Source organism: Mycobacterium sp. NPDC051804 (assembly GCF_044452905.1).
GTDB lineage: Bacteria > Actinomycetota > Actinomycetes > Mycobacteriales > Mycobacteriaceae > Mycobacterium.
On sequence record NZ_JBITCD010000002.1, the window covers coordinates 57672 to 112773 of the forward strand.

The 55102-nt window shown below is 66.0% G+C and carries 60 protein-coding genes (2 of these 60 only partly in view); 29 read left to right on the forward strand and 31 right to left on the reverse strand.

Features of this window, described 5'->3' with window-relative positions; all coding sequences use genetic code 11:
- Nucleotides 1-420, forward strand: the 3' portion of a protein-coding gene (locus ACIA48_RS05865; protein WP_396728645.1) for a DUF3000 domain-containing protein. Its footprint begins 162 nt before the window's first position; 420 of the gene's 582 nt are visible here — the last part of the coding sequence; its start codon lies beyond the left edge, outside the window; the stop codon is at nt 418-420.
- A 3-nt stretch (nt 421-423) separates the two neighbouring features.
- A complete protein-coding gene (locus ACIA48_RS05870) occupies nt 424-1719 on the forward strand; it encodes an HRDC domain-containing protein (RefSeq protein WP_396728647.1) in 1296 nt (431 codons plus the stop codon).
- 46 nt (nt 1720-1765) lie between these two features.
- Here ACIA48_RS05870 and ACIA48_RS05875 read toward each other — a convergent pair whose 3' ends face one another.
- Complete coding sequence (locus ACIA48_RS05875; protein ID WP_396728649.1) at nt 1766-2674, reverse strand: alpha/beta fold hydrolase; 909 nt, start codon at nt 2672-2674, stop codon at nt 1766-1768.
- A gap of 69 nt (nt 2675-2743) precedes the next feature.
- Here ACIA48_RS05875 and ACIA48_RS05880 point away from each other — a divergent pair, with 69 nt between their 5' ends.
- Complete coding sequence (locus ACIA48_RS05880; RefSeq protein ID WP_396728651.1) at nt 2744-4393, forward strand: alkaline phosphatase D family protein; 1650 nt, start codon at nt 2744-2746, stop codon at nt 4391-4393.
- Here the strand turns inward: ACIA48_RS05880 and dxs are convergent.
- Entirely contained in the window at nt 4374-6287 is a 1914-nt protein-coding gene (gene dxs / locus ACIA48_RS05885; RefSeq protein ID WP_396728653.1) for a 1-deoxy-D-xylulose-5-phosphate synthase, read from the reverse strand. The two genes, ACIA48_RS05880 and dxs, sit on opposite strands and share 20 nt — an antisense overlap.
- A 9-nt stretch (nt 6288-6296) precedes the next feature.
- A complete protein-coding gene (gene nhaA / locus ACIA48_RS05890; RefSeq protein ID WP_396728655.1) occupies nt 6297-7598 on the reverse strand; it encodes a Na+/H+ antiporter NhaA in 1302 nt (433 codons plus the stop codon).
- A gap of 130 nt (nt 7599-7728) precedes the next feature.
- Here nhaA and ACIA48_RS05895 point away from each other — a divergent pair, with 130 nt between their 5' ends.
- Nucleotides 7729-8190 (forward strand): hypothetical protein, encoded by a 462-nt coding sequence (locus ACIA48_RS05895; protein ID WP_396728657.1) that lies wholly within the window; start codon nt 7729-7731, stop codon nt 8188-8190.
- Here ACIA48_RS05895 and ACIA48_RS05900 read toward each other — a convergent pair.
- The 3 genes from ACIA48_RS05900 to ACIA48_RS05910 form a co-directional block, all read right to left on the reverse strand.
- The gene (locus ACIA48_RS05900; protein ID WP_396728659.1) at nt 8183-8665 is read right to left on the reverse strand and encodes an MSMEG_6728 family protein; all 483 of its coding nucleotides are present in this window, start codon (nt 8663-8665) and stop codon (nt 8183-8185) included. The two genes, ACIA48_RS05895 and ACIA48_RS05900, sit on opposite strands and share 8 nt — an antisense overlap.
- Before the next feature lie 83 nt (nt 8666-8748).
- Nucleotides 8749-9990 carry a class I SAM-dependent RNA methyltransferase gene (locus tag ACIA48_RS05905; RefSeq protein WP_396728661.1) on the reverse strand — a complete coding sequence of 414 codons (1242 nt, stop codon included), beginning with the start codon at nt 9988-9990 and terminating at the stop codon, nt 8749-8751.
- On the reverse strand, nt 9987-11984 hold the full coding sequence (locus ACIA48_RS05910; protein ID WP_396728663.1) for an APC family permease: 1998 nt from the start codon (nt 11982-11984) through the stop codon (nt 9987-9989). The genes ACIA48_RS05905 and ACIA48_RS05910 overlap by 4 nt, the downstream gene beginning before the upstream one ends.
- Before the next feature lie 76 nt (nt 11985-12060).
- Between ACIA48_RS05910 and ACIA48_RS05915 the strand changes: the two genes are divergently transcribed.
- Together ACIA48_RS05915 and ACIA48_RS05920 are read left to right on the forward strand one after the other, a co-directional pair.
- Nucleotides 12061-12735: a potassium channel family protein gene (locus ACIA48_RS05915; RefSeq protein ID WP_396728665.1), complete on the forward strand. Its 675-nt coding sequence runs from the start codon at nt 12061-12063 to the stop codon at nt 12733-12735.
- Nucleotides 12732-13397 (forward strand): potassium channel family protein, encoded by a 666-nt coding sequence (locus ACIA48_RS05920; RefSeq protein WP_396728667.1) that lies wholly within the window; start codon nt 12732-12734, stop codon nt 13395-13397. The genes ACIA48_RS05915 and ACIA48_RS05920 overlap by 4 nt, the downstream gene beginning before the upstream one ends.
- Here ACIA48_RS05920 and ACIA48_RS05925 read toward each other — a convergent pair.
- The 3 genes from ACIA48_RS05925 to ACIA48_RS05935 are packed head-to-tail and all read right to left on the reverse strand — an operon-like array spanning nt 13378 to nt 15969.
- Nucleotides 13378-14895, reverse strand: a complete 1518-nt coding sequence (locus ACIA48_RS05925; RefSeq protein ID WP_396728669.1) for an MFS transporter — start codon at nt 14893-14895, stop codon at nt 13378-13380. The genes ACIA48_RS05920 and ACIA48_RS05925 overlap by 20 nt on opposite strands.
- The gene (locus tag ACIA48_RS05930) at nt 14885-15601 is read right to left on the reverse strand and encodes a DUF3159 domain-containing protein (RefSeq protein WP_396728671.1); all 717 of its coding nucleotides are present in this window, start codon (nt 15599-15601) and stop codon (nt 14885-14887) included. Before ACIA48_RS05930 ends, ACIA48_RS05925 begins: the two co-directional genes overlap by 11 nt.
- Nucleotides 15598-15969, reverse strand: a complete 372-nt coding sequence (locus ACIA48_RS05935; protein ID WP_396728673.1) for an OB-fold nucleic acid binding domain-containing protein — start codon at nt 15967-15969, stop codon at nt 15598-15600. Before ACIA48_RS05935 ends, ACIA48_RS05930 begins: the two co-directional genes overlap by 4 nt.
- 136 nt (nt 15970-16105) lie before the next feature.
- On the opposite strand from ACIA48_RS05935, the gene ACIA48_RS05940 reads away from it, so the two are divergent.
- Entirely contained in the window at nt 16106-16804 is a 699-nt protein-coding gene (locus ACIA48_RS05940) for an alpha/beta hydrolase (RefSeq protein WP_396728675.1), read from the forward strand.
- 48 nt (nt 16805-16852) lie between these two features.
- Here the strand turns inward: ACIA48_RS05940 and ACIA48_RS05945 are convergent, their stop codons facing one another.
- On the reverse strand, nt 16853-17602 hold the full coding sequence (locus ACIA48_RS05945; protein ID WP_396728677.1) for a DUF3710 domain-containing protein: 750 nt from the start codon (nt 17600-17602) through the stop codon (nt 16853-16855).
- A gap of 1 nt (nt 17603) precedes the next feature.
- Nucleotides 17604-18068, reverse strand: coding sequence for a dUTP diphosphatase (gene dut, locus ACIA48_RS05950; protein ID WP_396728679.1), 465 nt, complete (start codon nt 18066-18068; stop codon nt 17604-17606).
- 25 nt (nt 18069-18093) lie between these two features.
- Here dut and ACIA48_RS05955 point away from each other — a divergent pair, with 25 nt between their 5' ends.
- Nucleotides 18094-18573, forward strand: a complete 480-nt coding sequence (locus ACIA48_RS05955) for a DUF3093 domain-containing protein (RefSeq protein WP_396728681.1) — start codon at nt 18094-18096, stop codon at nt 18571-18573.
- A gap of 5 nt (nt 18574-18578) precedes the next feature.
- Here ACIA48_RS05955 and ACIA48_RS05960 read toward each other — a convergent pair whose 3' ends face one another.
- Nucleotides 18579-18881 carry a DUF4193 domain-containing protein gene (locus ACIA48_RS05960; RefSeq protein WP_396728683.1) on the reverse strand — a complete coding sequence of 101 codons (303 nt, stop codon included), beginning with the start codon at nt 18879-18881 and terminating at the stop codon, nt 18579-18581.
- Between the two features lie 164 nt (nt 18882-19045).
- On the opposite strand from ACIA48_RS05960, the gene cei reads away from it, so the two are divergent.
- On the forward strand, nt 19046-19702 hold the full coding sequence (gene cei / locus ACIA48_RS05965) for an envelope integrity protein Cei (RefSeq protein ID WP_396728685.1): 657 nt from the start codon (nt 19046-19048) through the stop codon (nt 19700-19702).
- Nucleotides 19703-19736: 34 nt separating this feature from the next.
- Here the strand turns inward: cei and ACIA48_RS05970 are convergent, their stop codons facing one another.
- Entirely contained in the window at nt 19737-20654 is a 918-nt protein-coding gene (locus tag ACIA48_RS05970) for an inositol monophosphatase family protein (RefSeq protein WP_396728687.1), read from the reverse strand.
- Nucleotides 20655-20720: 66 nt separating this feature from the next.
- On the opposite strand from ACIA48_RS05970, the gene ppgK reads away from it, so the two are divergent.
- Nucleotides 20721-21527, forward strand: coding sequence for a polyphosphate--glucose phosphotransferase (gene ppgK, locus ACIA48_RS05975; protein ID WP_396728689.1), 807 nt, complete (start codon nt 20721-20723; stop codon nt 21525-21527).
- A 138-nt stretch (nt 21528-21665) separates the two neighbouring features.
- Nucleotides 21666-23267 carry an RNA polymerase sigma factor gene (locus tag ACIA48_RS05980; RefSeq protein WP_396728690.1) on the forward strand — a complete coding sequence of 534 codons (1602 nt, stop codon included), beginning with the start codon at nt 21666-21668 and terminating at the stop codon, nt 23265-23267.
- 3 nt (nt 23268-23270) lie between these two features.
- On the opposite strand, the gene modA is transcribed toward ACIA48_RS05980, so the two are convergent.
- On the reverse strand, nt 23271-24026 hold the full coding sequence (gene modA / locus ACIA48_RS05985; RefSeq protein WP_396728692.1) for a molybdate ABC transporter substrate-binding protein: 756 nt from the start codon (nt 24024-24026) through the stop codon (nt 23271-23273).
- Nucleotides 24023-24430, reverse strand: coding sequence for a molybdopterin-binding protein (locus ACIA48_RS05990; protein ID WP_396728694.1), 408 nt, complete (start codon nt 24428-24430; stop codon nt 24023-24025). Before ACIA48_RS05990 ends, modA begins: the two co-directional genes overlap by 4 nt.
- Before the next feature lie 84 nt (nt 24431-24514).
- Between ACIA48_RS05990 and ACIA48_RS05995 the strand changes: the two genes are divergently transcribed.
- Nucleotides 24515-25648 carry a methyltransferase gene (locus tag ACIA48_RS05995; RefSeq protein WP_396728696.1) on the forward strand — a complete coding sequence of 378 codons (1134 nt, stop codon included), beginning with the start codon at nt 24515-24517 and terminating at the stop codon, nt 25646-25648.
- Nucleotides 25649-25657: 9 nt separating this feature from the next.
- Here ACIA48_RS05995 and ACIA48_RS06000 read toward each other — a convergent pair whose 3' ends face one another.
- Nucleotides 25658-26440 carry a hypothetical protein gene (locus ACIA48_RS06000; RefSeq protein ID WP_396728698.1) on the reverse strand — a complete coding sequence of 261 codons (783 nt, stop codon included), beginning with the start codon at nt 26438-26440 and terminating at the stop codon, nt 25658-25660.
- Nucleotides 26441-26521: 81 nt separating this feature from the next.
- Between ACIA48_RS06000 and ACIA48_RS06005 the strand changes: the two genes are divergently transcribed.
- Nucleotides 26522-26893 (forward strand): RidA family protein, encoded by a 372-nt coding sequence (locus tag ACIA48_RS06005; protein WP_396728700.1) that lies wholly within the window; start codon nt 26522-26524, stop codon nt 26891-26893.
- Nucleotides 26894-26906: 13 nt separating this feature from the next.
- Here ACIA48_RS06005 and ACIA48_RS06010 read toward each other — a convergent pair whose 3' ends face one another.
- Entirely contained in the window at nt 26907-27266 is a 360-nt protein-coding gene (locus tag ACIA48_RS06010; RefSeq protein WP_396728702.1) for a DUF952 domain-containing protein, read from the reverse strand.
- A 131-nt stretch (nt 27267-27397) separates the two neighbouring features.
- Here ACIA48_RS06010 and ACIA48_RS06015 point away from each other — a divergent pair, with 131 nt between their 5' ends.
- Both ACIA48_RS06015 and ACIA48_RS06020 read left to right on the forward strand, forming a co-directional pair.
- Nucleotides 27398-27589, forward strand: coding sequence for a hypothetical protein (locus ACIA48_RS06015; protein ID WP_396728703.1), 192 nt, complete (start codon nt 27398-27400; stop codon nt 27587-27589).
- Nucleotides 27590-27653: 64 nt separating this feature from the next.
- Nucleotides 27654-28685: a YihY/virulence factor BrkB family protein gene (locus ACIA48_RS06020; protein ID WP_396728705.1), complete on the forward strand. Its 1032-nt coding sequence runs from the start codon at nt 27654-27656 to the stop codon at nt 28683-28685.
- Here the strand turns inward: ACIA48_RS06020 and ACIA48_RS06025 are convergent.
- Nucleotides 28675-28911: a DUF3039 domain-containing protein gene (locus tag ACIA48_RS06025; protein WP_396728707.1), complete on the reverse strand. Its 237-nt coding sequence runs from the start codon at nt 28909-28911 to the stop codon at nt 28675-28677. The two genes, ACIA48_RS06020 and ACIA48_RS06025, sit on opposite strands and share 11 nt — an antisense overlap.
- 66 nt (nt 28912-28977) lie before the next feature.
- Here ACIA48_RS06025 and ACIA48_RS06030 point away from each other — a divergent pair, with 66 nt between their 5' ends.
- The 3 genes from ACIA48_RS06030 to ACIA48_RS06040 all read left to right on the forward strand — a co-directional run bounded on the left by ACIA48_RS06030 (nt 28978) and on the right by ACIA48_RS06040 (nt 31304).
- A complete protein-coding gene (locus ACIA48_RS06030) occupies nt 28978-29379 on the forward strand; it encodes a DUF3099 domain-containing protein (RefSeq protein ID WP_396728709.1) in 402 nt (133 codons plus the stop codon).
- Between the two features lie 147 nt (nt 29380-29526).
- The gene (locus ACIA48_RS06035) at nt 29527-30486 is read left to right on the forward strand and encodes a sigma-70 family RNA polymerase sigma factor (protein ID WP_396728711.1); all 960 of its coding nucleotides are present in this window, start codon (nt 29527-29529) and stop codon (nt 30484-30486) included.
- A 122-nt stretch (nt 30487-30608) separates the two neighbouring features.
- Complete coding sequence (locus ACIA48_RS06040; RefSeq protein ID WP_396728713.1) at nt 30609-31304, forward strand: iron dependent repressor, metal binding and dimerization domain protein; 696 nt, start codon at nt 30609-30611, stop codon at nt 31302-31304.
- A gap of 12 nt (nt 31305-31316) precedes the next feature.
- Here the strand turns inward: ACIA48_RS06040 and ACIA48_RS06045 are convergent, their stop codons facing one another.
- Nucleotides 31317-32354: a DUF4192 domain-containing protein gene (locus tag ACIA48_RS06045; RefSeq protein WP_396728715.1), complete on the reverse strand. Its 1038-nt coding sequence runs from the start codon at nt 32352-32354 to the stop codon at nt 31317-31319.
- Between the two features lie 95 nt (nt 32355-32449).
- Entirely contained in the window at nt 32450-33130 is a 681-nt protein-coding gene (locus ACIA48_RS06050) for a hypothetical protein (protein WP_396728717.1), read from the reverse strand.
- A 152-nt stretch (nt 33131-33282) separates the two neighbouring features.
- Here ACIA48_RS06050 and sthA point away from each other — a divergent pair, with 152 nt between their 5' ends.
- The 4 genes from sthA (at nt 33283) to ACIA48_RS06070 (ending at nt 37545) form a co-directional block, all read left to right on the forward strand.
- Nucleotides 33283-34689, forward strand: coding sequence for a Si-specific NAD(P)(+) transhydrogenase (gene sthA, locus ACIA48_RS06055; protein WP_396730637.1), 1407 nt, complete (start codon nt 33283-33285; stop codon nt 34687-34689).
- Between the two features lie 113 nt (nt 34690-34802).
- Nucleotides 34803-35771 (forward strand): proteasome assembly chaperone family protein, encoded by a 969-nt coding sequence (locus ACIA48_RS06060; RefSeq protein WP_396728719.1) that lies wholly within the window; start codon nt 34803-34805, stop codon nt 35769-35771.
- A gap of 32 nt (nt 35772-35803) precedes the next feature.
- Nucleotides 35804-36826: an alpha/beta fold hydrolase gene (locus tag ACIA48_RS06065; protein WP_396728721.1), complete on the forward strand. Its 1023-nt coding sequence runs from the start codon at nt 35804-35806 to the stop codon at nt 36824-36826.
- Nucleotides 36827-36858: 32 nt separating this feature from the next.
- Nucleotides 36859-37545: a PhzF family phenazine biosynthesis protein gene (locus tag ACIA48_RS06070; RefSeq protein ID WP_396728723.1), complete on the forward strand. Its 687-nt coding sequence runs from the start codon at nt 36859-36861 to the stop codon at nt 37543-37545.
- Nucleotides 37546-37554: 9 nt separating this feature from the next.
- Here the strand turns inward: ACIA48_RS06070 and nrdR are convergent, their stop codons facing one another.
- The gene (gene nrdR / locus ACIA48_RS06075) at nt 37555-38025 is read right to left on the reverse strand and encodes a transcriptional regulator NrdR (RefSeq protein WP_396728725.1); all 471 of its coding nucleotides are present in this window, start codon (nt 38023-38025) and stop codon (nt 37555-37557) included.
- Between the two features lie 162 nt (nt 38026-38187).
- On the reverse strand, nt 38188-38637 hold the full coding sequence (locus ACIA48_RS06080; protein ID WP_396728727.1) for a LysM peptidoglycan-binding domain-containing protein: 450 nt from the start codon (nt 38635-38637) through the stop codon (nt 38188-38190).
- A gap of 209 nt (nt 38638-38846) precedes the next feature.
- Here ACIA48_RS06080 and lexA point away from each other — a divergent pair, with 209 nt between their 5' ends.
- Nucleotides 38847-39548: a transcriptional repressor LexA gene (gene lexA, locus ACIA48_RS06085; protein WP_396728729.1), complete on the forward strand. Its 702-nt coding sequence runs from the start codon at nt 38847-38849 to the stop codon at nt 39546-39548.
- Here lexA and ACIA48_RS06090 read toward each other — a convergent pair.
- Entirely contained in the window at nt 39545-41605 is a 2061-nt protein-coding gene (locus tag ACIA48_RS06090; protein WP_396728731.1) for a hypothetical protein, read from the reverse strand. The genes lexA and ACIA48_RS06090 overlap by 4 nt on opposite strands.
- Before the next feature lie 441 nt (nt 41606-42046).
- Between ACIA48_RS06090 and ACIA48_RS06095 the strand changes: the two genes are divergently transcribed.
- Nucleotides 42047-42286 carry a CsbD family protein gene (locus ACIA48_RS06095; RefSeq protein WP_396728733.1) on the forward strand — a complete coding sequence of 80 codons (240 nt, stop codon included), beginning with the start codon at nt 42047-42049 and terminating at the stop codon, nt 42284-42286.
- Between the two features lie 66 nt (nt 42287-42352).
- On the opposite strand, the gene ACIA48_RS06100 is transcribed toward ACIA48_RS06095, so the two are convergent.
- The 6 genes from ACIA48_RS06100 to ACIA48_RS06125 are packed head-to-tail and all read right to left on the reverse strand — an operon-like array spanning nt 42353 to nt 48068.
- Nucleotides 42353-43231 carry an alpha/beta fold hydrolase gene (locus ACIA48_RS06100; protein WP_396728735.1) on the reverse strand — a complete coding sequence of 293 codons (879 nt, stop codon included), beginning with the start codon at nt 43229-43231 and terminating at the stop codon, nt 42353-42355.
- Between the two features lie 25 nt (nt 43232-43256).
- Nucleotides 43257-44672, reverse strand: a complete 1416-nt coding sequence (hflX, locus tag ACIA48_RS06105) for a GTPase HflX (RefSeq protein ID WP_396728737.1) — start codon at nt 44670-44672, stop codon at nt 43257-43259.
- A 45-nt stretch (nt 44673-44717) separates the two neighbouring features.
- Nucleotides 44718-45590: a diaminopimelate epimerase gene (dapF, locus tag ACIA48_RS06110; RefSeq protein ID WP_396728739.1), complete on the reverse strand. Its 873-nt coding sequence runs from the start codon at nt 45588-45590 to the stop codon at nt 44718-44720.
- 4 nt (nt 45591-45594) lie between these two features.
- The gene (gene miaA / locus ACIA48_RS06115) at nt 45595-46503 is read right to left on the reverse strand and encodes a tRNA (adenosine(37)-N6)-dimethylallyltransferase MiaA (RefSeq protein WP_396728741.1); all 909 of its coding nucleotides are present in this window, start codon (nt 46501-46503) and stop codon (nt 45595-45597) included.
- On the reverse strand, nt 46500-47183 hold the full coding sequence (locus ACIA48_RS06120) for a hypothetical protein (RefSeq protein ID WP_396728743.1): 684 nt from the start codon (nt 47181-47183) through the stop codon (nt 46500-46502). The genes miaA and ACIA48_RS06120 overlap by 4 nt, the downstream gene beginning before the upstream one ends.
- A gap of 9 nt (nt 47184-47192) precedes the next feature.
- On the reverse strand, nt 47193-48068 hold the full coding sequence (locus ACIA48_RS06125; RefSeq protein ID WP_396728745.1) for a DMT family transporter: 876 nt from the start codon (nt 48066-48068) through the stop codon (nt 47193-47195).
- A gap of 191 nt (nt 48069-48259) precedes the next feature.
- Between ACIA48_RS06125 and ACIA48_RS06130 the strand changes: the two genes are divergently transcribed.
- Nucleotides 48260-49609 (forward strand): DUF349 domain-containing protein, encoded by a 1350-nt coding sequence (locus tag ACIA48_RS06130; RefSeq protein WP_396728747.1) that lies wholly within the window; start codon nt 48260-48262, stop codon nt 49607-49609.
- A gap of 39 nt (nt 49610-49648) precedes the next feature.
- Here ACIA48_RS06130 and ACIA48_RS06135 read toward each other — a convergent pair whose 3' ends face one another.
- Nucleotides 49649-50239 (reverse strand): hypothetical protein, encoded by a 591-nt coding sequence (locus ACIA48_RS06135; protein ID WP_396728749.1) that lies wholly within the window; start codon nt 50237-50239, stop codon nt 49649-49651.
- On the reverse strand, nt 50227-51780 hold the full coding sequence (miaB, locus tag ACIA48_RS06140) for a tRNA (N6-isopentenyl adenosine(37)-C2)-methylthiotransferase MiaB (protein WP_396730639.1): 1554 nt from the start codon (nt 51778-51780) through the stop codon (nt 50227-50229). The genes ACIA48_RS06135 and miaB overlap by 13 nt, the downstream gene beginning before the upstream one ends.
- Nucleotides 51781-51937: 157 nt before the next feature.
- On the opposite strand from miaB, the gene ACIA48_RS06145 reads away from it, so the two are divergent.
- The 4 genes in view from ACIA48_RS06145 to ACIA48_RS06160 are tightly spaced (at most 25 nt apart) and all read left to right on the forward strand, a layout consistent with a single transcriptional unit that may run on beyond the window.
- Nucleotides 51938-52666 (forward strand): amino acid ABC transporter ATP-binding protein, encoded by a 729-nt coding sequence (locus ACIA48_RS06145; RefSeq protein WP_396730641.1) that lies wholly within the window; start codon nt 51938-51940, stop codon nt 52664-52666.
- 17 nt (nt 52667-52683) lie between these two features.
- Nucleotides 52684-53520: a glutamate ABC transporter substrate-binding protein gene (locus ACIA48_RS06150; RefSeq protein ID WP_396728751.1), complete on the forward strand. Its 837-nt coding sequence runs from the start codon at nt 52684-52686 to the stop codon at nt 53518-53520.
- 25 nt (nt 53521-53545) lie between these two features.
- Nucleotides 53546-54220, forward strand: coding sequence for an amino acid ABC transporter permease (locus ACIA48_RS06155; RefSeq protein WP_396728753.1), 675 nt, complete (start codon nt 53546-53548; stop codon nt 54218-54220).
- Nucleotides 54217-55102, forward strand: partial view of an amino acid ABC transporter permease gene (locus ACIA48_RS06160; RefSeq protein ID WP_396728755.1) — the 5' portion only. 14 nt of this gene lie beyond the right edge of the window; 886 of the gene's 900 nt are visible here — the first part of the coding sequence; its start codon is at nt 54217-54219; the stop codon falls past the right edge of the window. The genes ACIA48_RS06155 and ACIA48_RS06160 overlap by 4 nt, the downstream gene beginning before the upstream one ends.

A 55102-nucleotide genomic window follows, 5' to 3' on the forward strand; every position in this document is an offset into this window, starting at 1 on the left:
GTTCCCGAACGCTCCGAGGGTGATGCGTTCGGACGGCTGATCCTGCTACACGACCCCGAAGGTGCCGAAGCATGGGATGGCACGATGCGACTCGTGGCCTATATCCAGGCGGACCTCGACTCCAGTGAAGCCGTCGACCCGCTGTTGCCCGAAGTCGCGTGGAGCTGGCTCGTCGACGCCCTGGAATCGCGGGCCGAACACGTCACCGCGCTGGGCGGCACCGTCACCGCGACCACGTCGGTGCGCTACGGCGACATCTCCGGTCCACCACGCGCACATCAGCTGGAGCTGCGCGCATCGTGGACAGCGACCAACCTGCAATTGGGGCCACATGTCGAGGCCTTCTGCGAGGTGCTCGAGCACGCCGCCGGCCTTCCGCCGTCAGGCGTCACCGACCTGAGCTCCCGCACGCGCGCCTGATCTATGACCGACCCCCAGGAGGCCGGTCCCGAGTCGGGCTCGGAGGATGAGCCGGAAGCCACACCTCTGCTCGCGCCGCACGACGGTGTCCCCGATCTGTCGGTCAGCACACGCGAGATCGAGGCCGCCGCTGAACTTTTGGCGTCCGGTGAGGGACCTTTCGCGGTCGACGCCGAACGCGCATCGGGCTTCCGCTACTCGAATCGCGCCTACCTGATCCAGATTCGGCGGGCCGGTGCGGGCACGGTGCTGATCGACCCCGTCAACCACGGCGGTGATCCCGTCACCACCCTGGCTCCGGTGGCGAAGGTGCTGGCCACCGACGAATGGGTGCTGCACGCGGCCGATCAGGACCTGCCCTGCCTCGCCGAAATCGGTATGCGGCCGACGAAGCTCTACGACACCGAACTCGCGGGTCGCCTGGCCGGCTACGACAAGGTGAACCTCGCCACTATGGTGCAGAAACTCCTCGGCCTGCAGCTGACGAAGGGCCACGGCGCCGCGGACTGGTCGCAACGGCCGCTGCCGCATGACTGGCTGAACTACGCCGCGCTGGACGTCGAAGTGCTACTCGACCTGCGTCACGCCATCGCCGCCGTGCTTGAGGGGCAGCACAAATCCGAGTGGGCCGCACAGGAATTCGAGTACTTACGGACCGTCGAGGCCATGCCGACGCGTCGGGACCGCTGGCGGCGCACTTCAGGCATCCACAAGATCCGTGATGCACGTGCACTGGCAGCGGTGCGTGAACTGTGGACGACCCGTGATCACATCGCCCAGCGCCGCGACATAGCGCCGGGACGCATCCTGCCCGACGCGGCGATCGTCAACGCCGCAACCACTGACCCGGACACGGTCGAGAAGCTCACCGCGCTACCGGTGTTCGGCGGCGCGCGGCAGCGTCGCATGGCGCATGTGTGGCTGGAGGCGCTCGCGCGTGCCCGCACCACCGACGACCCGCCGACATCGCAAGAACCATCCACCGGTCCCCCGCCCGCATCGCGGTGGGCCCGTCGCAAGCCCGAAGCCGCAGTCCGGCTGGAAGCGGCGCGAGCAGGTATCACCGAACTGTCGCAGCGCATTTCGGTGCCGACCGAGAACGTCATCACCCCGGAGATCGTGCGCCGATTGTGTTGGGACTGGCAGCCATTGCCATCGCACGAGGCCACTGAGACGACGATCGACGAGTTTTTGCGAGGGGCGGGGGCACGGCAGTGGCAGCGCGAGCTTGTCGATCCGGTGCTCGCAGATGCGCTCTACTCCCCCGACTCCGACGCCGAGACTGCTGAGGGATCGTGATTTTGCGCGAAATCGCGATCTGACAGCAGTCTCGACGAATACGCGTTCAGCCGACGCGATCGATGTGCGCCAGCATGTGCTTCAGCACCACGTCGGGAGCCTCGATCTGCGGCCAGTGACCGATGTCGTCGGCGAGCATCACCACGTCGGCATCGGGAATGACCTCGGCATACCGGCGAGCCATGTGAGCGCCGGAATTCGGGTCGATAGGCCCGTCGATGAGCCGCATCGGCACCGCGGTCTCGCGCATCGCGCGCACCCACCGATTGCGGTGGGTGTAGCGGTCGGCCAGGAAGCGTCCGACCTTGTGCATCACCCGCTTACCGTCGTTGTACTCAAGAATCTCGTGGAATCGGTCCATCAACTCGCGTGAGGGCTTGGTGTTGGGGCCGAACATCTCGTTGATCGTCGGTTCCACCATCCGCCGTGACAGCGGGCTGCCCTGCAGCGGACTCAGCAGATCGCCCAACGGCGTCGCCGACATCAGCTTCTGCATGGTCCGCGGTGTGTAGGCCTCGTTGAACATTCCACCGTTGAGCCATGTGATGGACCGATAGCGCACCGATCCATACGCGTGCTGGCCCAACTCACTGCGGGCCAAAAGTTCCTGGCCGACCGAATCACCGAGGTCGTGCGCGAGCATGTGGCAGGTGCCGACGTTCAAATGGTCGAGAAGCGCCTCGTGCATGTCGGCGTGGTCGTGCACCGAGTAGCCGTAGGCGACCGGTTTGGCCGAGAAGCCCATACCGATCATGTCGGGTGCAATGACGGTGAACCGCTCGACCAGTGCGGGCCAGATCAGCGACCAGTCCGACGAGTTGAACGGGTAGCCATGGACGGCCAGCAGAATGGGCGCTTCGCCGATCGGCGGTCCGTCAACCCGGTAGAAGATCTCGAAGCCCAAGTAGTCGAAGTACTGGCCGGCAGCCTTCCAGCGCGCGAGTTCTGCATCCATGACCAGACTCTGCCACGAGCATCTCGTGACTCCAGGACGCGGCCCGCCAGGTGCCCTAATGTCGAAGCGGTGAGCTTGCTCCTAGGACCGACTCTGCGGCACGTCTCTGACACGACGGCACTGGTGTGGGTGCAGACCGAAAGCGCGGGCACCGTAGAGGTTCTGGGACATTCGGCACACACGTTCGAAGTGCAGGGACACCATTTCGCACTCGTCACGGTGACCGGGCTCGAACCAGACAGCGTGACCGAGTACCAGGTGAGTTTCGAAGGGGCGAGGGTGTGGCCACTCACCGACCCCGCCTTCGGGAAGTTCCCACCGAGCGTGATTCGCACTCGAGGGCCCGATACTGCGCACAGGTTGCGCGCGATCTTCGGGTCGTGCCGGTATCCCAAGACTGAGATCAAGAAGGTCGAGAAGAAACTCAAGCACGACGCGCTGGACTCCTACGCGACACGGATGCGCGATCTGCCGATCGACAAGTGGCCCGATGCGCTGATTCTGCTCGGTGACCAGCTCTACGCCGACGAGCTTCCGCCCGACGAAGTGCGCCGGGTGGCGGGTCGCAGGCGCAATCGGCACGGCAACCGGCCACCCGATGAGGTCGTCACCTTCGCCGAGTACGAGCGGCTGTACCGGCATTCGTGGGGCGACCCGGAGATCCGGTGGCTGATGTCGACCGTGCCGACGGCGATGATTTTCGACGACCACGACATCCGCGACGATTGGAACACCTCGAAGGCATGGCGCGCGGAGATGGCGGGCCTGGACTGGTGGCACGACCGGATTCGCGCGGGTCTGGCGTCGTACTGGGTGTACCAGCATCTGGGTAACCTGAGCCCCGACGAACTGGCCGACAACGAGGACTACCAGAAACTGGTCGTCCTTGACGGCGATACCTGGACGCATCTCGCCGAGGTGGCGGACAGGGCCGACCGCGAGATCGATGCCACCAAGGGCGTCCGGTTCAGCTACCGGTGGGACCTCGGCCGCACCCGCCTCATCATGATCGACTCCCGCAACGGCCGGATCCTGGATTCGGACGAACGGATGATGATCAGCGAGAAGGAGTTTCGCTGGGTCGAGGCGAAATCTGAGGAGAATCCCGAGACGCTCGACCACCTGTTACTGGCGACATCGGTGCCCTGGCTGATGCCGCCTGCCATCGGCGATCTCGAAACGCTCAACGAACGAGCCGCCGACCGTGACGGCTGGCGCGGAAAGCTCGGCGAAAAGCTGCGAAAAGCAATCGATTTCGAACACTGGCCGGCGTTCTACAAATCGTTGGTGCGGCTCGGCAAAATGATCGAGCGGATCGCCAATCATCCCGACGGCCCTGCCACGATCGGCATCCTGTCCGGGGACGTGCACCACAGCTATGCGGCCCGCGCCGAGGTCGACGGCGTATCACCCGACGGGTCGACTGTGCATCAGCTGGTGTGCTCGCCCGTGCACAACTACGTACCGCTGTTCGTCAAGCCCGCGTTCCTCCTTGGCTGGACGAAGCCCGCGGCCGCCGTGACCCGCTGGTGGGTGCGACGTGCCGGCGTGCCTTCGCCGCCGGTGGCCTGGACCAACGTCTGCGGCCCGCTGTTCGGAAACACCATCGCGACCGTCGAGGTCGAGGGCCGGAGCGCCGAGGTCTTTTTCGAGCAGCCAAGCGAGACCGACGCGTTGCAGGAAGTAGGCCGGGTACCGCTCAATCGAGCTGGCGGCTGACCTCGGCCTCGGAGACGGCCGAACCCTGAGCCGCCACCCAGCCGGTGATCTGGCGCGCGATGTTGCGGTCGGTCAGCCCGACCTCGGCTAGCACTTCACCACGCGAAGCGTGGGCGAAGAACTCCTGCGGCAACCCAGCATCGCGGCAGGGCACGTCGACCTCGGCCCGGCGCAGCGCCGCTGACACGGCGGATCCGATGCCGCCGTTCACGCCGTTGTCCTCGATGGTGACGACCAGCTTGTGCGCGCCCGCCAATTCGTTGAGGGCCTCAGGCACCGGAAGGACCCACCGCGGGTCGACGACCGTCACACCGATGCCCTGATTGCGCAGCCGCCCAGCGACCGCGAGCGCCATCGCCGCGAAGGGGCCAACCGCAACAACGAGTACGTCGTCGGACAGCCCATCGCCCGGAACCGCGAGCACATCGACACCGTCGCGGCGTTCGATCGCCGGAATGTCTTCGCCGACATCGCCTTTCGGGAACCGAATGGCGGTCGGTCCGTCCTTGATGTTGAGCGCTTCGCCCAGTTCTTCACGCAGGCGGGTGCCGTCACGCGGTGCGGCCACCCGCATGCCGGGCACGATGCCCAGCATCGACAGGTCCCACATACCGTTGTGGCTGGCACCGTCCGGGCCGGTGACGCCAGAGCGATCCAGAACCATCGTTACCGGCAGCTTGTGCAGCGCGACGTCCATCATGACCTGATCGAACGCACGGTTCAGGAACGTCGAGTAGATCGCCACGACCGGATGCATGCCACCCATCGCCAGACCGGCGGCCGACGTCATCGCATGCTGCTCGGCGATACCGACGTCAAAGAACCTGTCGGGGAACCGCTTCCGGAAGTCGGAGAGCCCCGTCGGACCCGGCATCGCAGCGGTGATGGCCACGACGTCGCGCCGCCGGGCGGCGTAGCCGATGAGCGCCTCGGAGAACGCCGACGTCCAACCTGGGCCGGGCACGGACGTCGCCAGTCCCGTCTCGGGATCGATGACACCGCACGAGTGCATCTGGTCGGCCTCGTCGTTCTCGGCCGGTGCGTACCCCATGCCCTTGCGGGTGACGACGTGCACGATCACGGGCGCATTGAAGCCACGCGCATGACGCAGCGCGGTCTCCACCGCATGCTCGTCGTGACCGTCGATGGGGCCCACGTACTTCAGGCCGAGGTCGGTGAACATCACCTGCGGCGAGAGCGCATCCTTGATGCCGGCCTTGATGCTGTGCATGGACTGGTAGAAGAGCTTGCCGAGGATCGGCACCTTCTGGACGGCCCTACGGCCCTCCTCGAGCACCCGCTCGTAGCCCGGTTGGAGGCGCAGACCCGCCATGTGTTCGGCGAAGCCGCCGATTGTCGGCGCGTAGCTACGGCCGTTGTCGTTGACGATGATCACGACCGGGCGCCGGGACGCGGCGATGTTGTTGAGCGCCTCCCAGCACATGCCGCCGGTGAGCGCGCCGTCGCCGACGACGGCGACCACGTGGCGGTTGCGGTGCCCGGACAGTTCGAAGGCCTTGGCCAGTCCGTCGGCATACGACAGCGCGGCACTGGCATGGCTGGACTCGACCCAGTCGTGCTCGCTTTCGCTGCGTGACGGGTAGCCCGAAAGGCCGTCCTTCTTGCGCAGCGTGTCGAAGTCGTGGCTGCGACCCGTCAGCATCTTGTGCACATAGGACTGGTGTCCGGTGTCGAAGATGATCGGGTCGTGCGGCGAGTCGAAGACCCGATGGAGCGCAAGTGTGAGCTCGACCACGCCGAGGTTGGGGCCGAGGTGACCGCCGGTTGCAGCGACCTTGTGAATCAGGAATTCGCGGATTTCCTGCGCCAGTTCACTCATCTGGGACTGGGTCAAGTGCTGCAGATCAGCGGGCCCGCGGATCTGTTCAAGCATCCCGTCAGTCTACGCACCAGGTTCGGTACGGTCCTGTCGAGACTCGTAGACATCGGGCACACCGTCTTGATCAGCGTCGGCAGTCTCGATTTCATATATGCGCCGATACGCCGCATTTCTGCTCAACAGCACCGCAGATGCCAGTGCACCTGCGACAACAGACCCGACGAGCACGCCGATCTTGACGTCGTCGCCGGCCGGGGTTCCATACCCGAACGCCAGTTCACCGATTAATAACGAAACTGTGAACCCGATGCCGGCCAATAGCGACACCCCGAAAACATCACGCCAGGCGAGATCGTCGTCGAGGTTCGCGCGGGTGAATTTGGCCAACAGAAACGACGTGCCGAGCACACCCAGCGGCTTGCCGATCACCAGTCCCGCGATGACACCGAAAGTGACCGGATGGGCCACTGCCGCCCCGAAGCCGGACCAGCCCCCGACCGTCACACCCGCCGCGAAGAACGCGAACACCGGAACCGCAACGCCCGCGGACACCGGACGCATTCGATGCTCGAAGTCCTCGGCGCTTGCGTGCCTGCCGAGCACCGGCACCGTGAAGCCCAGCAGCACACCCGCGACGGTGGCATGCACGCCGCTGGAATGCACCAGCGCCCACGTGGCCACCGCCAGCGGGACCAACACCCACCAATGCCGCACCCCCTGCTGAACGGCAAGGGCGAACAGCCCGCCTGGCACCAGCGCGAGCGCAAGCGCCCACAGCGACAAGTGGTCGGTGTAGAAGAAAGCGATCACTGTGATCGCCAGCAGATCGTCGACCACCGCCAGCGTCAGCAGGAAGGTCCGCAGCGCGCTAGGCAGATGAGTCGACAACACGGCGAGCACCGCTACCGCGAACGCAATGTCGGTGGCCGTCGGCACCGCCCACCCGACGATGTTCTCTGACTGGCCGGCCGACAGGTTGACGGCGACGAAGATCGCGGCGGGCACCACCATGCCGCCGACGGCCGCGAGTATCGGCAGCGCGGCACGACGCGGGTCGCGTAGATCGCCGGCGACAAACTCGCGCTTGAGTTCCACGCCGACGACGAAGAAGAAGATGGCGAGCAGTCCGTCCGCTGCCCACGCCGACAGGCTCAGGTTCAGGTGCAGCGCCTCAGGACCGACAGTGAATTCCGATAGCGCGTCGTAGCTGCGCGACCACGGCGAGTTCGCCCAGACCAGCGCTGCCCCCGCGGCGATCAGCAGCAGCACACCGCCCACGGTTTCCTGGCGCAGAATTTGGGCGAGCCGCTTGGCCTCAGGCCAGGTCCCGCGCGTCAGGAGGCGCCGGTTGAGGGGATTGCTCACGATTTGTCTCCTGGGTACGTCCTGGTCACCATTCATCGACTGCCGACCAGACTTCCCGGCACACCTGCGGCCAACGTAACAGCATGTAGGCCGCCGTCGCGCGCTGACGTCGGATACTTTGGGGACAGCCATGATCATCGAACGGCAGAGCGTTATCGATGCACCCGTCGACCGGGTGTGGGCCCGCGTGGTCACTCCCGAGGGCATCAACGACGAACTGCGCCCGTGGATGACGATGTCGATGCCGCGCGGTGCGAAGGACCTGACTGTCGACACCGTGCCTGTCGGAACGCCGGTCGGCCGCTGCTGGATGCGGCTGTTCGGCGTATTGCCGTTCGACTACGACCACCTGATGATCGCCGAGTTGTGGCCGGGTCGTGGCTTTGACGAGCAATCGACGATGCTGTCCATGCGCAGCTGGCGCCATGAGCGCACCCTCGAACCCGATGGCGATGCGAAAACCGTTGTGCGCGATCGTCTCACCTTCGAGCTGCGCACTCCCGTGCGGGTGCTGACGCCCGTCATCGCCGCCGGTATTCGCGCCCTGTTCGGACACCGGCAGCGACGGCTGCAGCGACACTTCACTAGCTGACGGGTACGCGGCGCTCGCGATCCGAAGCGGGCCAGATGTACGGCAGATCATCCGGGACATCTTGAAAATAGGGCCGGTAGTGCTGCGGATCTTTTCGCAACAACGCCGACTGATGGCTGAGATGAAAGGCGTTGTCCCCCAGCCACGGCGGAATGTCGCCCGCAGCCGCCAGGTCATCCTGGGACCGGGGTGAACCTATGCCGGTCGTCAGCGTGAGCTCCGAGACGAGCGTGGCGGCACACGTGTCCGCCTTACCGGTTCGACACCACTCAACGCAGATATCGAGACCATAGCGGACCAATGCCTCCTCGTAACCCGCCCACATCGCGGCGGCGGGGTGATGACGCCAGCCGTACCCGGGCACGGTGAGTGCTCGCAGGACCTGGATGGTTTCGACGCGCTGCTTCCCGAGTCGACGCACGTCGAGTACACACGCGCTGGTCGTGAAGTCGGGATAGGGCAAGAACGTCTGCACACCGGCTGGGATACCCCGAAATCGCGTATTGACTCTGCGGTGAGGGCCGTCGATTGGTTTACTTCTGCGCCGTGGACGCAGAGTCAACGGGTGAGCACCGCAACGCACTCGACGTGATGCGTCAACGGGAACGAGTCGAAGACCCGCAGATCCTCGACCGCATAGCCGTGGCCGCGGTACAACCCGATATCGCGGGCGAATGATGCGGCCTCACAACCGATGTGAATCACCCGCGGCACCTCGGCGTGGGCCAGCAGATCGATCACCTCGCGACCGGCACCCGTGCGCGGCGGGTCCAGCACCGCGACGTTGGGCCGTCGCCGCTGTGCGCCCAGTGCCCTGCGCACCGAATCGGTGACGACCGAAACCCATCCCAGGTCGGCCAGCGCCTCGCGCGCCGACCGTGACGCGCCGCGCGACGTGTCGACGGTGACGACCTTCCCGGTGTCACCGACGGAGTGTGCCAGCGCCGCGGCGAAAATCCCTGCCCCACCGTACAAATCCCACGCCGTCATTCCCGGACGCAACTGTGCCCACTCGGACACCAGCCCGCTGTAAACCTGCGGGGCGTCGCGGTGCGCCTGCCAGAACGCGGTCACCGGCACCCGCCACATCCGGTCCCCGACGCGCTGCACCGCCTCGTATTCACCCTCGATGACGTGCGTGGCGGTCTTGCGACCCTCCCGAGGACCCGACTGCACCACGTGCCGGGCACCGTCGTCGTCGACGGCCACATGGACATGGGCGCCCTGCGGCCAGACCCAGTCATTGATGCCGTCGAGCATGCCAGGCGGCAGCTGCGCACAACCGAGATCGGTGACCAGTTCAGCGCTGTGATAACGGTGAAATCCGGCCTTCCCCAGCGCAGAGGTGTCCAATCGCACCCGGGTCCGCCAACCGGTGACCCCGCTCTCGCCTACCGGCTCGGCCACCGCGTCGTCCTCGTCACGCCAGGCGTACCCGCCCAGCCGCACCAGCTGATTGGCTACCACCGCGCCCTTCAGTCGCCGCACCGCAGCCGGATCGGCGAACGCCAGATCGCAACACCCCGCGCCATCCACCCCGGCGATAGGGCAGACAGAGTCAACGCGATCCGCGGAAGGGTCGATGACCTCGACAACGTCGGCGTGCCAATACGATCCTCGATCCGAGGCGCCGTCCCTGATCCGGACCCGGACCGTCTCACCGGGTAGCGCGTAGCGGACGAACACCACACGACCGTCATGGCGCGCGACACAACTGCCGCCATTGGCGGGCGGCCCCACGGTCAAGGTGAGTTCGGACGGCGAGCCCTGCGGCCCGTCGACCGTTCCGTCTTCGCTCAATCCAGGAAGCCCCTACGTGCGTCGCCCGGCGCGGACTGCGGCTGCAGAGTCTTGAGGCGTTCCGACGAACTCAGTTGCCACGGCACCGATGTCACCATCACATTCGGCTCGAACAAGAGCCGCCCCTTGAGCCGCAGCGCACTCTGGTTGTGCAGCACCTGTTCCCACCAATGACCGACCACATACTCGGGGATGAAGACCGTCACCACGGTGCGCGGCGATTCCTTGCTGACCCGTTTGACGTAGTCAAGCACCGGCCGAGTGATCTCACGGTACGGCGAGGCGATCACCTTCAACGGGGTGCTGATGTCGCTGCCTTCCCACTTGTGCACCAGCGCGCGCGTCTCGGCGTCGTCGACGCTGACCGTGATGGCCTCGAGCACGTCGGGTCGGGTTGCCCTGGCGTAGGCCAGCGCCCGCATCGTCGGCAGATGCAGCTTGGACACCAGAACGATCGCGTGGTTGCGGCTCGGCAACACCATGCTGTCGGCTTCTTCGGCCTCTTGGGCTTCCAGTTCGCGCGCGACGGTGTTGTAGTGCTTCTGGATCGATTTCATGATGACGAACAATGCACCCATCGCGAGGATTGCGATCCACGCGCCCGCGACGAATTTCGTCACCACCACGATGACCAAAACAGTTGCCGTGCATACGCATCCGATGGTGTTGATCACCCGCGACCGCTTCATATTGGCCCGCACGGCGGCCTCGGTCTCGGTGCGCAACAGTCGGGTCCAGTGCCGCACCATGCCGATCTGGCTCAGCGTGAACGACACGAACACACCCACGATGTAGAGCTGGATGAGTGCCGTCACCTCGGCCTGGAAGGCCACGACGAATGCGACGGCGGCCAATGCCAGGAACAGGATTCCGTTGGAGAACGCCAGCCGGTCACCGCGGGTGTGCAGCTGCCGCGGCAGGTAACGGTCCTGGGCGAGAATCGAAGCCAGCACGGGGAACCCGTTGAACGCGGTGTTGGCCGCCAGCACGAGGATCAACGCCGTGACACCGGCGATCAGATACAGCCCGATCGTGAAGTCGTGGAAGACCGCGTCGGCCAGCTGGGCGATCAAGGTCTTCTGGTGATAATCGGCTGGGGCGCCCACCAGCTGTGTCTGTGGATGCTCGACGATCTGCACGCCGGTTTCCTTGGCCAGCATGATGATTCCCATGAACAGCGTGATGGCGATCGCACCCAGCAGCGCCAGCGTCGTCGCGGCGTTGCGCGACTTGGGTTTCCGGAATGCTGGAACGCCATTGCTGATGGCCTCGACTCCGGTCAACGCCGCACTGCCCGACGAGAACGCCCGCGCCACAAGAAATACGAGCGCGAAACCGAGAATCTCGCCATGGTCGGGGTGCATCTCGAAGCCGGCCGACTCCGCGCGCAGCGGCGTGTCGAGCACATAGATCTGGAAGAAACCCCACCCGAGCATGATGAAGATGCCGACCATGAACGCATAGGTAGGAATCGCGAACGCGGTGCCGGATTCCCGGATACCGCGGAGGTTGATCGACGCCAACAGCAGTATGGCGATAACAGCGAACAACACCTTGTGCTGATTGATGAACGGCACCGCCGACCCGATGTTCGACATCGCCGAGGACATCGACACCGCGACCGTCAGCACGTAGTCGACCAGAAGCGCGCTGGCGACCGTCAGACCCGCGGTCGGACCGAGGTTGGTAGTGACCACCTCGTAGTCGCCGCCGCCCGACGGATACGCATGCACGTTCTGCCGGTAGCTTGCGATCACGACGAGCATGACCCCGGCAACGGCCAGACCGATCCACGGTGTCATCGAATACGCCGTCAGGCCCGCGACCGAGAGCACCAGGAAGATTTCCTCCGGCGCGTAGGCCACCGAGGACAGTGCGTCGGAGGCGAACACCGGCAGGGCGATCCGCTTGGGCAGCAGGGTGTGCGCCAGCTTGTCGCTGCGGAACGGCTTGCCGAGAAACAACCGCCGCGTGACGGTCGAAAGCTTTGACACGAGTGCCAAGGGTAAGCCCAGTGGTGAATGGTTGTAGCGTTCCGAGTGCGCAGGTTCGACCGGAAGGGACCAACAGGTGCGAGTAGTGGTGATGGGATGCGGCCGCGTCGGCGCGTCGCTGTCCGACAGTCTGGCCCGTATCGGCCACGACGTTGCGGTCATCGACCGGGACAGCACCGCGTTTCACCGTCTGTCCCCCGACTTCCCTGGCGAGCGGGTGTTGGGCATGGGATTCGACCGCGACGTGCTGCTGCGGGCGGGTATCGAGGATGCTGGCGCATTCGCGGCCGTGTCGTCAGGTGACAATTCCAACATCATCTCCGCGCGTGTCGCCCGTGAGACGTTCAGCGTCGAGCGCGTGGTGGCGCGCATCTACGACGCCAAACGTGCCGCGGTCTACGAGCGGCTGGGCATTCCGACCGTCGCCACCGTGCCGTGGACGACCGACCGGCTGCTCAACGTGCTGACCCGTGAAACCGAGACCACTAAGTGGCGCGACCCGTCAGGCAACGTCGGCGTGACCGAGCTGGCGCTGCACGAGGAATGGGTCGGCCGGCGGCTGACAAACCTCGAATCCGCCACCGGTGGCCGGGTGGCGTTCCTGATCCGCTTCGGCGAGGGCTACCTGCCCGACGCCAAGACCGTCGTCCAGGCGGGCGATCAGGTGTTCATGGCCGCCATCGCCGGACATATCGCCGAGGCGCTGGCCATCGCGGCGCTGCCGCCCGGCGAGGACGACGAGGCGCAATGAGGGTCGCCATCGCCGGGGCGGGCGCGGTCGGACGGTCGATCGCCAGGGAGCTCGTCGACAGCCACGAGGTCACACTGCTCGAACGCAACACCGACCACATCGACGTCGACGCGATTCCCGCCGCCCAGTGGCGCCTGGGCGACGCGTGCGAGCTGACCGTGCTGGAGTCGGTCGGACTGCAGGATTTCGACGTCGTGATCGCCGCAACGGGCGACGACAAGGTCAACGTGGTCGTCAGCCTGCTGGCCAAGACCGAGTTCGCCGTGCCCCGCGTGGTGGCCCGCGTCAACGACCCCCGCAACGAGTGGCTGTTCGACGAGAACTGGGGCGTCGACGTGGCGGTGTCCACACCACGCATGTTGGCCTCACTGGTCGAGGAAGCCGTCGCCGTCGGCGATCTGGTGCGGCTGATGGAGTTCCGCAAAGGTCAGGCGAACCTGGTGGAGATCACCCTGCCCGACGACACCCCGTGGGGCGGAAAACCCGTCAAACGTCTCGAACTTCCCCGCGACGCCACGCTGGTGACAATCCTGCGCGGTCCGCGCGTGATCGTGCCCGAGGGCGACGAGCCGCTGGAGGGTGGCGACGAACTGCTGTTCGTCGCGGTCACCGAGGTCGAGGATCGACTGCAGGAATTGTTACTCAATCCCGAGGCGCGCTGACCGTCCGCGGGGTGTAGACCGGCGGCGGGGTCGCCCTGTCGTGACAGGGCGCCGTTGACTCCGCTGAGACGCGGCCGAGATCGCTTTGCTCATTGCGGATACCCACCGCAGAAATCACCCCGGCGAGCACGAAGAGCACTGCCGTTACCAACATTCCCTGCCGGAACCCCGCGAAATCGACTGCGCTGACACCGTTCCCGTCGCTTCGCTCGCCCAGGGCGATGATCACGCCTGTGAAAGCGATCGCGATCAGGCCCGAGATGCGGGACACCGCGTTGTTGATCGCCGAACCGATACCGCTCTGTACGGGATCGACCGCAGCCAGAATCGCTGCCGTGAGGGGCGACACGGTGATGGTCAATCCGAGTCCGAACACCACGAGGCCGGGCAACATCTGCGTCCAGAAGTCGAACGGCTCAGCAGCCCGAGACATCAGCAGATAGCCGACCGCAGCGATCAGCGGTCCGACCGCCATGAACAGCCGCGGCCCGTGTCTGCCGGCCAGTGTGCCGAACCGGCGGGCCAGGAGAAACGAGAGCACCGGCACGGGCAGACTGGCCAAACCCGCGGCCGTAGCCGACAGCCCGGCAGTCTCCTGCAGGAACAGCCCGACGACGAGCATGCCGAGCGAGACACCCGCGTAGAGGAAAACCGTGGCCAGGTTCCCGACGGCGAAATTGCGGGCCGTGAAGATGTGCAGCGGCATCATCGGCGCCGGTGTTCGCCACTCCCACAACGGGAACGCGATCAGGCACACGAGACCGATCGCGAGAGCGACGACGACCGCGGGATGCGAAAAGCCCAGCCGCTGACCCTCGATCAGGGCGTACACCGCACCGGTGAGACCGACCGCGTTCAGCACCGCCCCGACGACGTCGACGCGCGCCGACCGATTCGAGGCGGCGAACTCACCCGCGGGCAACTTGGTCGCGAGGTAGAGCGTCATCGCCAGCGGGACGAGGTTGACCCCGAAGATCCACCGCCAGTTCAGCGCGTCGACCAAGACGCCGCCCAAGAGTGGCCCGACCACGAAAGCCGTTCCAGTCCAAGCGGTCCAGGTTCCGATCGCGCGGGCTTGGGCCGCCCCGGAGAAGCGGGAGTTGATCATCGCGAGCGAACTCGGCACCAGGAACGCCGCGCCGATGCCCTGCAAACAACGCGCCGCGACGAGCACCCAGCCGGTGGGCGCCACCGCGCACAGCGCCGAGGACACCGCGAATACCGCGAGGCCCATACGCAACACCGCGAGCCGGCCGAACTGGTCGGAGATCGCCCCGGCGACGAGGATCAGCGCGCCGAGTGTGAGCAGGTAGCCGTCGACCACCCACTGCTGCAGCGCCAAACCGCCGCCGAAGTCGCGCCCGATCGCGGGCAACGCCAGATTGACCACGGACCCGTCGAGAAACGCGACGAAGGACGCCAGCACGGCAACCGCGACGAGCGGCTTGTCGGTGTCGTCGTCGCGGCGACGACTCAGATCGTCAGGCTCAGTGGGCATCCGGCTGCGTTACGCCCGGAGTCTCGCTCTGTGCGTCTCCCGGAAGGGCTTCGACCTCAGAGGCTTCGGGGCTCTCGGCGTGGATCGCCCGTTGCGCCGCCCGGATGGCGAGATAGGTGACCAATGCCGCCACCGCCGTCAGCGGCCAACCCATCGAGATGCGTGCGACACCCAACCAGCCCGTCTGATCGGCGTCGTAGAGGTGGTGCTGGACGACGAAGCGGGAGCCGAAGACGAGCACCCACACCATCGTCGCGATGTCGAACGCCCGGACCGCCTTGCGCACCTCGCGCCAATCGCGATCGTGGTCGTTGACCCAGCCCCAGACGTAGCCGACGACGGGACGGCGGATAACCACTGACAGCGTGAAGACGGATGCCCAGATCAACGACGACCAAATGCCAAGCAGGAAATAGCCTTTGGACTCGCCCATGAAATAGGCGATCGCCGCGCAGATGCCGACACCGATGAATCCGGAGATCGCCGGCTGGGTGGACTCGCGGCGTACCAGTCGCCACACCAGGATGAGCGCGGCGATACCGAGGGCGGAGTAGATGGCTGCGGTGAGCCCGAAGAATTGGGATACCGGGACGAACGCCACCACCGGTAGCGAGGAGTAGATCAGACCGCTGACGCCGCCCATTTGCTCCAGGACGGCGTGTGCCTTGCTGGAACGCTTCCCCGGTTCAGGTCCGGGGTCACTCACTTTTGGATCTCGTAGTGCGGGTTGTAGATCGCTTTGGTGCCGTTGTCCAGTTTGCCGACGCGGCCATGGACCTTGAGCATGCGGCCCGATTCGATGCCGGGGATCCGACGCTGGCCGAGCCAGACCAGCATCACGGTGTCGGTGCCGTCGAACAGTTCGGCCTTGACGCCGCCCGCGCAGCCTTTGCCGTTGCATTCGACGCTGCGCAGGGTGCCGACCATGGTGACTTCCTGCCCGCGTTGACAGTCGATCGCCTTGGAGGCGCCGGTGTTGGCGGCTTCGTCACTCAGCTCTTCGACGTCGAGTTGTTCCGGGGCCTCAGTCAGCCGCCGGGTCAGTCGGCGTAGGTACCCTTCGGCCGTAGCCATGGTCTCTCCTGAACGTTCCGCAGATCTACCGTTGATCTATACCCCGAACAACGCCACGGTAGACCTCTTGGTTCCGATCTGCCACGCGGGGTGAGTCGACGCGCCGATCAGGCAGTTTTCAAGGCACCATCGTGTGATGAGCGTCATTCTGCGCGGCGTCACGACGGTGCTGCTGCCCGGCACCGGATCCGACGACGACTACGTGTACCGGGCGTTTTCGGCGGCCCTCCATGACCAGGGCGCCGTGGTCGTCACCCCCAAGCCCCAACCTGCCCGACTCGTCGACGGGTATCACGACGCTCTGGACAACGCGGCGCGCACAGCGCCGATCGCTGTCGGCGGGGTGTCCATCGGTGCCGCGGTGGCGGCCGCGTGGGCGCTTGCTTATCCCGGCCGCACGGTCGCAGTCCTCGCGGCGCTGCCGGCGTGGACGGGCGCACCGGACATGGCGCCCGCCGCGATAGCTGCGCGCCACTCAGCGAGTGTGCTGCGACGCGACGGGCTGGCGTCGGCCACCGCGCAGATGCGGGCGGGCAGCCCGCAGTGGCTGGCCGACGAGCTCACCCGGTCTTGGGTGGGCCAGTGGCCGTCGCTGCCCGACGCGATGGACGCCGCGGCGACCTACGTGGCGCCGACGTGCAGCGAGTTGGAACGGCTGGCGGTCCCGATGGGCATCGCGGCGGCCACCGACGATCCGGTGCACCCGGTGGAGGTGGGCGTCGAGTGGATGACGGCGGCACCGCGTGCGGCCTTGCGCACGATCACGCTCGACGAGTTGGGCGCCGACCCGGCCGTGCTGGGCGCTGCCTGCGTGTCCGCGCTGCTGGAGGCGTGACTTCGGTGTAGTCAGTCGCGCTGACCGCGACCGATCACACCGAAATCGCTATCCGCCGGTGATGGTTCGCAATTGCTGCATGGCCGAACCCTGCTCGCTGCGGCGCGCGGCCGGCGTCGGCGCTGCCGGCTGCTGATCGCCAGCCTGCTGCGCCTGCTGAGCCGCGGCGGCCCGCAGCTGGTTCGCCATCGGTTCGGGCAGCTCGACCGGCAGCGGGGTGCGCACCGGCAACGGGGTGTCGCCGCGGCGAACCACGGTGTCGGCCAGCGCATCTCGCGCCTGCTTCGCAAGCGCGTCGGCGCTCTCCTCGGGGCCGTTCACGACGCACCGAATCATCCAGCGATAGCCGTCGACGCCGATGAACCGCACCACACCGGATTCCTGGGCGCCCGGCGCCGCGCCGACGACCTCACGGCCCCACCGGCCGTCCTTGATCGCCACCTGCGCGGCGTCCTTACGCAACGACTCCGCCAGTTCGGCGGCGACCTCACGCCACAGGCCCGCGGACTTGGGTGCGGCGTAGGCGGCGACGGTGAACCGGCCGTAGGGCGTGACGACCCACACCGCACTGGGCACACCCTGCTGGGTGAGCTCCACCTGCACCTGCCCGGCCTCCGGCAGCGGTATGAGCACCGAACCCAGGTCGAGACGTCCTTCGGCCGCAACCGCCGGATCGTCGAAGTCCTCGATGTCGAACGGACCATCCAGGTCGTCGTCATTTTCGGTCACCGGGGTGACCTCGTCTCCGCTGTCACCGCTGCTGCCGCTCTCGTCGCCTTTTTGCTTACCGAATGCCATTTCACAAACTCGCATGTCCGCCGGAGGAACCGTGGCCGCCGTCGCCACGGGAAGTGTCTGCCAGACCAGCTTCGTCGAACGACGTCACCTCGACCAGTTCGGGCAGCTCGACGCGCTGAACCAAAAGCTGTGCGATCCGGTCTCCGCGGTGCACGACAATGGGTTCAACCGGGTCGAGATTGATCAATGACACCTTGATCTCGCCGCGGTATCCGGCGTCGACCGTACCGGGGCTGTTCACGATCGAAAGTCCCACGCGGGCAGCCAAACCCGAACGCGGGTGAATCAGTCCGACCATCCCGTGCGGGATGGCGACCGCGATGCCGGTCGGCACGAGCGCACGCTGACCCGGAGCCAGTTCGACCTCGGTGGCGCTGAACAGATCGACACCCGCGTCGCCCTCATGGGCACGACTCGGCATGGGCAGATCGGGGTCCAGGCGCACGACCGCGAGAGTGGTGGACACGACGTCAGAGATTACTCTTGGCCCCGTGTCCGACACGCGCGCCACGTCCCAAACCGTTCGCTACCGCGAACGGCTGATGGTGCCGTGGTGGTGGTGGCTGCCCGGCATGGGATTGGCCGCGCTGATCGCACTCGAAGTCAACCAGGGCGTGCCTGCGATCCCGGTCTGGCTGCCCTACGCCGTATTGCTGCCGGTCGCGGCCGTCGTGCTGCTGATGTTGGGCAACACGCAGGTGCGTGTGGTCCAGGGGACGGGTGAAACCGAGCTGTGGGTCGGCGACGCGCATCTGCCCGTCAGCGTCATCTCCCGGTCGGCCGAAGTTCCGCGCAGCGCGAAATCCGCCGCCCTGGGACGTCAGCTGGATCCGGCCGCCTACGTCGTGCACAAGGCATGGATCGGCCCCATGATTCTTCTGGTTCTCGACGATCTGGACGATCCGACGCCGTATTGGCTGGTGAGTTGCCGTCACCCCGACCGGGTGCTGGCGGCGCTGCGCAGTTCCTGAGGTTGTCAGGCCGCGCAGTCGGTGCAGATCATCAGGCCGTTCTTCTCGCTGGCGAGACGACTGCGGTGATGGACCAGGAAGCAGCTCGAGCAGGTGAACTCATCAGCTTGTTTCGGGATGACGCGGACCGACAGCTCCTCACCGGACAGGTCGGCTCCGGGCAGTTCGAAAGATTCGGCGGATTCAGACTCGTCGACGTCAACAACGGCGGACTGGGCCTCGTTACGCCGCGCCTTCAGCTCCTCCAGCGAATCCTCCGAAACGTCATCTGTTTCGGTACGCCGCGGGGCGTCGTAATCGGTAGCCATTTCGTGTCCCCTCCATCAGACCTTGCAGCAGTGCTTTGTACCAGCGTCGAACGCATCCACCAAATGATTCGTGCCCGGATTGAAACACGTTGCACTGTGATTTACATCACAGTCTCGTAGATGCCACCGCGAGGTCGCAGCGACGGGGCCTTTAGAGTGCTCTCGTGGTCGCGCAAATCACAGAGGGTACGGCATTCGACAGACACGGTCGCCCATTCCGGCATCGCAATTACCTGCCTGGGATTCTGGTGCTCGTCGCCCTGGCCGTCGTGACGCTGACCATCTGGGTCATCGCCCTCAACCAGCCGGTCGCCGTGGAAGAGACCCTGGCGTGCAATCCACCGCCTCCGCCGGCAGACGCGAACAACCCGCCACCGGCGCTCGGAGAGCAGCTGACCCGCAGCGAGATGGTCGACGTCACCCCCGCCAAGCTCGCCGACGCCAAGATCAGAGTCCTCAATGCGAGCGGCCAGGGCGGCCAGGCCGCCGAAGTGGCCGGCGCGCTGCGCGATCAGGGTTTCGCCGAGCCGACGGCAGCCAATGACGCCGTCTACGCCAGCGCGCGGCTGACGTGCCAGGGCCAGATCCGGTTCGGCCCCTCCGGGCGAGCGGCCGCCGCCGCGGTCTGGCTGGTCGCGCCGTGCACCGAATTGTTCGAGGACAAGCGCACCGACGACACGGTCGATCTGGCGATCGGCACCGAGTTCACCGAACTGAGTCACAGCGACGACATCGACGCCGCGCTCGCCAGCCTGCGTCCCGATGCGACGCAGACGATCGACACGGCACTGCTGGAGAAGATTCACTCCAGCACCTGCTAGGCACGTATTCCGCTCGCGCCCAAGAAATTTGCACTTACAGCGCGCCCGACCGATTCAGCACCGCCGCCAGCTCGTCGGATATTCCGGGTGCCGACGCAACGATCAGGCCCGGCGTGCCGTCACTGGCGGGTAGCCGCAGTGCTGCCCCGGCCTCGGCGGCGATCAGCGCGGCCGCGGCCCAGTCCCACACGTGCACACCGTCCTCGTAGTAGGCGTCCAGTCCGCCGGCGGCCACCATGCAGAGGTCGAGTGCACACGACCCGAAACGACGGATGTCGCGAACGGCCGGCAGCACCTCGGTGAGGATCTGTGCCTGCCGTGCCCGTTTCTCGGCGGCATACGAAAAGCCGGTGCCCACCAACGACATTGACAACTCAGAGGCGGCGCTGGCCCGCAAACGCGTCGTCACTCCCCCGCGGCGCAGATGCGCGCCGTGACCCACCGCCGCGGAGTACAGCGCTCCGGTCGGCACATTCGCGACCGCCCCGGCCACCGAAGCCCCGTCGCGCTGCACGCCGACCGACACCGCGTACGCCTCGAGGTCGTAAACGAAGTTCACGGTGCCGTCGATGGGATCGACCACCCATGTGAGCCGTCCATCGTTCGTTCCGCCCTGCTCCTCACCCATCACGGGCTCCCCCGGGCGCAGGACCGCCAGCCTGTCGCGCAGCAGCGCCTCGGTTTCGGTGTCGACAACGGTGACGGGGTCCGTCGGCGTGCTCTTCGACCGCACCGGCGAGGCGGCGCTCCGGTCGCCGAAGACTTCGGCGCGGCGCGCTCGCACGAATGTGGCCGCCTCGGTGGCCAGTTGTTCGGCTACCGAACGCAGTGCGGCGGGATCGGTCAATGATTCCCGGCCCGCCGGGGTGTTTTCGACCACCCGCCTATCGCAACACAGTCCTGCCGCACGCGCGGCCCCTCGTCGCCAACCGGTTGCGCGACTGCCGCACATGGTTTTTGCGGAGCCGTTAAGGTGTGTGGCGCATCGCAGTGCGGGGCCGATCCCAAAGGAGCGCCGATGACAGCCACCGATTCAGCCGCGGGTGCAGCGGACAGCGGCGCGGGCCAACGCCGCGGCTTCGGTATCGACGTTGGCGGAAGCGGCGTCAAGGGCGGGATCGTCGACCTCGACACCGGTCTGCTGATCGGCGACCGCTTCAAACTCGAGACCCCGCAGCCGGCGACCCCCGACGCGGTCAGCAAGACCGTGGCGGCCGTGGTGCGCGAGTTCGGCTGGACCGAGAAAGTCGGCGTCACATATCCCGGCGTGGTGTCCGACGGGATCGTGCACACCGCCGCCAACGTCGACAAGAGCTGGATCGGCAGCAACGTCAGCGAGTTCTACAGCAAGGCGCTCGATGGCCAGCAGGTGACGGTGCTCAACGACGCCGACGCGGCCGGACTGGCCGAGGAGAGGTTCGGCGCGGGCCGAGACAACACCGGCGTCATCGTGCTGCTGACCTTCGGCACCGGCATCGGCTCGGCGGTGATTCACAACGGTGTCCTGCTGCCCAACACCGAGTTCGGCCACCTCGAGGTCGACGGCAAGGAAGCCGAGCACCGCGCGGCATCCTCGGTCAAGGAAAAGAAAGACTGGAGCTACGAACGCTGGACTAAAGAGGTGACAAAGGTGCTGGTAGCGATTGAGAACGCGATCTGGCCCGACCTGTTCATCGCGGGCGGCGGCATCAGCCGTAAGGCCGACAAATGGGTTCCACTGCTGCAGAACCGCACCCCGGTCGTGGCGGCGGCACTGCAGAACACCGCCGGCATCGTCGGCGCCGCGATGGCCGCTGAGGTCGACGTCACAGCTACTGGCAAGTAGCCGCGCCGAAACCATCGAATTTGCCGCTCAACGCGGCAGCCGCACACACTGTCGTTACAATGGTCGACGGCGGCCGTAGCCCGGATAGCGGCGAAATCAAACCGCCGATATTCGACAGCCGACATTTTTCGATGGCGCATGGTCCCAACCTGCGGTGGGATCTGCACTGCCCACCGGAACGAAGTACGACGAAAGAGTGACGTGGCAGCGACAAAGGCAAGCCCGGCAGCCGATCAACCGGTGAAGCGCACCGCTACCAAGACCGCGGCCAAGAAGGCGCCGGCGGCCAAGTCCGCCAACGGTTCGGCGCCAGCGAAAAAGGCTGCCAAGACAACTGCCGCGAAGGCGACAAAAGCGACGGCGCCCGCCAAGGCGACCAAAGCGGCGGCCAAGGCTGCGCCCGCCAAACGAGCCGCCAAGGCAAAGACCGATGGCGCGCCGGCCACCCGCGGCCGCGCCAAGAAGGCCACCTCGCCTGAGGAAGCGACCAAGGGCGACGTCGATGCAGAGGCCCTCGAAACCGAAGAGCTCGACGGTGAGCCCGACGGCGATATCGAGGTAGATGACGCCGACATCGACCTGACCGACATCGAGGTCGATGACGAGGCCGGCGACGATGATGCCGACGACAGCGACGGCGAAGAGGCCGAGGGCGACGCAGCCGCCAAGCCCGCCGCCAAGGTCGCCACCGCGGCACCAGCCGCCGACGACGACGAGATCGCCGAGCCGAGCGAGAAAGACAAGGCTTCCGGCGACTTCGTCTGGGACGAAGAGGAATCCGAGGCTCTGCGGCAGGCCCGCAAGGATGCCGAGCTGACCGCTTCGGCCGACTCGGTGCGCGCCTACCTGAAGCAGATCGGCAAGGTCGCGCTGCTCAACGCCGAGGAAGAGGTCGAGCTCGCCAAGCGCATCGAGGCCGGGCTGTACGCCACCCAGCTGATGGCTGAACTCGCCGACAAGGGCGAGAAGTTGCCTGCGGCGCAGCGTCGCGACATGGCGTGGATCTGCCGCGACGGCGACCGCGCGAAAAACCATCTGCTGGAAGCGAACCTGCGGCTGGTGGTGTCGCTGGCCAAGCGCTACACCGGCCGCGGCATGGCGTTCCTGGATCTCATCCAGGAAGGGAACCTCGGTCTGATCCGTGCAGTCGAGAAGTTCGACTACACCAAGGGTTACAAGTTCTCCACGTACGCGACGTGGTGGATCCGCCAGGCGATCACCCGCGCGATGGCCGACCAGGCCCGCACCATCCGCATCCCGGTGCACATGGTCGAGGTCATCAACAAGCTCGGCCGCATCCAGCGTGAGCTGCTGCAGGACCTGGGCCGCGAGCCCACGCCCGAAGAGCTGGCCAAGGAAATGGACATCACGCCGGAGAAGGTGCTGGAGATCCAGCAGTACGCGCGTGAGCCGATCTCGCTGGACCAGACCATCGGCGATGAAGGCGATTCGCAGCTCGGTGATTTCATCGAGGACTCCGAGGCCGTCGTCGCGGTCGACGCGGTGAGCTTCACGCTGCTGCAGGATCAGTTGCAGTCGGTGCTGGAGACGCTGTCCGAACGCGAAGCCGGTGTCGTGCGACTTCGGTTCGGTCTCACTGACGGCCAGCCGCGCACGCTCGACGAGATCGGTCAGGTCTACGGCGTGACGCGTGAGCGCATCCGTCAGATCGAGTCCAAGACGATGTCGAAGCTGCGCCACCCAAGCCGCTCTCAGGTGCTGCGCGACTACCTCGACTAGCGATCAGGGTTTGGCGAAGCCGGCCGTGCTCAACGTCTTCTGCCCGGCTTCGCCCGTGACGGCTTCGATGAACTTGCGGGTCAGTTCCTGATGCTCGGATGACTTCAGCGCGGCGATCGGATAGGTATTCAGCGCGTCGGCGGATTCGGGGAACGGTACCGCGGTGACCTTGTCCCCCGCGCCGATCGCATCGGTAACGTACACGAGTCCGGCGTCGGCCTGGCCCGTCGTCACCTTGTTGAGCACATCGCTGACCGAAGATTCCTCACTGACGGGCATGATGTCCACGTCGGTGGCTTCCTCGACCTTCTGGGTAGCCGAGCCACACGGCACCTGGGACGCGCACACCACCACGGCGAGACCAGGCTTCGTCAGATCCTGAAACGACTTGACCTGCTTCGGATTTCCCGGCACGACGACGATGGTCAACGTGTTCGACGCGAAGTTCACCGGGTCGCCGTCCACCAGGCCCGCCTGCGCCGCCTTATCCATGTTCTTGGTATCGGCGGACGCGAAGACATCGGCCTGCGCACCCTGCGTCAGCTGAGTGACCAGATCCGAGGAGCCCGCGAACGAAAACTCCACCGTCGCTCCTGCATTGTCGGTTTCGAACTGCTCGCCAATCTCGGTGAAGGTCGACTTCAGTGACGCCGCCGCGAACACCATGATCGTCTGATCCCCGGCTTTATCGCCGGAACCGCATGCGGACAGCACGAGTGCCAGAGCAGCAGTCGATACAAACAGCTTGGACTGCTTCATGATTGGCCGCCGCGAGTCTCGACGATCACGGTCGTGGCTTTCACCACCGCGACGGCCACGCTGCCCGGTTCGAGCTGAAGTTCTCGTACCGCGTCGGTGCTCATCAACGAGACGACGGTGAACGGTCCGCACTGCATCTCGACCTGGGCCATCACGGTGTCGGTGACGACCTTCGTCACTAGCCCGGCGAACCGGTTGCGCGCCGAACTCGCGACACTCAGCGGGTCCTTCGGAGCCCCGCTGACGTTAGCCCGCGCGAACGCGGCCAGCGCGGCCCCGTCGATCGCCTTGCGGCCCGACGCATCGAGATGAGCGGTCAACGCGCCCTCGTCGATCCATCGGCGCACGGTGTCGTCGCTGACCCCGAGAAGTTCGGCGGCCTCGCGGATGCGAATTTCCGGCACGGCGGAAGCGTACCGACCGCTAGTCGCAGGAACAACCGTATCCACGGCTCCAAAAAGCTGATTTGTCCGTGCTTGCGGGAAAATATGGAGTTTCACTACCGACCGGTAGGGTTGCGCTCCGTGCCCGATAAGCCTGCTAAAGTCCCGCCCGCCCGCGTAGTCCGCATCATCGAATCCGCCCGCGCCGCGCTGCAGAAGGTCAACCGGGCGATGGTGCCCGGCTACGTCGCGCTGCTCGAGACGGCGCAGGGCGCCTGGGTGACTCAAGCTCTCTACGTCGCCGCCAAGCTCGGCATCGCAGACGAGCTCGCGAACGGCCCCAAGACCGCCGATCAGGTTGCTGCGAAAGTGGGCGCGCATCCCGACTCGGTGTTTCGCTTGATGCGCATGCTCGCCGGCCGCGACGTGTTTCACCAGCTCCAGGATGGCCGGTTCGAGTTGGCCGCGATGGGTGAAGCGCTGCGCGCAGATGCGCCCAACTCTCTGCGGTCGATGGTCTTGTTCATCGGGTCTCCTGAGCACTGGGCGGAGTGGGGCGAGCTGCTCTACTCGGTGCAGACGGGTAAACCTTCACCCGAAAAGCTATACGGCAAGTCGTATTTCGAGCACCTCGACGAGGCCCCCGAACAGGCGGCGATCTTCAACGACGCCATGTCATCGATGGCGGCGTTGGCCAACGAGACGGTGCTCCCGGTGTATGACTTCTCCGGCTTCAAGCTCATCGCCGACGTCGGCGGTGGCCACGGCAACCTGCTCAGTGCCATCCTGCGCTCGGCTCCGACGGCTCGCGGCGTGCTTTACGACCTTCCGTCGGTCGTCGCGGGCGCCGGGCCGGTGCTCGAGGCTGCCGGCGTCGCGAATCGTTGTGCCGTCGAGGGCGGCTCGTTCATGGACTCGGTGCCCGACGGCGCGGACGCCTACGTGATGAAGTCGATCATCCACGACTGGGACGACGACATCTCCGAGAAGATCCTGCGCAACGTCCGCACCGCGATCGCGCCGAACGGCCGACTGCTGCTGCTTGAGCTCGTGCTGCCCGAGCGCGCGACCTCGAACTGGGGAGCCGTCCTCGATATGGAGATGCTTGTTTCCCCCGGCGGCCGGGAGCGCACCCGCGCAGAGTTCGCCAATCTGTTGTCGCGATGCGGATTCCGGCTCACGCGCGTCGTCGACACCGCGACGCCGATGATGTCGATCGTGGAGGCCGCTCCGGCCTAGCAGGCCGACTCAGCGCTTCTTTTCGCGCACCTTGTACGTCGAGGGCCACGATTCCCTGGTCTCGTCGCCGACCAGCGGCACGCCCTTGCTGCCTATGCGAATGTCGAACGCCTCCTTGCCCGCGCCGACCTCCCGGTTGGCGTGCTCGGTGGCGAGGTAGATCAACTGGTCGATCTCGGCCTCGGCGAAGGCGACGAACGTGGTGTTACGCACGATCTCCTCCTCGGGCGGAGCCATCCGCTCGGGAAGCAGTCGCGACGCCAGCGCCGCGAGCCCCAGCAGTGAGAACGGGACAACCCAGTAGCAGACGAACGACAGCGGTGTTTTGGTGTCGAGGATGGTCGCTTCGCCGTACACGATCGGCGGAATGGCCGACGACACCGTCATCCCTGCGAACGCGGCCACCCAGATCCACGTCAGCACCGAGGTGATGCGCTTGAAGACCTCGGTCTCGATGATTTCTTTCGGCTGACCGACCTCGGCGAACTCACGTACGAACGGCCTGCCGACCAGGATGCTGCCCAGTGCCACCAGGAAGATGCCGACGTTGCTCAGCGGCTGCATCCACTGCTGCATGAACTGGTCGCTCAACGTGAAGGTCAGGACCGTCAGCACTAAAAACGTTGCGATGGCGCCTATTTCGAGCGTGCGGCCCGCCGATCCCTTCACGCGTCCGATAACGAACGACAGCACGGCGATCGCGAACGCGACCACTACCGCGGTATGGAAGGGGACGTTGCCGACGAGAACCCAATAGACGATCCACGGCGCGAAGCCCAGAAGAATGCCCACGGTGGGTCAGTCTAGGTTGTCAGTCAATGGCCGAACTGTAAACCCGTTGCACTGGCCGCAGCGCCGACTACGTTGTGACAGGTGAAGCGCCGCAACGTGTCGTCCGGCTCCGAGTACGAGGCCACGGTCGGATACTCGCGGGCAGTACGCACGGGACCCTACGTCGCTGTTGCGGGCACGACCGGCGCCGGTGATGGTGCCGCGGAACAGGCCCGGGACGCGTTGCGGCGCATAGCGATCGCACTGCAAGACGTCGGCGCTGCCCTGTCGGACGTGGTGCGTACCCGGATCTACGTGACGGACATGTCGCGCTGGGTTGATGTCGGCGCGGTCCATGCAGAGGTGTTCGGCGACATCATGCCTGTGGCGACCATGGTCGAGGTATCCGCACTGATCGCGCCCGAACACCTCGTGGAGATCGAGGTCGACGCGTACGTGGATGGGGCCGGATAGACCTGGCAGCCCGCTACTGCGCCAGCGGTGCGAATAGGCCGTCGGGTCCCGGCGCGTACGGCGTGACAGTGATCACAGCTTTCGCAGGTAGTGAACCGTACAAATGTGGGAACACCATCGCATCGGGATCGCTCGGGGCACCGGGCTCCCAGCGGATCGGAGAGGACAAGCGTGCGGGGTCGACGCGGAGTAGCAGGAGGTCTGTGCGACCGGCGTACAGCCGGTTCGCCGGCAGATGCACCTGCTCAGGCGTGGACAGATGCACGAAACCGTGCGAGGCCAGCGAGTCAGGCCGAAGCTCACCGTCGCCCTGCGCCGACTGCCACTCCTCGGCACCGCAAATGTGGACCAGCACAGCCGGCAAGGGTCGCATACCGGCTATCTAACCCGTGGGCAACTTGGCGTAACGGTGAGACACGACACACCGGTAAACCCCTAGGGAACAAGGCCGAAACCGAAAGCGTCTGAGACAGTAGAGATACGCGAGTAACCGATGGAGGTGCCATGACCGCAACGCTCATTAGCCCGGAACTGACAAAGGCTGACCGCTGCGATCGCTGCGGAGCCGCGGCTCGCGTACGGGCAAAGCTCCCGTCGGGCGGCGAACTCCTGTTCTGCCAACACCATGCCAACGAGCACGAAGCCAAGCTGGTGGAGCTCGCTGCGGTTCTTGAGACGAGCCCCGTAGAGGTCTGAGCGCCGACACGACGGCCTGCCCCGTTAGGCGGGACGGGCCGTCGTCAGGAATGCTGGACTGGACATGAGCGACCAGTCCCAGCCGCTACCGCTACCGCCGTCGCGCCATCACATCAGGCATATCGTTCGACGCACGCTTTCAAAAAGCTGGGATGATTCGATCTTTTCGGAGTCGGCTCAGGCGGCGTTCTGGTGCGCATTGTCCCTGCCCCCGCTGCTGCTGGGGATGCTCGGCAGTCTGGCGTACATCGCGCCATTGTTCGGCCCGGAGACACTGCCGGCAATCCAGGATCAGTTGATCAGCACTGCGGAACGATTTTTCTCGTCCAGCGTCGTGGACGAGATCATCGCCCCGACCGTGTACGACATCGTCAAGGGCGCCAGGGGCGAAGTCGTGTCGATCGGTTTCGTGATCTCGCTGTGGGCGGGCTCGTCGGCGATCTCGTCGTTCGTCGACTCCGTCGTCGAGGCTCATGACCAGACCCCGCTGCGCCATCCGGTCCGGCAGCGCTTCTTCGCGCTCGGCCTCTACGTGGTGATGCTGGTGGCGGCCATCGCGGCGGCGCCGTTCGTCGCGCTCGGCCCGCGCAAGATCGCCGAGCATCTGCCCGAGAGCTGGGACAACGCGCTGGCCTTCGGCTACTACCCGCTGCTGTTCGTCACGTTGGTCGTCAGCGTGAACATCCTGTACCGGGTGTCGTTGCCCGAACCGCTGCCGTCGCATCGGCTCATCCTGGGCTCGGTGCTTGCGACGGTGGTATTCCTCATCGCGACGTTGGGGCTGCGGTTCTACCTGACGTGGATCACCAGCACCGGATACACCTACGGCGCCCTCGCGACGCCGATCGCGTTCCTGTTGTTCGCCTTCTTCCTCGGGTTCGCGATCATGCTGGGCGCGGAACTGAACGCCGCGATTCAGGAGGAGTGGCCCGCGTCCCCGACGCATGCCAAACGGGTCCGGTTGTGGCTCAAACGGAAGGCCGAGTCGCGTAACGGCGATGATCCGCCCGCGCGGGAAGAAGACACCGTGCCGGCCGCGGACGCGATGGCCGGATTGCCGCCTCCGCCGGCGGGTCCCGACGTCGCTACTTCTTGAGCTTGTCGTAGATCTTCTTGCAGTCCGGGCAGACCGGCGACCCGGGCTTGGCGGCCTTCGTAACCGGGAAAACCTCGCCGCACAGCGCCACGACGTGCGTACCCATCACTGCGCTCTCGGCGATCTTGTCCTTTTTGACGTAATGAAAGAACTTCGGAGCGTCGTCGTCGGTCCCGTCGTCGACGCGTTCGTCGGTGTCGGTGCGCTCGATCGTCTGGGTCTGCATGCCAACCATTTTGCCTGTAAGAATTCCGACACGTACAGCAGACGATCGGTGTGGAACAGTGGAGGTATGAAACACGGCCCAGAGCTGAGTTTCGATGATGACGGTCGACCGATCCTGATCACGCAGGCCGCACCCTCGTACGAAGTCCAGCACCGCCAGCGGGTACGCAAGTACCTCGCGCTGATGTTCTGGCGCATTCCCGCGCTGATCGCCGCCGCGGTGGCATACGGCATTTGGGAGAACGGACTCATCTCGCTGGCGATCCTGGTGGCGTCGATCCCGCTGCCGTGGATCGCGGTGCTCATCGCCAACGATCGGCCGCCGCGCCGTGCAGAGGAACCGCGTCGATACGAGTCCGCGCGCCGAATCCCGTTGTTCCCGACGGCGGAGAGACCCGCCCTGGAGTATCGCGCGCACTCGACGCGGCAATCGGGCGAAGGCGATTCGCGCGGCGATTTCGCGGACTGAGGATTTTCTAGCGCATTTCTCAGCACATTCTCAGGTCGAGTGCGGAAAACCGCTGATCAGAACGTGTGAAGCGACCGATCGGTGGGAACTCCTACGGGCAGATGAGCGTTGTAGCTCATGAAAGATCGACCCGATCAGGAGGCCGTCATGGCAAATGCCACCCTTACCCGCATCGAGGGCGACCTGGACGCCCAGAGTCCAGCCGCCGACCTCGTACGCGTCTACTTGAACGGGATTGGCAAAACGGCCTTGCTCAACGCCGCCGATGAGGTTGAACTTGCAAAGCGCATTGAGGCAGGCCTTTACGCGCAACATCTGCTGGCCACCAGGAAGCGATTGGGCGAGAACCGCAAACGTGATCTTGGCGCTGTCGTCCGCGACGGCGAGGCCGCCCGCCGCCACCTCCTGGAAGCCAACCTCCGCCTGGTGGTGTCGCTGGCCAAGCGCTACACCGGACGCGGCATGCCGCTGCTGGACCTGATTCAGGAGGGCAACCTCGGCCTCATCCGCGCGATGGAGAAGTTCGACTACGCCAAGGGATTCAAGTTCTCGACGTATGCGACGTGGTGGATCCGCCAGGCGATCACCCGCGGCATGGCCGATCAGAGCCGTACGATCCGGCTTCCGGTCCACCTCGTGGAGCAGGTCAACAAGCTGGCCCGCATCAAGCGTGAGATGCACCAGAATCTAGGCCGCGAGGCCACCGACGAGGAGCTGGCCGAAGAGTCCGGTATCCCTGTGGAGAAGATCACTGATCTGCTCGAGCACAGCCGCGATCCGGTGAGCCTGGACATGCCTGTCGGCAGCGACGAGGAAGCGCCATTGGGCGACTTCATCGAAGACGCCGAGGCGATGTCGGCCGAGAACGCGGTGATCTCCGAGCTGCTGCACACCGACATCCGCCACGTGCTGGCCACGCTCGACGAGCGCGAGCAACAGGTGATCCGCCTGCGGTTCGGCCTGGACGACGGACAACCGCGCACACTGGACCAGATCGGCAAGCTGTTCGGTCTGTCGCGCGAGCGCGTCCGCCAGATCGAGCGCGAGGTCATGGCCAAGCTCCGCAACGGCGAACGCGCCGACCGGTTGCGGTCTTACGCCAGCTAAGAGCGTCTCCCCGAATGCCCGCCGGTTCGCCGGCGGGCATTCTTCGTCGCACGTGTCGGCGTGCGTAGCGGCGCTCTGAGGGCCCCTTGGCCGGTAGACTCTGCGTGACGGAGGGTTGTGAAATGAACGATCTGGTCGATACCACCGAGATGTACCTGCGGACTATCTACGACCTCGAAGAAGAGGGCGTAGTGCCGCTGCGTGCGCGTATCGCCGAGCGCCTGGATCAGAGTGGTCCGACCGTCAGCCAAACCGTCTCCAGAATGGAACGCGACGGCCTGCTGCACGTCGCTGGTGACCGGCACCTCCAGCTCACCGACAAGGGCCGCGGCCTGGCCGTCGCAGTGATGCGCAAGCACCGCCTCGCCGAGCGGCTGCTGGTCGACATCATCGGGCTGCCGTGGGAGGAAGTGCACGCCGAGGCCTGCCGCTGGGAGCATGTGATGAGCGAGGACGTCGAGCGCCGCCTGGTGCGGGTCCTCGACAATCCCACAACCTCCCCCTTCGGCAATCCCATCCCGGGCCTGTCTGAGCTCGGTCTGGCCGCCGGCGGATTGGGCGCCGACCAGATCAATCTGGTTCGACTCACCGAATTGCCCGCAGGCATGCCCGTCGCGGTCGTCGTGCGGCAGCTGACCGAGCACGTACAGGGCGATGTCGAGTTGATCGGGCGGCTCAAGGACGCTGGCGTCGTGCCCAATGCCCGCGTGACGGTGGAAGCGAACGACCACGGTGGCGTCATGATCGTGATCCCCGGCCATGAGCAAGTCGAGCTGCCCCATCACATGGCGCACGCCGTGAAGGTCGAGAAGGTCTAGCGCCCAAGATCCTCACCCGGCACGGCGCCCGAACGCGCGCCTAGCCGGCAGCCGTACCCCCAATCGCTTGGCCAACCGGTATCCGGTCGTGGCCAGATCGCGAATCTGCTCCGGCCGCATCCCCGATTGCAGTGCGGTGTCGAGCATGCCCGCCATGCGATGGGTCTCGTCGCACCGTAGCGCCGCGTCCAACGACACCCCAGCCAACGGACCGTCACCGCGCGCGTACGCCGAGAAAGCCAGCAGCACAAGCGCTTCCACCCGCCAAGGTTCCGGAAGGGTGCGAGCCAGCTCGGCCCACAACGATTCGGCCTGCCCGGCATCCTCGCCGACCGCCAGCGCGTAGAGCGTGTCGCGCACCAGCGGGTCGGTCAGTGCGCACGCCAGCCGTGCCGCGGTGTCGTCGGACAGCGGCTGCCCATCGGCCACGGATACGACTGCAGCCATAGCCATTTCGACGTCACGCCGCACCTCGGCGTCCGACCGATCGACATCACAGCTTCCGATCGCGGCGGCCAGGCCAGCGCTGCGAGCCGGGTCGGCGACGGCGATGACCTCCTGCAGGTCCACGCGCCGCCTGTAGAGCCTGCGGCCGTCCAGGACCGCGGCGACGGCCAACGGCGATGCGGACGGGTCGTCGACGGTTCCGGAATTCCCGCAGCCGTCGGCGCAATGCCAGCGTCCCCCCGCCGCGACGCGATCGACGACATGGGCGGCGAGCAGTTCGATGTCGTGCTCGGCGAGTGTCATCGCCAGGGAGGCGGCCAGCAGACGGTATTCGTCGTTGCACATCCGGCAACCCGCGCCGTCGCCGTCGACGATGACCGCGATCGCCGCATCGGGTTGTGCGCCCGCAGCCACCTCGGCGATGTGCTCGACGGAATCGCTCAGTTCATCGGAAAGATCAACGCGCATAACGCATCCCATCTCCCCTCGATCGACCGTCACCAAGACGAGCGATTTCTCGGGCACGAAGCCCAGCACAGCGGGCAGGGCGGCGATCAGGACGCCGGGGCGGTTCAGGCTGAAGTCGGGCGATTGCGGTGTCATGTCCCCACCGTTGTTCCAGCCGCAGACTCCCCGAAGGCATCACAACGCCGCAGGGGCCAACCGTGTGGATGAATGCGTGATTGGGGATGAACGGGCTAGCCGTCGCGGCGCAGCTTCACCACCGCGTCCCGGAACAGGGCGTCCAGCGACGACGTGTCGGCGTCGTCCACCGCAGGGTCCTGCAACCAGCTGGCACTGACTCGGGTGTCAGCGATCTGGGCCGCGAACGTCATCACCGTGCGCTCGGATTCAGGGGTCGTCACCGTCTGCTCGACGGCATAAGCGTCGTCGGCGTCAACCGGCGGCGCGGGCAGCACCGTCACGTCCACCGTTGACGCCTCCTCACCCACGCCCACATCGAACGAGGGGCATCCGCGCAGTTGATCGAGCCGAATTCTCAACGCCGGGGCCGGCCGGGTCACCGTGACGATCAGCCTGCCCGCAGTCGCGCTGTCGACACCTTGCACGCCCACCGTCTCGCTATGCCACAGCGCCGGCGGCGTGCAGGTCGGCGGAGTCACCGCAGCTCCCATCGGGACACCGTCGATGTCCTGCAGCGCTCGTTCCAGCGAGGCGTCGTCGAGCACCGCAGCCGGATACTGCGGCGGGAAGTGATCGGGTTCGATGAGCAGCTGCGCGACGGGGAGCGGGGCCTTGTCGGCGGCGACGGCCACTGGCTGCGACGCCCCGACGACCACCCGGCTGCATGCGACCAGCAACGCCGCGGTCATCAGCAGCGTGCACCCGCGCAGGCCCCGCGACAGCGTGTCACCCATCGGCGTCATCGTCTCACCGGTCGGCCGCCTCAACGGTCAGGCGCGCGTAGATGACCCGGGTTGCCTAACGGACGATTAATTTCACGTGGTCTTGCTGCCCGTCAGCGTGCGAGATCTGCGCAACCGGCGTACATCTTGATCCCATGGGTTCCATGCTCGAGTACGACCTGGTGGTCATCGGATCGGGTCCGGGTGGCCAGAAGGCCGCGATCGCGGCCGCAAAGCTTGGCAAGACGGTCGCGGTCGTCGAACGCGGCCGAATGCTCGGTGGTGTGTGCGTGAACACCGGGACCATCCCGTCCAAGACTCTGCGCGAGGCCGTCGTCTACCTCACCGGAATGAGCCAGCGCGAGCTCTACGGCGCGAGCTACCGCGTCAAGGAGAAGATCACCCCGGCCGACCTGCTCGCACGGACCTCCCATGTCATCGGCAAGGAACAGGACGTCGTGCGGTCGCAGCTGATGCGCAACCGAATCGACCTCATCCAGGGCCACGGACGGTTCATCGACGCGCATACGGTGCTGGTCGAGGAGCCCACCCGCGGTGAGCGCACGACCGTCAGCGGCGAATACATCGTGATCGCCACCGGAACCAAGCCGGCGCGCCCGCTCGGCGTCGAGTTCGACGAAGAACGCGTGCTGGACTCCGACGGCATCCTCGACCTGAAGTCGTTGCCCGCCACGATGGTGGTCGTCGGTGCCGGCGTGATCGGCATTGAGTACGCCTCGATGTTTGCCGCCCTCGGCACCAAGGTGACCGTCGTCGAAAAGCGCAACGACATGCTCGACTTCTGCGACCCCGAGATCATCGAGGCGCTGAAATTCCACCTGCGCGACCTCGCCGTGACGTTCCGGTTCGGCGAGGAGGTGACCGCCGTCGACGTCGGCGCCGCGGGCACAGTCACGACGCTGGCCAGCGGCAAGCAGATCCCCGCGGAGACGGTGATGTACTCCGCGGGCAGACAGGGGCAGACCGAACACCTCGATCTGGCCAATGCCGGTCTCGAGACGGACCCCCGCGGGCGCATCACCGTCGACAGCAATTTCGCGACCAAGGTCGACCACATCTACGCCGTCGGCGATGTCATCGGTTTTCCCGCGCTCGCAGCCACATCGATGGACCAGGGCAGGCTCGCGGCGTACCACGCCTTCGGCGAACCGGCCAAAGGCATGACCGACCTGCAACCGATCGGCATCTACTCCATCCCTGAGGTGTCCTACGTGGGCGCCACCGAGGTGGAGCTGACCAAGAAATGCCTGCCGTACGAGGTCGGGGTCTCGCGCTACCGCGAGCTGGCACGCGGCCAGATCGCCGGCGACTCCTATGGCATGCTCAAACTCCTGGTCTCGACGGATGACCTGAAGCTGCTGGGCGTCCACATCTTCGGCACCAGCGCGACCGAGATGGTCCACATCGGCCAGGCCGTGATGGGGTGCGGCGGCACCATCGAATACCTCGTCGACGCGGTCTTCAACTACCCCACGTTCTCGGAGGCCTACAAGGTCGCGGCGCTGGACGTGATGAACAAACTGCGCGCTCTGAATCAGTTTCGCCACTAGTTCCCTCCATTGGGTTGGTTGGGGTCCGGCATTGCGGGAACGCAACATGGGCCACACTGGTTGTCACGATGCGGAGGCGATCATCGCCTTCACACCGTCGAGGAGGCGTAAAGATGGCGGATGACGCAGATCAACCTGAGCAGCGCTACCAACCGGACCACACCGGCATGTACGAACTGGAGTTTCCGGCTCCGCAGCTGACGTCGGCGGACGGCCGAGGACCTGTGTTGATCCATGCGCTCGAGGGCTTTTCCGACGCAGGCCACGCCATCAAACTGGCCGCTCAGCACCTGCGGAACACCCTCGACACGGAGTTGGTGGCCTCGTTCGCTATCGACGAACTGCTCGACTACCGGTCGCGGCGCCCACTGATGACCTTCAAGACTGACCACTTCACCCACTACGAGGACCCCGAGCTCAGCCTCTATGCGATGCATGACAGCGTCGGCACGCCGTTTCTGCTGCTCGCCGGTATGGAGCCGGACTTGCGGTGGGAGCGATTCCTGACGGCGGTGCGACTGCTGGCCGAACGGCTCGGCGTGCGCCGGGTGATCGGTCTGGGGGCCATCCCAATGGCGGTGCCGCATACCCGCCCCATCACCCTGACGGCGCACTCCAACAACAAGGAGCTGATCGCCGAACATCAGCCCTGGGTGGGCGAGGTGCAGGTGCCCGGGAGCGTGTCGAACCTGCTGGAGTTCCGCATGTCTCAGCACGGGTACGAGGTCGTCGGGTTCACCGTGCACGTGCCGCACTATCTGGCTCAGACCGACTACCCCGCGGCCGCGGAGGTGCTGCTGGCCGAGGTCGCGAAGACCGGAGGGTTACAGATCCCTGTGGAGGCGCTGGACGCCGCGGGCGCGGAGGTTCAGCAGAAGATCAACGAGCAGGTCGAGGGCAGCACTGAAGTGGCTCAGGTGGTGACCGCGTTGGAGCGTCAGTACGACGCGTTCGCCGCGGCGCAGGAGAACCGGTCGTTGCTGGCCCACGACGAGGATCTGCCCAGCGGCGACGAACTGGGAGCAGAGTTCGAGCGCTTCCTCCGGCAACAGGACAGAGGCAAGGACGACGACGCCAGATAGCGCCCATCCGAACGGGCCGCTAAGTTGTCGCAATGGCCGCGCGATCGCCCAACCTGCGCCCGGTTCGGGAACTCACCCCCGAGTTGGAGTACCGCACCATCCACGGGTACCGGCGCGCGTATCGGGTCGCGGGCTCTGGACCAGCGATCCTGCTGATTCACGGCATCGGCGACAACTCGACCACGTGGAGCACGGTCCAGTCCAAATTGGCCCAGCGATTCACCGTCATCGCGCCAGATCTGCTGGGCCACGGCAAGTCTGATAAGCCTCGCGCCGACTATTCGGTGGCCGCCTACGCCAACGGAATGCGCGACCTGTTGAGTGTCCTGGACATCGATCGGGTCACCGTCGTCGGTCATTCATTGGGTGGCGGCGTGGCGATGCAGTTCGCCTACCAGTTCCCCCAATTGGTCGATCGACTGATCCTCGTTGGCGCCGGCGGCGTGACAAAGGATGTCAACATCGCCTTGCGCGTCGCCTCATTGCCCATGGGCAGCGAGGCGCTCGCGTTCCTGCGCCTACCGCTGGTGCTGCCGGCGGTGCAGGTCGTCGGCCGTGTGGCCGGAGCGATGTTCGGATCGACCGGTCTGGGCCGCGATATTCCCGACGTGATCCGGATCCTCGCGGATCTGCCGGAGCCGACGGCATCGTCGGCCTTCGCGCGCACCCTGCGCGCCGTAGTGGACTGGCGCGGCCAAGTCGTCACAATGCTCGACCGATGTTATTTGACGCAATCCGTTCCCGTGCAATTGATTTGGGGAAGCGCCGACTCGGTGATACCGGTCAGCCACGCCCGCCTGGCACATGCCGCGATGCCCGGCTCACGGCTGGAGATTTTTGACGGCTCCGGTCATTTCCCGTTCCACGACGACCCCGATCGCTTCGTCGAAATTCTCGAGCAGTTCATCTGCTCCACCGATCCCGCGGTCTACGACCAGGACTATCTGCGCGGACTGCTGCGCACCGGCATCGAAGAGGGTGCGATCTCCGGCCCGGTCGACACGCGAGTCGCCGTTCTCGACGCCATGGATCACGACGAGCGTAGCGCGACCTGAGGACGCCGGCGCCGCCTCGGTAGCATCGGGCCATGGCCATCGACGTAACGGTTCTGCGGGTATTCACCGACGCGGAAGGCAACTACGGAAATCCGCTAGGCGTTGTCGACAACAGCACTGTCGAGCCCTCTGACCGCCAGCGCATCGCCACCCAATTGGGTTATAGCGAAACAATATTCGTCGATCTGCCGGAGAGCGGCTCCAATACGGCACACGCCCGCATCTTTACACCGGCAGTCGAGCTGCCGTTCGCAGGACACCCGACAGTTGGCGCGTCATGGTGGCTGCGCGACCAGGGATTCGCGATCAACACACTGCGGGTTCCCGCCGGCGTCGTGCAGGTCAGCTATGACGACGAACTGACGGCGGTGAGTGCGCGTTCGGAATGGGCGCCGGGCTTCGCGATCTACGACCTTGATTCAGTCGACGACCTGATGGCGGCAGATCCGTCCGACTACGCCGATGCGACCGAGCATTACCTGTGGACCTGGCTCGACAAATCCGCCGGAACGATCCGCTCCCGGATGTTCGCCGCCGATCTCGGCGTCCCGGAGGACGAGGCCACCGGTGCCGCAGCGGTACGCATCACCGACTACCTCAGCCGCGATCTGGAGATCGTGCAGGGCAAGGGGTCGAGGATCTCCACCCAATGGAGCCCCGAGGGCTGGGTGCGGGTCGCGGGGCGCGTCGTCAGCGACGGCACGAAACAGATCGACTGAGGCGCCAGTTCAGCTCTGGGCCGGCTGCGGAGACTTCTGGTGCTCGCGCAGCTCCTCGATGGCCCGCTCGAAGTCTTCTGCCGACGTGAATCCGCGGTATACCGAGGCGAAGCGCAGATAGGCGACCTCGTCGAGGTCACGGAGTGGGCCCAGGATAGCCAGACCCACCTCATTGCTGGGGACTTCGGGCGAGCCCGTGGCGCGCACGGCGTCCTCCACCTGCTGGGCGAGCAGGTTCAACGCGTCATCATCAACCGCGCGGCCCTGGCAGGCGCGGCGCACGCCCTTGACGACCTTCTCCCGGCTGAACGGTTCGGTGACCCCGCTGCGCTTGACCACCGCGAGCACCGCAGTCTCGACCGTCGTAAAGCGACGACCACATTCAGGACATGATCTGCGGCGGCGAATCGCCTGGCCTTCGTCGGTTTCCCGCGAGTCGACCACTCGGGAATCGGGATGACGACAGAACGGACAGTGCATCACCGCTCCTTCGCCGCACCACCAGACAACCAACTCGAACGCCTCTGAGCGTACCTGCGTGGCAGTTCGCGAGCCCAGGTTCGTGTTGATTGGGACATATCCGGTAGCTGTCCCGCCGAATGCCTTTGTGCGGCCGACATTTTCACCGCTCACAATGCACCGTCAGCTGATCGGCGCGATCAGCGTCTGGCCGGCGTGGATCGCCACAGTGTCGAGCTGGTTGAGTTCGCGGATCCGGTCGACGACGCGGCTCACCGGCGCGTCAGGTGCCACCCGGCCCGCCACCTGCTGCAGCGTCTCGCCCGTCTGCACCTGGACCACTGCGAGCCGATCCGGCACGGGGGCCGATTCGCCGACGACACCGCCGAACTGCGCCACCAATCCGAGCCACACGGTGATACCTGCGGCGACCATCGCCAGCAGGACTGTGGTGACCGGGGTGATGGGCCGGCGCCGGTGCGAAGCGCGCGAGACGAGGACGCCGGAGCTGCGGTACCGCATCGGTGCGCCGCCGGGCCGCCGCGACTGCGGCCGACGCCGTGCTCCGGTCGGCCGGTTCACCGGCCTGACCACCGATGTTGCCTGGATTTCCCGTGTGTCGAGAATGGTCATCTGTCTGCCTTCCGGTACAAGGTCGTTCGCTCTTGTGTTCGAACATACTCGCTCAGGTGTTCGATTAATAGAACATGTGATCGAACTGTTGCCAAACGATATCGGCACCCACCGACAAGTCCCGGCGAGCGGACCTGCGACCTCGCGGTCGTGCGACACGCCTCGAACACATGTTTGATTAATCGTCGGTCACGGGCTACCTTTGCGCCATGGACTCCAGCAGCGATACCCCGGGTGGCACGGACGGCACCGGCGGGCGCGGCGGGCTCGATACGGGGCTCACCGAGCGTCAACGCACCATCCTTGACGTGATCCGCGCTTCGGTGACCAGTCGCGGCTATCCCCCGAGCATCAGAGAAATCGGCGATGCGGTCGGACTGACGTCGACCTCGTCGGTGGCCCATCAATTGCGCACATTGGAACGCAAGGGCTATCTGCGCCGCGATCCCAACCGGCCGCGCGCCGTGGACGTGCGCGGTGCCGACAGCGGCGCCTCGATCATCGCCACCGACGTCGCGGGCTCGGACGCCCTGCCGGAACCGACATTCGTACCGGTGCTGGGCCGTATCGCCGCGGGTGGGCCCATCCTGGCCGAAGAGGCCGTCGAGGACGTCTTCCCACTACCGCGCGAGCTGGTCGGCGAGGGCTCGCTGTTCCTGCTCAAAGTGGTCGGCGACTCCATGGTCGACGCAGCGATCTGCGACGGCGACTGGGTGGTCGTTCGTCAGCAGAACGTCGCCGACAACGGTGACATCGTCGCCGCGATGATCGACGGCGAAGCGACGGTGAAGACGTTCAAGCGCACGCGCGGTCAGGTGTGGCTGATGCCGCACAATCCAGCGTTCGATCCGATTCCCGGCAACGATGCTGCCGTGCTGGGCAAGGTCGTGACGGTGATCCGCAAGATCTAGCGGGCCTCAGCGTCGGTGACGAAGCCGTTCACCCGCGCGAGTTCCTCACTCGCGAACCAGATTTCAGCGCTGGCATCGTCGTACGACGGACTGCCGGGCGCCCAGTACACACCTGACTTCGTATTCGCCTTGATCGGATAGCCCTCCGGCGCCTCGTTCGGGTCGTCCAGCGGCACCAGGAAGGCCACGTGTTGTGTCGGCGGTTCGTCGTCGATCTCGATCCGGGCATGGCGTCCGGTATCGGTGAACGGATCGCGCTTGACCGCTGCGGCCGCCGCGGCTGCGGCGATGGCCGCCTCGGCGGTTTGTATGCGAGTCGGCGCGGTGTCGACCGCGTCCGGGTCGTCGTCCTCGCCGGACTCGTCCGGCTCTTCCAGATTGGCCGGCTCGTCCTCGGAGGCGGGCGGCTCGCCCATCTCTACCGGGCTCTCCGAACTGCCCTCTGAAATGCTCGATACCGGCGATGGCAGACCCCAAAGATCTTCATCTTTGGGCGCAACGTCCGGCGTCAGATCATCGCTGCCGCGCGGGATCGAGCCCAATCCCCCGCTGGTATACCGATCGCCGAACATCGCCGCGGCGTACTCGTCGTCAGTGGTCGCCCGATCAGGGGCGCCTGCCGTGCCGTACGTGGCATCGGCGTCGCCGCTGAACCGGACGTCCTGCATCGCATACGAATCGTCGGGCGCGAAAGGATCTTCTTTCCTGCGCCGGCGCAGCATCAGTGCGAGCACGACCCCACCGATCAGAATGACCACCGGCACGAGCGCCAGCAGCCACCACAAGCTCGGTTTGAACCACTTGTCGCCCTTGGAATCTGAGGCCTGCGGGTTGCTCGGCGCCTCGTCACGCGGCTTCTGTCCCGGCACGTCGAGACCGGACAACTCAGACGCCAGATTCGCCGGTTCAGTGCTGAAGGTGTTCTTCGCGCCGTCCCATGAGATGACACCCCCGGTGAAGCGCTGCGTGACGACGTCGCCGGCCTCGGTCTGATCGGCCATCGGCGCACCCAACGTGCCCTTCGCACCGTCAAGTCGCTCCCAGGCCGCTGCCATCGCGCCCCGCACGATCACCGCGCCGTGGTCCGGCGTCCAGAAGATGACCGGCTTGTCGTCCGCCGCAAAGCTGGACATGCGGCTTGCGGTGGCCAGACCACCGTCGACCTCGCTGGTGATCGGGAACCCGAGATCCCCTTCCGGCCCGCCCACACTCTCGTACTTGGCCAACACCTGCCCGGTCACGACGTTCGCACCGGTGGCGGGCGTGTAGAAGATCGCGCCACCGGCAAAGTTCTGCCTCAGTCCGTCCTTGCCGACCGAGTACGGCGCACCGTCAGACGCGCCCAGCGGACCCATCGGCCCTCCGGCGGCACGCCGCGCGGCGTTGATCGCCGCAGCGGGATCGTCAGGAACTTGGAGGTCACCCAACTCTGCCGCCAACTCCGGCGGCACTGTCGTGAAGGTCTTCTTCCGGATGTCGTACGACAGCTCACCGCCGGTGAACGCCTGGGAGACGACGTCACCCTTGTAGACCTCGTCCTCGGCCGGCACCCCTAGTGTCCCCGCTGAGCCACCCAGCTTGTCCCAGGCCGCGTTGATCGGTCCACGGACCACACGTGCGCCGGTCGCGGGCGTAAAGAAGATCACCGGCTTGTCGGACGCACTGAACGTGGTGTTGCGGCTGTCGGGGGCCCGTCCTGGTCCCTCGTCGATGGTGGGGAATCCCAGGTCGCCATCGGCGGGGCCACCGAGAGACTCGTACTTCTCCAAAATTGCGCCCTGCATGATGCGGGCACCCGTTTCCGGGGTGAAAAAGATCTTGCCGCCAGCGAAGTTCTGGCCGAAACCCGAGCCGGCCGGGTAGACGTCGCCGTTCCTGGGCCCGAGTGTGCCGCCATCACCGCCGCTGGCCTCCCACGCAGCGGTGATCGCGGCGTTCGCATCGGCCTCCGGCTGCGCCGCTGCAACGGGTGCGAGCAATACAGCCATCGTCACTGCCAGCAAACTGATTGCGAGTCGATTGCGCACCATTCGGCGCCGACTCTGCTGCCCGATCATTGACCCTCCCGCAGTCGGCGCAAATTCCACGAAAAGCATCGCGCCCGTCCACTTTCCGTCAGATGACGTTAATAACCAAGGAACACACGCAAACTCTGGCAGAGAAAATACCCCGGCGAGGTGCAAAAGCTCCGCATCTTGCGCTGCGAAGCGCCGAATAGAATTGTCCGACGACCGGATACGAGAACTTCGGTGTGGAATGAAATCGCGACTTTCTGCGCGAGGGGTTCCCAGTTCATTGCAAACGAAATTGCCGGTCACGGTGCGCGGCGATCGGGTTCGATTCGACGTTCGTGAGTTCCGTTGCCGCGGCGGCTATGCCGAAGCCGGCCGACTCCACACCGCAATGTGACGTGAGCCACGGTGTAGCCGTGCGGGTTTAGCAAAGCGGCGTTTGGGGGCACTCATGGGCCACCTGACCCTCAGCAAGGAGGACAACGAATGTCGGACAAAAACAGCGGACCCGAAGAAGCCATCAAGGGCGTCGTCGAAGGCGTGAAGGGCAAGGTCAAAGAGGTTGCAGGCGCGGTCGCCGGGCGTGACGACCTGTACCGCGAAGGGCAGGCCCAGCAGGACAAGGCCGACGCGCAACGCAACGCCGCCCAGAAGGAAGCCGAAGCCGAGGCCGCCCGCGGTGCAGCCAAGGCAGCCGAGAAGCGGCAAGAGGCTGAGCAGAACTAGCTCGCTCCACATCAACTCACCGAGGGGTCCCCGAGTTCTCATGAGTTCGGGGACCTTTCGGCTGCTTCAAGCCAATGCTGTGAGCACCTCGTTCCCGAGTTCTTTCGGACAGTCGACCGTCAGCATGTGGTTGGCGCCGGGTAAGAGATGCGTTCGTACGTCGGGGATCAGCCGTTGCGCCCTGGCAATCGCGGCGTGCGGACCGCCGCGGTAAATGACTTCGCGATCTCCGATCAGAACCGTTGTCGGCACCGCGATCCGCCTCAGGTTGTCGTCGGAGAGCACCGTCGGTGGCGTCAGCCCGGTGGGCACGGGTTTGTTGGAAAGCAGCGCGGTGACGATCAGATCCGCCGCCGGATCGGTGTGCACATCTGGCGTGCTCGACAACCACTGCACGAAACCGCGAGCCCGATCCGGCGAGCGCGACAGGCTGGCCGAGAACACACCTCGATAAAACTGCAGAACGATCGGCGCGAATGTCGCTGCAGGACACAGCAATACAAGACGAGTGACCATTTCGGGCGCTTGCAGCGCAAAGTTGGCCGCAAGCCATCCGCCATAGGAGAGGCCGACGACCCTTGCTCGCTCAACGTCGAGCGCGGCGAACACCTGGCGCAGCCACGCGACGAGCTTGGCCGTTCCCAGGATCCTCCGATTGGCAACACTCTTGTTGCCTTCGATGATCGTGTCGACGCAGTAGCATCGGTACGTCGCGCTGAGCGTCTCGATGACCGGACCCCACATCGTCGCGGTGGCGGATGCCCCGTGCAGAAGAACCAGCGGCGGCGCGGATTCCGGGCCACTCACAATCACGTGCGTCGTACCGAACTCGGTATTGAGATCGCGCTCTTCGCAATCGACGGGCCAGTCCCCGACGACGGCGTCGTACTTCGCGATGAAATCGTCACGCACACGCGGGTTCCGGAAGGGATCGAGTCTCACCATGGCGCCGATGCTAACGACACGCGCCCTAGAACGTTGAGTAGTCGCTCAAGCTGGCGGCCAACGGAATCGGCACGCGAGCCTTGATCCTCGTGCCTTCGGCGGTGTGTTCGGTGGCGTCCACGCGACCGTCGGCATGAACCTTGTTGACCAGATCGCCGCGGTCATAGGGGATCGTCACGTCCACCACGGCGTCTTTCGGAGCGATCAGCTCTGCCATCCGCTGCTGCAGCCGGGGCAGGCCCTCTCCAGTGTGCGCGGAAACGAACACCGCTTCCGGCAGCGCCCGACGAAGCTGCGCCAGCGAGAGGCCGTCGGCCGCGTCGATCTTGTTGACCACCACCAACTCTGGCGCGGGCTTGCTGTCATGTTCGGCGATCACCTCGTTGACCACCTGGCGCACGGCGTTGATCTGGGCCAGCGGGTTGACGTCGGAACCGTCGACGACGTGCACCAGCAGGTCGGCGTCCACGACCTCCTCCAAAGTGGACCTGAACGCCTCCACCAGCTGAGTCGGCAGATGTCGCACGAACCCGACTGTGTCCGTTAAGACGAACGCCCGGCCGTCGGCGAATTCCCCACGGCGCGTTGTCGGTTCGAGCGTGGCGAACAATGCGTTCTCCACGAGGACACCCGCACCGGTCAGTGCGTTGAGGAGGCTGGACTTGCCCGCGTTGGTGTAACCGACGATTGCGATGGACGCGACGTCACTGGCCAACCGGCGGCTGCGCTGGGTGTCGCGGATCTTCTTCATGTCCTTGATCTCGCGGCGCAGCTTGGACATTCGCTCGCGAATGCGCCTGCGGTCGGTCTCGATTTTGGTTTCGCCGGGTCCGCGGGTACCCACACCGCCACCGGCCCCGCCGGCGCGACCGCCGGCCTGTCGAGACATCGACTCACCCCAACCTCGCAGTCTCGGCAGCATGTACTCCATCTGCGCGTACGCGACCTGCGCCTTGCCTTCGCGGCTGGTCGCGTGCTGAGCGAAGATGTCGAGGATCAGCGCCGTCCGGTCGATCACCTTGACCTTGACGGCCTTCTCGAGCGCATTGAGCTGGGCAGGGCTCAGCTCACCGTCGCAGATCACCGTGTCGGCACCGGTGGCGAGCACCACTTCGCGCAGTTCCTGCGCCTTACCCGAGCCGATGTAGGTCGACGGGTCCGGCTTGTCACGGCGCTGCACGAGTCCTTCTAGCACCTCCGAACCGGCTGTCTCGGCGAGTGCGGCGAGTTCGGCCATGCTGGCGTCGACGTCCGCGGCGCTGCCCTCGGTCCACACGCCGACGAGCACGACACGTTCCAGCCGAAGCTGGCGGTACTCGACCTCTGAGACGTCGGAAAGCTCGGTCGACAAACCGGCCACACGACGCAACGCCGCGCGGTCTTCAAGGGCGAGTTCACCCGCGCTGGGTGTCTCGTTGACTGGAAATTTGGGATACGTCATAAGCGAATACAGGGTGGCACGGCCATTGATGCCAATGCACGTGAATTAACGCTGGACAGCACGCCACCATTCCTCGGACAGTTCGCCGTCGGCCACCAAGACCGAAGGGCCACGAAGGTAACTGGATGCCTCGGTGACCGTGACCGTCACGTCCCCTCCGGGGATGCGCACCCGCAATTGGCCGGTGCTCGAGCCGTCGTACGCCAGCGCTGCGACGGCGGCGGCGACGGTTCCGGTGCCACAGGACCGGGTCTCACCGACACCACGCTCGTGTACCCGCATCGACACCGCCCCATCCATCGGCGCCGTCAACACCTCGATGTTGACGCCCTCGGGGAACTGCGCACGGTCGAACGACACCGGTGCCGCGACGTCGAGCGCCGTCAGGTCGTCGAGCGTCATGACCGGATCGACACAGGCCAGATGGGGATTGCCCACATCGATCGCCAAGCCCGCGAACGGCCTGCCGCCCACAATCGCTTCGCCGACACCCAATTGGCTGGCCTTACCCATCTCGACGGTGACGTCCGCCCCGGTGGCGCCCCAGTCGTGCAGCACGACCGGACGCGGTCCCGCCAGCGATCCGACGACGAACTCATCCCGGCTCTCCAGCCCGGAGGCACGCAGGTAGTGCGCGAACACCCGGACCCCGTTGCCACACATCTGGGCGATCGATCCGTCGGCATTGCGGTAGTCCATGTACCAGTCATCGGGCGCCACGCCCTCGGGGATCCGGTCGAAAACGCCCGCCGATTGTGCGGCCGCCGCCCTGGTGACCCGCAACACGCCGTCGGCACCGATACCCCGCCGGCGGTCGCACAGCGCGGCCACCGCGGCAGGCATCAGCGTCAACCTGCCCTCCGGGTCGGGCAGCACCACAAAGTCGTTCTGGGTGCCGTGCCCTTTGGCGAACTTCACCTGTTCAGGATACGTCTCGCCAGATGCGCAGCGTTTCCTCGACGGCGCCGTCGGCCGCACCGTCGAGCCAGCTGATGCGGTGGTCGCGGCGAAACCACGACCGCTGCCTGCGCACGTAGCGGCGGGTTCCGACGAATGTGGGTTCCCGCGCCGCCGACCCGTCGCCGCCGTCATCGAGGTCAGCGATCACCTGCGCGTACCCCAGTGCCCTGCCCGCCGTCACACCGTCGCGCAGGCCGCAGTCCAAAAGTCCGCGGACCTCGTCCACCAGTCCGTCGTGGAACATCTTGTCGGTCCGCTGGGTCAGGCGTTGGTCGAGAGCTGTTGTCTCCCAATCCAGTCCGACGATCGCGGTGTCCCATCGAGGAGCACCGATCGCCGGGAACGACGCGGCGAACGGCTGGCCCGTCAACTCGACAACCTCCAGCGCGCGCACGATGCGACGTCCGTCGGTGGGCAGGATCGACGCGGCCGCGTCGGCGTCCACCACGGCGAGCTCACCGTGCAGGGCGCTGACGCCGACCTCGGCGAGACGCTCTTCGTACTTGGCGCGCACCGCGGGGTCTGTCGCGGGAAAGGTCCATTCGTCGAGCAGCGATTGGACGTACATCATCGAACCGCCGACCACGACCGGCACGGCGCCACGACTCGCGATGACCTCCACATCGGTGGCAGCGGCCTGCTGGTAGCGGGCCACGCTGGCCGTTTCGGTCACCTCGAGCACATCGAGCTGGTGGTGCGGGATGCCGCGCCGCTCGGCGACCGTCAGCTTCGCGGTCCCGATGTCCATGCCGCGATAGAGCTGCATTGCGTCGGCATTCACGATCTCGCCGCCGAGGCGCTCGGCCACCGCCAGTGCGAGCTCCGATTTCCCGGTCCCCGTCGGGCCGACGATCGCGATCGGTCGCGTCATGGAAGCCAGACGCCCACGAAATAGCCGACCCCGTAGGGCGCGCCTCGGTAGAGCTCCTTGGCTGACCGCGGTTCGGGTTCGAGTCCGGCCAGCACCTGATACGCCACCCGGCCAACGATCGTCTCCGGCAGCTGCGCGAGGGCCGCAGCGTTGCCCGCGGACAGTGCATCGGCGAGGGCGGCTTGCACGGGAATCGAACCCGGGTCGTAGCCGCCGGGCGCGGGCTGGGTCAGGGTGTTCGCACCGTCGGCGATGATGAGCACCCCAACGGAGTCGGCGGCTTCGTCGATCTCGGCGCGCAGCCGCCTGCCGCAGTCCAGCGCCACATCGACGTTGTGGTCGCCGTCGTGGACCCGCACCTCGGCCGTCGCCTCGGGCTTGACCTGTCCACGCAGCCAGCCTGTTACCAACGCGCACAGTGGCAGTTCGATGGGCGCGTCCGGCGCATCCGCTGAAAACTTGATCGACAGATCGACGCCGTAGCCGGCGAATGTCCCGCTCAGCGGCGGTCTGACATCGGCATCGCCGCGTCCGACGCCGACGGCGATCCATCGAGTCGGCAGTCCCGCGGCGGCCGTGAACACCGCCTCGCGCAGGTCGGCCAGTTCAGCAGCCGCACCCGAGGCCAGTTCGGGCACCACGACAGGCGCCGACGGGACGATCGCGATGGCGCTCAGCACGTGACCACGCTAATGCTGTGTCGCATGCTGGTCCGCGTCGACCGCTTCGCCACGGGCCAGTGCGCCGGTGGCGAGAACCATCACCGCGAACGCGACGATCAGGGTCAGCCAGCCCGCCTCGCCGGGCCGCAACGTCTCCCCCAGTACCACCACCCCTAACACCGAGGCGACCACAGGTTCGGTGACCGTCATCGTCGGCAGGGACGCGGTCAGTGATCCAGCGCGGAACGAGAACTGCTGCCACGCGGTGCCCGCGATCGCGATAATCGCCCACGCATACAGCTCCGGAGTGACCAGCAGCTTGAGCAGGCCGTCGTCGAGGCGATCGACCACGCCTTTCGTCAGCACCGCGAACACGCCCCACAGGGCGCCGGAGACCACCGCCAGCAGCACCGCGCTGATCGGGCCGTTGAGCATGCTGCCTGCGATCACGCACGCCACCAGCACCGGTCCGAGGACCGCGACCACCGCGCCCCAGGTTTCGAACGAGGCCCGCGAATGGCCCGCGGTCGGGTTGCCGACGGTGACGATCACGGCGACCGAGGCGGCGAGCAGTATCGCCCACGTCCACTCCCACCGCGTCACCCGCCGGTGCGACTGCCGGGCGTGGATCGGCAGCGCGAACAACAGCGAGGTCACCAACAGCGCCTGCACGAGGAGCACGGAACCAAAGCCCAGCGCCGCAGCCTGCAGGCCGAATCCGACCCCGGCGACCAGGCTGCCCAGCCACCACCGGCGATCGCGTAACAGGTGGAGGAAAAGTGCGGCGTGACTGACCTGTTCGTCGGTCACCTCCTGGGCCTGACGTTGGTGCATGACGTCGCCGATCGCGATGAACAGCGCGGCGCCGAGGGCGAGCAGGGCGGCGATATCCGCCTTGTTCATCGCGGTCCTTCCAGCGCGGTCATCGGGCTCCTTTCCTTGTCGTCGATCAGAGCGTAGGCAGACCGCAACGTGAAAGCCGTGCGCACACGGCGGGGCGACCTGTTTGAATAGCGTGCGAAAGAGACAGCTATCGGGCGCCGCGTCGCGCGGCAGGTGCGCGGAAAACCGCGTGGAGGGTACGAGAAACGAAAATGACTATCAGCGAGCCAGGAGGCCAGGCCTCCTCACCCGAACCCGCGTCCGGGTCTCTCCCGCCCAGACCCACACCGCGGCCGGGACCGCCGCGGCCCACACCGCGCCCCGGCAAGCCGGCGCAGACCATCGCGGCGCCCGCCAGCAGTGACCCGCACCGGTTCGGCAGGGTCGACCCCGACGGCACGGTATGGCTGATCACCGGTTCGGGTGAACGCGTCATCGGGTCCTGGCAGGCGGGCGACACCGAAGCGGCATTCGCACACTTCGGCCGGCGCTTCGACGATCTGCACACCGAAGTCGCTCTCATGGAGAGCCGACTCGAGTCCGGCACCGGCGACGCCCGCAAGATCAAGGCGGCGGCGGCCGCGCTGGCCGAGACACTGGCCGATGCCCACGTTCTTGGCGACGTCGACGCCGTCGCCGCAAGGTTGGCGACCATCGTCGAACATGCCGACGAAACCGCCCAAGCCGACAAAGCCAAGCGTGAGGAGCACCGCGCTGCCCAGGTTGCACGCAAGGAAGCGCTGGCGGCTGAAGCTGAGGAGCTGGCGGCCAACTCCACGCAGTGGAAGGTCGCCGGCGACCGGTTGCGCGAGATCCTCGACGAGTGGCGCACGATCACCGGGCTGGACCGTAAGTCCGACGACGCGCTGTGGAAGCGCTATTCCGCGGCACGCGAAGCGTTCAACCGCAGGCGGGGTTCACATTTCGCCGACCTCGACCGCGAACGTGCCGGCGCACGGCAGGCCAAAGAAGCGCTCTGCGAACGAGCCGAGGCGCTGGCCGACTCCACGGAATGGGGCCCGACGGCTGCGGCCTTCCGCGATCTGCTGAACGAGTGGAAGGCCGCCGGACGCGCGGCGAAGGACGTCGACGACGCGCTGTGGCAGCGGCTGAAGGCGGCGCAGGACACGTTCTTCTCGGCACGCAATGCCGCGAACGCCGAGCGCGACACCGAGTTCCGCGCCAACGCCGACGCGAAGGAAAAGCTGCTCGCGGAAGCCGAGAGGATCGATACCAGCGACCTCGACGCGGCCAGGGCCGCGCTGCGGACGATCGGCGACAAATGGGACGCGATCGGCAAGGTGCCGCGCGAGCGGGGTGCCGATCTGGAACGCCGGCTGCGCGCTATCGAGAAGAAGGTACGCGACGCCCCGACCGGTGGGGTGGATCCCGAGGCCAAGGCGCGCGCCGATCAATTCCGTGCTCGCGCAGAACAATACGAGCGTCAGGCCGAGAAGGCCGCTGCCGCCGGTCGGGAGAAGGACGCGGAGCAGGCGCGGGCCAACGCTGAGCAGTGGCGCCAGTGGGCCGACGCCGCGGCCGAGTCTCTGGGCAAGCGCTAAGGGCTCACTGCACGCGCTAAGCGGCCACTCGGCGGTTCATCAGTCCTTGGGTTTGTCGTCGTCGAGGCCGTCGAGCAGACCTTTGCGCTGTTGTTCGGCGACGTAGCGGCGGCGCTCCTCCTCGGCGGCGAGTTGGACGGCCGTGCGCACCCACACCGCGCGCGCCCAGTGGTAGGTCACCACGATGACCGCCAGCCAGGCGACGACCAGTCCGATGCCTGGGCCGGGATAGCCGCCGGGTGCGGTCTGCCGTGACCACACCGCCAGGAGACCAAGCAGCGACGCCACCGTCGACCCGGCCAGCGCGATCCACGCCAGCGCCCACCGGCGTGTCAGCAGGGCCAGCATCGAGAAGCCGACGCCGAATACCAGGGCCAGCCAGGTGAACACTCGCGACGGCAGCGTGATCCCTTCGCGGACCGCAACGTCGCTGCTGATGAGGACGTCGAGTCCCTTGGCGCTGCCCGTGTGGGGCAGGACGAACGACAACAGCAGCACGAACACACCGATCGCGATGACCAACGCCCGTGCGCCGGGGTCGATTTCACGCGCAACACGGCGCTCGGCCGCCTCGATGTCGCCCTTGAAACTCTCGAACTCGCCGTTTTCTGGCTTACTCACCGGCTGCATCCGGTCGACACTAGCGGCTCGGCTGGGGCGCCGATGCCGGGCATGCCCAGGCCGACGCCGGTGCGGGGGCGATCACCTGCGGCATGAGCGTCGCCCGCCCTGGTGCGGCGATGGGAACCGATGGCGGAGTCGGCGATGAGGTGATGCGGCGCGGCGCCGGTGATCGTTGTCGTGACGACGTCGCCCGGGCGGATAGGCAGACCGTCGGGGTTGAAGTGCACCAGCCGGCCGTCGCGGGCCCGCCCGGACATCCGCGCGGTGGCGGCGTCCTTGCGCCCCTCGCCGGTGGCGACCAGTAGCTCGACGGTGCGGCCTATCTGCGCGCTGTTCTCCTCCAGTGAGATGCGCTCCTGCAGTTCGATCAGCCGCTGATACCGCTCGGACACAACGTGTTTGGGCACCTGGTCGTCGAGGTCGGCAGCCGGGGTGCCGGGCCGTTTCGAGTACTGGAAGGTGAACGCGCTGGCGAATCGTGCACGCTCGACGACATCGAGCGTGGCCTGGAAGTCCTCCTCGGTCTCACCCGGGAATCCGACGATGAGATCGGTGGTGATCGCGGCGTGCGGGATGGCGGCACGCACCCGATCGATGATGCCGAGGTAGCGCTCGGCGCGATACGAGCGGCGCATCGCCCGCAGTATCCGGTCCGAGCCCGACTGCAGCGGCATGTGCAGTGTGGGGCAGACATTGGGCGTCTCGGCCATCGCTTCGATCACGTCGTCGGTGAACTCGGCGGGGTGTGGCGACGTGAAGCGCACCCGTTCCAGCTCGTCGATGCGTCCGCAGGCGCGGAGCAGTTTGGCGAACGCTCCCCTGTCGCGCGGCTCGTCGGGGTCGGCGAAGGAGACGCCGTACGCATTGACGTTCTGGCCGAGCAGGGTGATCTCCAGCACACCCTGGTCGACCAGCGAAGTCACCTCGGCGAGCACGTCGCCGGGCCTGCGGTCGACCTCCTTGCCGCGCAATGCGGGCACGATGCAGAACGTGCAGGTGTTGTTGCACCCGACGGACACCGACACCCATGCGGCATAGGCGGACTCGCGCGCCGCGGGCAGAGCGGAGGGGAACTCCTCCAGCGCGTCGACGATCTCGACCTGGGCGGCCCTGTTGTGCCGCGCACGGTCCAGCAGCGCGGGCAGCGAGCCGATGTTGTGGGTGCCGAACACCACATCGACCCACGGAGCCCGCTTCAGTACCGCGTCGCGGTCTTTTTGAGCCAGACACCCGCCGACGGCAATCTGCATATCGGGTTCGGCGTTCTTGCGCGGCGCGAGATGGCTGAGGTTGCCATACAACTTGTTGTCCGCGTTCTCGCGCACCGCACAGGTGTTGAATACGACGACGTCGGCGTCCGAACCCTCAGGGGCCTTGCGATACCCCGCCGCCTCCAGCAACCCCGCCAGACGTTCGGAGTCGTGGACATTCATCTGGCAACCGTAGGTGCGGACCTGATAGGTACGCACCGACGAGCGCTCGCGCGAGGAGGCGACGGCGTCCGACGAGCGAACACCGCTGCCCGCGGCCGCCTCTCGCGTCACCATAGAAGTCACTGCTTCATGGTACGGACAGGTCAGCCCGGCGATTCGAGCGGATTGACGAGTTCTGAGCACGCTGGGCGCTACCTGGGTAAGGTCTGCACCCATGGCGGCAGGCGGGTCGGAAGTGAAAGAGGTCGATCCAACTCCGAGTGTCGTGCCGATGATCTCGATGCAAGCGGTCAACAAACACTTCGGCAGCCTGCACGTGCTGCAGGACATCAACCTGACTGTGGACCGCGGACAGGTGATCGTCGTGCTGGGCCCGTCGGGTTCCGGCAAGTCGACGCTGTGCCGCACCATCAACCGTCTCGAGACAATCGACTCGGGCACCATCGCGATTGACGGTCAGGTCCTGCCCGCCGAGGGCAAGCAACTGGCGCAGTTGCGTTCCGACGTGGGCATGGTGTTCCAGTCGTTCAACCTCTTCGCGCACAAGACAATTCTCGACAACGTCACGCTGGCGCCGATGAAGGTGCGCAGGGCGTCCAAAGCGAAGGCCCGCGAGGCCGCCATGGCGCTGCTGGAGCGCGTCGGGGTAGCCAACCAGGCCGACAAGTACCCCGCGCAGCTGTCAGGTGGGCAGCAGCAGCGCGTGGCGATTGCACGATCGCTGGCGATGAACCCCAAGGTCATGCTGTTCGACGAGCCGACAAGCGCACTGGACCCCGAGATGATCAACGAGGTCCTGAACGTGATGACGTCGCTCGCCAAAGAAGGCATGACGATGGTGGTGGTCACCCACGAAATGGGTTTCGCGCGTGGGGCCGCAAATCAGGTGGTCTTCATGGCTGACGGAGCGATCGTCGAAGCAGCCGAACCACAGGAGTTCTTCACCAACCCGAAGTCCGACCGCGCCAAAGACTTTCTCGGCAAGATCCTCAAACACTGACTCGAAAGGAAGAACGCATGCCATTCATTTCGAAGCGAATCGTGGGGGCGGTCGCGCTCGCCGTCACCATCCCCCTCGCGCTGTCCGCTTGCGGCGGTGGCGATTCCGGCGGCAGCGCTGCGTCTGGCGACAAAGAGAAGGTCACCATCGGGATCAAGTTCGATCAGCCGGGCCTTGGCCTGAAGAACCCGGACGGCACCTACAGCGGGTTCGACGTCGACGTCGCGACGTACGTCGCCGAGCAGCTTGGTTACACGCCGGACAAGATCGAGTGGAAGGAAGCGGTCTCCGCGCAGCGCGAAAACCTCATCGACAACAACCAGGTCGACTACATCGTCGCCACGTACTCGATCACCGATGAGCGCAAGAAGCGCGTCGACTTCGCGGGCCCCTACCTCGTCACCGGGCAGAGCCTGCTGGTGCAGGCGAACAACAACGACATCACCGGCAAGGACTCGCTCGCGGGCAAGATCCTCTGCTCCGTGAAGGGTTCGACGCCGGCGCAGAAGATCAAGGACGAGTTCCCGACTGTGCAGCTGCAGGAGTACCCGAACTACTCGGCGTGCGTCGAGGCGCTCAAATCGGGCAAGGTCGCGGCAGTGACCACCGACGAGGTCATCCTCGCCGGTTACGCCGCTCAGTCCCCCGGCGCGTTCAAGCTCGTCGGCGGCACGTTCTCGACGGAGAACTACGGCATCGGCCTCAAGAAAGGCGACACCGAGCTGCTGAACAAGATCAACGACGCGCTGAAGAAGATGGAGGCCGACGGAGCCTGGGCGGCGGCGTTCGAGAAGAACCTCGGCCCCGCGGGCATCAAGACGCCGGCGCCTCCGGCCATCGCCGCCACCAACTGACGCGCGGGGGTCTGCCGGAGCGAGTATGGAGGTCTTCAGAGCCGGCGCGTTCTTCGACGCGTTCTGGGTCACCATCCAGTTGACGCTGTTCTCGGCGCTGTGGGCGCTGGTCATCGGCACGGTGCTGGCGGCTATGCGGTTGTCGCCGGTGCCGGTCCTCCGCTGGCTCGGCGCCGGCTACGTCAACATCGTGCGCAACACCCCGTTGACGCTGATCATCCTGTTCACCTCGCTGGGCCTGTACACATCGCTCGGTATCGTGCTGGCCGATCCAAGCTCGCCGACGTTCTTGGTGGACAACAACTTCCGGCTGGCGGTACTTGGCTTGTCCGTGTACACGGCGTCGTTCGTCTGCGAGACACTGCGCTCCGGGGTCAACACGATTCCGCTGGGACAGGCTGAGGCGGCCAGGTCACTGGGCCTCACGTTCAGCCAAAACCTGCGGTTGATTCTGCTGCCCCAGGCATTTCGGGCGACAATCATCCCGATGGGGTCGGTACTCATCGCGCTAACCAAGAACACGACGATCGCCTCGGTGATCGGCGTGGCGGAGGCGTCACTGCTGATGTCGGAGTGGGTGGAGAAGTCCTCCGCACTGCTGGTGGTCGGCAGCCTGTTCGCCGCCGGATTCGTCGCGCTCACACTGCCGTTGGGCCTGCTGTTCGGGTGGATGGGTAAGCGATTGGCGGTCGCCAGATGACCGGATCGTCTGTCCTGTTCGACGCGCCGGGCCCGCGCGCCAAGGTCCGCAACATCATCGCGACCGTGATCACCGTGCTGGTCGTTCTCCTGGTGCTCTTATTCGTCGGCCTTGGGCTTTTGGCCAAAGGCCAACTGGCCTGGGCGATGTGGGAGCCGTTCATCACGCCGAACGTCTGGGAGAACTACATCATCCCGGGTATCGAGGGCACGTTGAAGGCCGCCGGGCTGTCGATTGTGCTGGCGGGAATCCTCGGCGTGGCGCTCGGGGTCGGACGGCTGTCGACGCACGCGTGGATCAGTGGCCCGTGCGCGGTGTTCGTCGAGTTCTTCCGCGCGGTGCCCGTGCTGATCATGATGATCTTCGCGTACTTCCTCTATTCGAGATACGACGTCTTCGCCTCGGAGTACTCGACGCTCGCGGGTGTCGTCACCGGTCTGACGCTGTACAACGGCGCCGTCATCGCCGAGATCGTTCGAGCCGGCGTGAACGCACTACCCCGCGGACAGTCGGAGGCCGCGTCGTCACTGGGCATGCGGTGGGGGCAGACCATGAGGTCGATCCTGCTGCCACAAGCGATTACGTCAATGCTGCCGGTGCTGATCTCGCAGTTGGTCGTCGTCCTCAAGGACACCGCGCTGGGCGTGGCCATCACGTATCCCGAACTGGTATCGCAGGGCACGAACATCGGCGCGGCGTTCACCAACCTCCTGCCTGCACTGGTGGTCGTCGCAGTTTTGATGATCGTCGTGAACTTCGCGCTGTCGTCGTTCGCGGTGTGGCTGGAGGCAAGATTGCGCCGGTCACGCCGCGCCACGAGGCCACTGGATCCGGAGACGATCGAGCAGGAGGGTGCGCCCGGCGCGACGGTGAAGGTCGCGG

Bases quoted from the DNA above. Each gene is read 5' to 3' on its own strand.
- dxs (WP_396728653.1), bottom strand. From the start codon at position 6,287: ATGCTTGAACAGATCCGCGGGCCCGCTGATCTGCAGCACTTGACCCAG.
- ACIA48_RS05945 (WP_396728677.1), bottom strand. From the start codon at position 17,602: ATGGCATTCGGTAAGCAAAAAGGCGACGAGAGCGGCAGCAGCGGTGAC.
- ACIA48_RS05940 (WP_396728675.1), top strand. From the start codon at position 16,106: ATGAGCGTCATTCTGCGCGGCGTCACGACGGTGCTGCTGCCCGGCACC.
- ACIA48_RS05995 (WP_396728696.1), top strand. From the start codon at position 24,515: ATGGAGTTTCACTACCGACCGGTAGGGTTGCGCTCCGTGCCCGATAAG.
- ACIA48_RS06150 (WP_396728751.1), top strand. From the start codon at position 52,684: ATGCCATTCATTTCGAAGCGAATCGTGGGGGCGGTCGCGCTCGCCGTC.
- ACIA48_RS05970 (WP_396728687.1), bottom strand. From the start codon at position 20,654: ATGTGCGGCAGTCGCGCAACCGGTTGGCGACGAGGGGCCGCGCGTGCG.
- ACIA48_RS05870 (WP_396728647.1), top strand. From the start codon at position 424: ATGACCGACCCCCAGGAGGCCGGTCCCGAGTCGGGCTCGGAGGATGAG.
- ACIA48_RS05980 (WP_396728690.1), top strand. From the start codon at position 21,666: ATGGTCCCAACCTGCGGTGGGATCTGCACTGCCCACCGGAACGAAGTA.
- ACIA48_RS06125 (WP_396728745.1), bottom strand. From the start codon at position 48,068: ATGAACAAGGCGGATATCGCCGCCCTGCTCGCCCTCGGCGCCGCGCTG.
- lexA (WP_396728729.1), top strand. From the start codon at position 38,847: ATGGACTCCAGCAGCGATACCCCGGGTGGCACGGACGGCACCGGCGGG.
- ACIA48_RS06070 (WP_396728723.1), top strand. From the start codon at position 36,859: ATGGCCATCGACGTAACGGTTCTGCGGGTATTCACCGACGCGGAAGGC.
- ACIA48_RS06130 (WP_396728747.1), top strand. From the start codon at position 48,260: ATGACTATCAGCGAGCCAGGAGGCCAGGCCTCCTCACCCGAACCCGCG.
- ACIA48_RS05960 (WP_396728683.1), bottom strand. From the start codon at position 18,881: ATGGCTACCGATTACGACGCCCCGCGGCGTACCGAAACAGATGACGTT.
- ACIA48_RS06040 (WP_396728713.1), top strand. From the start codon at position 30,609: ATGAACGATCTGGTCGATACCACCGAGATGTACCTGCGGACTATCTAC.
- ACIA48_RS06045 (WP_396728715.1), bottom strand. From the start codon at position 32,354: ATGACACCGCAATCGCCCGACTTCAGCCTGAACCGCCCCGGCGTCCTG.
- ACIA48_RS06080 (WP_396728727.1), bottom strand. From the start codon at position 38,637: ATGACCATTCTCGACACACGGGAAATCCAGGCAACATCGGTGGTCAGG.
- ACIA48_RS06135 (WP_396728749.1), bottom strand. From the start codon at position 50,239: ATGCAGCCGGTGAGTAAGCCAGAAAACGGCGAGTTCGAGAGTTTCAAG.
- miaA (WP_396728741.1), bottom strand. From the start codon at position 46,503: ATGACGCGACCGATCGCGATCGTCGGCCCGACGGGGACCGGGAAATCG.
- ACIA48_RS05895 (WP_396728657.1), top strand. From the start codon at position 7,729: ATGATCATCGAACGGCAGAGCGTTATCGATGCACCCGTCGACCGGGTG.
- nrdR (WP_396728725.1), bottom strand. From the start codon at position 38,025: ATGCACTGTCCGTTCTGTCGTCATCCCGATTCCCGAGTGGTCGACTCG.
- ACIA48_RS06050 (WP_396728717.1), bottom strand. From the start codon at position 33,130: ATGGGTGACACGCTGTCGCGGGGCCTGCGCGGGTGCACGCTGCTGATG.
- ACIA48_RS05875 (WP_396728649.1), bottom strand. From the start codon at position 2,674: ATGGATGCAGAACTCGCGCGCTGGAAGGCTGCCGGCCAGTACTTCGAC.
- ACIA48_RS06155 (WP_396728753.1), top strand. From the start codon at position 53,546: ATGGAGGTCTTCAGAGCCGGCGCGTTCTTCGACGCGTTCTGGGTCACC.
- ACIA48_RS06060 (WP_396728719.1), top strand. From the start codon at position 34,803: ATGGCGGATGACGCAGATCAACCTGAGCAGCGCTACCAACCGGACCAC.
- ACIA48_RS06065 (WP_396728721.1), top strand. From the start codon at position 35,804: ATGGCCGCGCGATCGCCCAACCTGCGCCCGGTTCGGGAACTCACCCCC.
- ACIA48_RS06030 (WP_396728709.1), top strand. From the start codon at position 28,978: ATGAAACACGGCCCAGAGCTGAGTTTCGATGATGACGGTCGACCGATC.
- ACIA48_RS05925 (WP_396728669.1), bottom strand. From the start codon at position 14,895: ATGCCCACTGAGCCTGACGATCTGAGTCGTCGCCGCGACGACGACACC.
- miaB (WP_396730639.1), bottom strand. From the start codon at position 51,780: ATGGTGACGCGAGAGGCGGCCGCGGGCAGCGGTGTTCGCTCGTCGGAC.
- hflX (WP_396728737.1), bottom strand. From the start codon at position 44,672: ATGACGTATCCCAAATTTCCAGTCAACGAGACACCCAGCGCGGGTGAA.
- ACIA48_RS06100 (WP_396728735.1), bottom strand. From the start codon at position 43,231: ATGGTGAGACTCGATCCCTTCCGGAACCCGCGTGTGCGTGACGATTTC.
- ACIA48_RS06145 (WP_396730641.1), top strand. From the start codon at position 51,938: ATGATCTCGATGCAAGCGGTCAACAAACACTTCGGCAGCCTGCACGTG.
- ACIA48_RS06025 (WP_396728707.1), bottom strand. From the start codon at position 28,911: ATGCAGACCCAGACGATCGAGCGCACCGACACCGACGAACGCGTCGAC.
- ACIA48_RS06015 (WP_396728703.1), top strand. From the start codon at position 27,398: ATGACCGCAACGCTCATTAGCCCGGAACTGACAAAGGCTGACCGCTGC.
- ACIA48_RS06090 (WP_396728731.1), bottom strand. From the start codon at position 41,605: ATGATCGGGCAGCAGAGTCGGCGCCGAATGGTGCGCAATCGACTCGCA.
- ACIA48_RS05920 (WP_396728667.1), top strand. From the start codon at position 12,732: ATGAGGGTCGCCATCGCCGGGGCGGGCGCGGTCGGACGGTCGATCGCC.
- sthA (WP_396730637.1), top strand. From the start codon at position 33,283: ATGCTCGAGTACGACCTGGTGGTCATCGGATCGGGTCCGGGTGGCCAG.
- ACIA48_RS05935 (WP_396728673.1), bottom strand. From the start codon at position 15,969: ATGGCTACGGCCGAAGGGTACCTACGCCGACTGACCCGGCGGCTGACT.
- ACIA48_RS06020 (WP_396728705.1), top strand. From the start codon at position 27,654: ATGAGCGACCAGTCCCAGCCGCTACCGCTACCGCCGTCGCGCCATCAC.
- ACIA48_RS06010 (WP_396728702.1), bottom strand. From the start codon at position 27,266: ATGCGACCCTTGCCGGCTGTGCTGGTCCACATTTGCGGTGCCGAGGAG.
- ACIA48_RS06095 (WP_396728733.1), top strand. From the start codon at position 42,047: ATGTCGGACAAAAACAGCGGACCCGAAGAAGCCATCAAGGGCGTCGTC.
- ACIA48_RS06035 (WP_396728711.1), top strand. From the start codon at position 29,527: ATGGCAAATGCCACCCTTACCCGCATCGAGGGCGACCTGGACGCCCAG.
- ppgK (WP_396728689.1), top strand. From the start codon at position 20,721: ATGACAGCCACCGATTCAGCCGCGGGTGCAGCGGACAGCGGCGCGGGC.
- modA (WP_396728692.1), bottom strand. From the start codon at position 24,026: ATGAAGCAGTCCAAGCTGTTTGTATCGACTGCTGCTCTGGCACTCGTG.